At 43.0% G+C, this 57,671-nt stretch carries 58 protein-coding genes and 1 pseudogene (1 of these 59 running past the window's edge); 42 read left to right on the forward strand and 17 right to left on the reverse strand.

All coding sequences use genetic code 11. The features are described from left to right. The coding region (locus tag MmiAt1_RS03180) for a hypothetical protein (protein ID WP_318785453.1) at positions 1-339 on the reverse strand (339 nt) is incomplete at its 3' end. A 424-nt stretch (positions 340-763) separates the two neighbouring features. Here MmiAt1_RS03180 and MmiAt1_RS03185 point away from each other — a divergent pair. From MmiAt1_RS03185 to nrdD, 4 genes are all read left to right on the forward strand, one after another. Then, positions 764-1,936 carry a hypothetical protein gene (locus tag MmiAt1_RS03185; RefSeq protein ID WP_318785454.1) on the forward strand — a complete coding sequence of 391 codons (1,173 nt, stop codon included), beginning with the start codon at positions 764-766 and terminating at the stop codon, positions 1,934-1,936. Positions 1,937-2,153: 217 nt separating this feature from the next. Then, the gene (gene twy1, locus MmiAt1_RS03190) at positions 2,154-3,167 is read left to right on the forward strand and encodes a 4-demethylwyosine synthase TYW1 (RefSeq protein ID WP_318785455.1); all 1,014 of its coding nucleotides are present in this window, start codon (positions 2,154-2,156) and stop codon (positions 3,165-3,167) included. Positions 3,168-3,631: 464 nt separating this feature from the next. Beyond that, entirely contained in the window at positions 3,632-3,886 is a 255-nt protein-coding gene (locus tag MmiAt1_RS03195; protein WP_318785456.1) for a glutaredoxin family protein, read from the forward strand. Positions 3,887-4,228: 342 nt separating this feature from the next. Beyond that, the gene (nrdD, locus tag MmiAt1_RS03200; protein ID WP_318785457.1) at positions 4,229-6,544 is read left to right on the forward strand and encodes an anaerobic ribonucleoside-triphosphate reductase; all 2,316 of its coding nucleotides are present in this window, start codon (positions 4,229-4,231) and stop codon (positions 6,542-6,544) included. A gap of 195 nt (positions 6,545-6,739) precedes the next feature. Here the strand turns inward: nrdD and MmiAt1_RS03205 are convergent, their stop codons facing one another. After that, the gene (locus MmiAt1_RS03205; protein ID WP_318785458.1) at positions 6,740-7,018 is read right to left on the reverse strand and encodes a hypothetical protein; all 279 of its coding nucleotides are present in this window, start codon (positions 7,016-7,018) and stop codon (positions 6,740-6,742) included. 175 nt (positions 7,019-7,193) lie between these two features. Then, positions 7,194-7,952 (reverse strand): anaerobic ribonucleoside-triphosphate reductase activating protein, encoded by a 759-nt coding sequence (locus MmiAt1_RS03210; protein ID WP_318785579.1) that lies wholly within the window; start codon positions 7,950-7,952, stop codon positions 7,194-7,196. A 228-nt stretch (positions 7,953-8,180) separates the two neighbouring features. On the opposite strand from MmiAt1_RS03210, the gene hpt reads away from it, so the two are divergent. The 8 genes from hpt (at position 8,181) to MmiAt1_RS03250 (ending at position 15,225) form a co-directional block, all read left to right on the forward strand. Next, positions 8,181-8,759 (forward strand): hypoxanthine/guanine phosphoribosyltransferase, encoded by a 579-nt coding sequence (gene hpt, locus MmiAt1_RS03215; protein WP_318785459.1) that lies wholly within the window; start codon positions 8,181-8,183, stop codon positions 8,757-8,759. Beyond that, positions 8,759-9,808, forward strand: coding sequence for a diphthamide biosynthesis enzyme Dph2 (dph2, locus tag MmiAt1_RS03220; RefSeq protein ID WP_318785460.1), 1,050 nt, complete (start codon positions 8,759-8,761; stop codon positions 9,806-9,808). Before hpt ends, dph2 begins: the two co-directional genes overlap by 1 nt. 49 nt (positions 9,809-9,857) lie before the next feature. After that, complete coding sequence (locus MmiAt1_RS03225; protein WP_318785461.1) at positions 9,858-10,502, forward strand: METTL5 family protein; 645 nt, start codon at positions 9,858-9,860, stop codon at positions 10,500-10,502. A 168-nt stretch (positions 10,503-10,670) separates the two neighbouring features. Next, positions 10,671-11,855 (forward strand): exosome complex RNA-binding protein Csl4, encoded by a 1,185-nt coding sequence (locus MmiAt1_RS03230; RefSeq protein WP_318785462.1) that lies wholly within the window; start codon positions 10,671-10,673, stop codon positions 11,853-11,855. Positions 11,856-12,055: 200 nt separating this feature from the next. After that, positions 12,056-12,346, forward strand: a complete 291-nt coding sequence (locus MmiAt1_RS03235; protein WP_318785463.1) for a DNA-directed RNA polymerase subunit L — start codon at positions 12,056-12,058, stop codon at positions 12,344-12,346. A gap of 80 nt (positions 12,347-12,426) precedes the next feature. Continuing rightward, a complete protein-coding gene (gene pscS, locus MmiAt1_RS03240) occupies positions 12,427-13,608 on the forward strand; it encodes an O-phospho-L-seryl-tRNA:Cys-tRNA synthase (RefSeq protein ID WP_318785464.1) in 1,182 nt (393 codons plus the stop codon). A 14-nt stretch (positions 13,609-13,622) separates the two neighbouring features. Then, complete coding sequence (gene artA, locus MmiAt1_RS03245; protein WP_318785465.1) at positions 13,623-14,486, forward strand: archaeosortase A; 864 nt, start codon at positions 13,623-13,625, stop codon at positions 14,484-14,486. A gap of 472 nt (positions 14,487-14,958) precedes the next feature. Further along, positions 14,959-15,225, forward strand: a complete 267-nt coding sequence (locus MmiAt1_RS03250; RefSeq protein ID WP_318785466.1) for a hypothetical protein — start codon at positions 14,959-14,961, stop codon at positions 15,223-15,225. A gap of 110 nt (positions 15,226-15,335) precedes the next feature. Here MmiAt1_RS03250 and MmiAt1_RS03255 read toward each other — a convergent pair whose 3' ends face one another. Continuing rightward, complete coding sequence (locus MmiAt1_RS03255) at positions 15,336-15,959, reverse strand: HVO_0476 family zinc finger protein (RefSeq protein ID WP_318785467.1); 624 nt, start codon at positions 15,957-15,959, stop codon at positions 15,336-15,338. Positions 15,960-16,360: 401 nt separating this feature from the next. Here MmiAt1_RS03255 and MmiAt1_RS03260 point away from each other — a divergent pair, with 401 nt between their 5' ends. The 4 genes from MmiAt1_RS03260 (at position 16,361) to MmiAt1_RS03275 (ending at position 19,666) form a co-directional block, all read left to right on the forward strand. Next, on the forward strand, positions 16,361-17,020 hold the full coding sequence (locus tag MmiAt1_RS03260; RefSeq protein WP_318785468.1) for a winged helix-turn-helix domain-containing protein/riboflavin kinase: 660 nt from the start codon (positions 16,361-16,363) through the stop codon (positions 17,018-17,020). A gap of 29 nt (positions 17,021-17,049) precedes the next feature. Then, complete coding sequence (locus MmiAt1_RS03265) at positions 17,050-17,610, forward strand: GNAT family N-acetyltransferase (RefSeq protein WP_318785469.1); 561 nt, start codon at positions 17,050-17,052, stop codon at positions 17,608-17,610. 74 nt (positions 17,611-17,684) lie between these two features. After that, positions 17,685-18,461, forward strand: coding sequence for a 3,4-dihydroxy-2-butanone-4-phosphate synthase (gene ribB / locus MmiAt1_RS03270; protein WP_318785470.1), 777 nt, complete (start codon positions 17,685-17,687; stop codon positions 18,459-18,461). A 188-nt stretch (positions 18,462-18,649) separates the two neighbouring features. Next, the gene (locus MmiAt1_RS03275; RefSeq protein WP_318785471.1) at positions 18,650-19,666 is read left to right on the forward strand and encodes an isocitrate/isopropylmalate dehydrogenase family protein; all 1,017 of its coding nucleotides are present in this window, start codon (positions 18,650-18,652) and stop codon (positions 19,664-19,666) included. 203 nt (positions 19,667-19,869) lie between these two features. On the opposite strand, the gene MmiAt1_RS03280 is transcribed toward MmiAt1_RS03275, so the two are convergent. Next, on the reverse strand, positions 19,870-20,109 hold the full coding sequence (locus MmiAt1_RS03280) for a hypothetical protein (protein ID WP_318785472.1): 240 nt from the start codon (positions 20,107-20,109) through the stop codon (positions 19,870-19,872). Positions 20,110-20,294: 185 nt separating this feature from the next. Here MmiAt1_RS03280 and MmiAt1_RS03285 point away from each other — a divergent pair, with 185 nt between their 5' ends. The 5 genes from MmiAt1_RS03285 (at position 20,295) to MmiAt1_RS03305 (ending at position 23,918) form a co-directional block, all read left to right on the forward strand. Next, positions 20,295-20,696, forward strand: a complete 402-nt coding sequence (locus MmiAt1_RS03285; RefSeq protein WP_318785473.1) for a pyridoxamine 5'-phosphate oxidase family protein — start codon at positions 20,295-20,297, stop codon at positions 20,694-20,696. 315 nt (positions 20,697-21,011) lie between these two features. Beyond that, positions 21,012-21,374: a response regulator gene (locus MmiAt1_RS03290; protein ID WP_318785474.1), complete on the forward strand. Its 363-nt coding sequence runs from the start codon at positions 21,012-21,014 to the stop codon at positions 21,372-21,374. A 138-nt stretch (positions 21,375-21,512) separates the two neighbouring features. After that, the gene (locus MmiAt1_RS03295) at positions 21,513-22,367 is read left to right on the forward strand and encodes a HEAT repeat domain-containing protein (protein WP_318785475.1); all 855 of its coding nucleotides are present in this window, start codon (positions 21,513-21,515) and stop codon (positions 22,365-22,367) included. 131 nt (positions 22,368-22,498) lie between these two features. Continuing rightward, positions 22,499-23,314, forward strand: a complete 816-nt coding sequence (locus MmiAt1_RS03300) for a sulfite exporter TauE/SafE family protein (protein WP_318785580.1) — start codon at positions 22,499-22,501, stop codon at positions 23,312-23,314. A 322-nt stretch (positions 23,315-23,636) separates the two neighbouring features. Further along, positions 23,637-23,918, forward strand: coding sequence for a pro-sigmaK processing inhibitor BofA family protein (locus tag MmiAt1_RS03305; RefSeq protein ID WP_318785476.1), 282 nt, complete (start codon positions 23,637-23,639; stop codon positions 23,916-23,918). 63 nt (positions 23,919-23,981) lie between these two features. Here the strand turns inward: MmiAt1_RS03305 and MmiAt1_RS03310 are convergent, their stop codons facing one another. Beyond that, a complete protein-coding gene (locus MmiAt1_RS03310) occupies positions 23,982-24,170 on the reverse strand; it encodes a hypothetical protein (RefSeq protein WP_318785477.1) in 189 nt (62 codons plus the stop codon). Here MmiAt1_RS03310 and MmiAt1_RS03315 point away from each other — a divergent pair, their 5' ends adjacent. Further along, the gene (locus MmiAt1_RS03315; protein ID WP_318785478.1) at positions 24,171-24,461 is read left to right on the forward strand and encodes a hypothetical protein; all 291 of its coding nucleotides are present in this window, start codon (positions 24,171-24,173) and stop codon (positions 24,459-24,461) included. It abuts the gene before it with no gap. 28 nt (positions 24,462-24,489) lie between these two features. Here the strand turns inward: MmiAt1_RS03315 and MmiAt1_RS03320 are convergent, their stop codons facing one another. From MmiAt1_RS03320 to MmiAt1_RS03335, 4 genes are all read right to left on the reverse strand, one after another. Then, positions 24,490-25,170: a class I SAM-dependent methyltransferase gene (locus tag MmiAt1_RS03320; protein ID WP_318785479.1), complete on the reverse strand. Its 681-nt coding sequence runs from the start codon at positions 25,168-25,170 to the stop codon at positions 24,490-24,492. A 101-nt stretch (positions 25,171-25,271) separates the two neighbouring features. Continuing rightward, positions 25,272-28,055: an alanine--tRNA ligase gene (gene alaS, locus MmiAt1_RS03325; protein WP_318785480.1), complete on the reverse strand. Its 2,784-nt coding sequence runs from the start codon at positions 28,053-28,055 to the stop codon at positions 25,272-25,274. 18 nt (positions 28,056-28,073) lie between these two features. Next, entirely contained in the window at positions 28,074-28,337 is a 264-nt protein-coding gene (locus tag MmiAt1_RS03330; protein ID WP_318785481.1) for a YhbY family RNA-binding protein, read from the reverse strand. A gap of 433 nt (positions 28,338-28,770) precedes the next feature. Further along, on the reverse strand, positions 28,771-29,334 hold the full coding sequence (locus MmiAt1_RS03335; RefSeq protein WP_318785482.1) for a hypothetical protein: 564 nt from the start codon (positions 29,332-29,334) through the stop codon (positions 28,771-28,773). A gap of 863 nt (positions 29,335-30,197) precedes the next feature. Between MmiAt1_RS03335 and MmiAt1_RS03340 the strand changes: the two genes are divergently transcribed. From MmiAt1_RS03340 to MmiAt1_RS03365, 6 genes are all read left to right on the forward strand, one after another. Then, on the forward strand, positions 30,198-30,719 hold the full coding sequence (locus tag MmiAt1_RS03340; protein ID WP_318785483.1) for a 50S ribosomal protein L16: 522 nt from the start codon (positions 30,198-30,200) through the stop codon (positions 30,717-30,719). A 136-nt stretch (positions 30,720-30,855) separates the two neighbouring features. Further along, positions 30,856-31,053 (forward strand): hypothetical protein, encoded by a 198-nt coding sequence (locus tag MmiAt1_RS03345; protein WP_318785484.1) that lies wholly within the window; start codon positions 30,856-30,858, stop codon positions 31,051-31,053. A 183-nt stretch (positions 31,054-31,236) separates the two neighbouring features. Beyond that, a complete protein-coding gene (locus MmiAt1_RS03350; protein ID WP_318785485.1) occupies positions 31,237-31,845 on the forward strand; it encodes a translation initiation factor IF-2 subunit beta in 609 nt (202 codons plus the stop codon). A gap of 236 nt (positions 31,846-32,081) precedes the next feature. Next, positions 32,082-33,302: a radical SAM/SPASM domain-containing protein gene (locus MmiAt1_RS03355; protein WP_318785486.1), complete on the forward strand. Its 1,221-nt coding sequence runs from the start codon at positions 32,082-32,084 to the stop codon at positions 33,300-33,302. Positions 33,303-33,507: 205 nt separating this feature from the next. Beyond that, positions 33,508-33,777, forward strand: coding sequence for a hypothetical protein (locus tag MmiAt1_RS03360; RefSeq protein ID WP_420891282.1), 270 nt, complete (start codon positions 33,508-33,510; stop codon positions 33,775-33,777). 33 nt (positions 33,778-33,810) lie between these two features. Continuing rightward, positions 33,811-34,146: a DUF3784 domain-containing protein gene (locus MmiAt1_RS03365; RefSeq protein ID WP_318785488.1), complete on the forward strand. Its 336-nt coding sequence runs from the start codon at positions 33,811-33,813 to the stop codon at positions 34,144-34,146. 37 nt (positions 34,147-34,183) lie between these two features. On the opposite strand, the gene MmiAt1_RS03370 is transcribed toward MmiAt1_RS03365, so the two are convergent. Continuing rightward, positions 34,184-34,543: a hypothetical protein gene (locus MmiAt1_RS03370; protein WP_318785489.1), complete on the reverse strand. Its 360-nt coding sequence runs from the start codon at positions 34,541-34,543 to the stop codon at positions 34,184-34,186. Here MmiAt1_RS03370 and MmiAt1_RS03375 point away from each other — a divergent pair, their 5' ends adjacent. Beyond that, positions 34,544-34,669, forward strand: coding sequence for a hypothetical protein (locus MmiAt1_RS03375; RefSeq protein WP_318785490.1), 126 nt, complete (start codon positions 34,544-34,546; stop codon positions 34,667-34,669). 304 nt (positions 34,670-34,973) lie between these two features. Here the strand turns inward: MmiAt1_RS03375 and tmk are convergent, their stop codons facing one another. After that, positions 34,974-35,606 carry a dTMP kinase gene (gene tmk, locus MmiAt1_RS03380; protein ID WP_318785491.1) on the reverse strand — a complete coding sequence of 211 codons (633 nt, stop codon included), beginning with the start codon at positions 35,604-35,606 and terminating at the stop codon, positions 34,974-34,976. A gap of 421 nt (positions 35,607-36,027) precedes the next feature. On the opposite strand from tmk, the gene serB reads away from it, so the two are divergent. Both serB and MmiAt1_RS03390 read left to right on the forward strand, forming a co-directional pair. Beyond that, the gene (gene serB, locus MmiAt1_RS03385; protein WP_318785492.1) at positions 36,028-36,714 is read left to right on the forward strand and encodes a phosphoserine phosphatase SerB; all 687 of its coding nucleotides are present in this window, start codon (positions 36,028-36,030) and stop codon (positions 36,712-36,714) included. A gap of 168 nt (positions 36,715-36,882) precedes the next feature. Continuing rightward, a complete protein-coding gene (locus MmiAt1_RS03390; RefSeq protein WP_318785493.1) occupies positions 36,883-37,737 on the forward strand; it encodes a coiled-coil protein in 855 nt (284 codons plus the stop codon). A 577-nt stretch (positions 37,738-38,314) separates the two neighbouring features. Here the strand turns inward: MmiAt1_RS03390 and MmiAt1_RS03395 are convergent. Beyond that, the gene (locus tag MmiAt1_RS03395; protein ID WP_318785494.1) at positions 38,315-39,067 is read right to left on the reverse strand and encodes a sugar phosphate isomerase/epimerase family protein; all 753 of its coding nucleotides are present in this window, start codon (positions 39,065-39,067) and stop codon (positions 38,315-38,317) included. Between the two features lie 598 nt (positions 39,068-39,665). On the opposite strand from MmiAt1_RS03395, the pseudogene ppk1 reads away from it, so the two are divergent. Next, positions 39,666-41,741 (forward strand): annotated as a pseudogene (gene ppk1 / locus MmiAt1_RS03400) (polyphosphate kinase 1); the annotation flags it as partial. A gap of 52 nt (positions 41,742-41,793) precedes the next feature. On the opposite strand, the gene MmiAt1_RS03405 reads toward ppk1, so the two are convergent. The 3 genes from MmiAt1_RS03405 to MmiAt1_RS03415 form a co-directional block, all read right to left on the reverse strand. After that, positions 41,794-41,949: a hypothetical protein gene (locus MmiAt1_RS03405; RefSeq protein ID WP_318785495.1), complete on the reverse strand. Its 156-nt coding sequence runs from the start codon at positions 41,947-41,949 to the stop codon at positions 41,794-41,796. Positions 41,950-43,750: 1,801 nt separating this feature from the next. Next, positions 43,751-44,503 (reverse strand): hypothetical protein, encoded by a 753-nt coding sequence (locus MmiAt1_RS03410; protein ID WP_318785496.1) that lies wholly within the window; start codon positions 44,501-44,503, stop codon positions 43,751-43,753. Positions 44,504-44,657: 154 nt separating this feature from the next. Then, complete coding sequence (locus tag MmiAt1_RS03415; RefSeq protein WP_318785497.1) at positions 44,658-47,537, reverse strand: CYTH and CHAD domain-containing protein; 2,880 nt, start codon at positions 47,535-47,537, stop codon at positions 44,658-44,660. 415 nt (positions 47,538-47,952) lie between these two features. Here MmiAt1_RS03415 and MmiAt1_RS03420 point away from each other — a divergent pair, with 415 nt between their 5' ends. From MmiAt1_RS03420 to MmiAt1_RS03465, 10 genes are all read left to right on the forward strand, one after another. Further along, on the forward strand, positions 47,953-49,071 hold the full coding sequence (locus tag MmiAt1_RS03420) for an ORC1-type DNA replication protein (RefSeq protein WP_318785498.1): 1,119 nt from the start codon (positions 47,953-47,955) through the stop codon (positions 49,069-49,071). A gap of 184 nt (positions 49,072-49,255) precedes the next feature. Beyond that, entirely contained in the window at positions 49,256-49,939 is a 684-nt protein-coding gene (locus tag MmiAt1_RS03425; protein ID WP_318785499.1) for an ADP-ribosyltransferase, read from the forward strand. Between the two features lie 5 nt (positions 49,940-49,944). After that, a complete protein-coding gene (locus MmiAt1_RS03430) occupies positions 49,945-50,154 on the forward strand; it encodes a hypothetical protein (RefSeq protein WP_318785500.1) in 210 nt (69 codons plus the stop codon). A gap of 79 nt (positions 50,155-50,233) precedes the next feature. Next, positions 50,234-51,007 (forward strand): fumarylacetoacetate hydrolase family protein, encoded by a 774-nt coding sequence (locus MmiAt1_RS03435; RefSeq protein ID WP_318785501.1) that lies wholly within the window; start codon positions 50,234-50,236, stop codon positions 51,005-51,007. 138 nt (positions 51,008-51,145) lie between these two features. Further along, a complete protein-coding gene (locus MmiAt1_RS03440) occupies positions 51,146-51,451 on the forward strand; it encodes a winged helix-turn-helix transcriptional regulator (RefSeq protein WP_318785502.1) in 306 nt (101 codons plus the stop codon). A gap of 179 nt (positions 51,452-51,630) precedes the next feature. Next, positions 51,631-51,816: a hypothetical protein gene (locus tag MmiAt1_RS03445; protein ID WP_318785503.1), complete on the forward strand. Its 186-nt coding sequence runs from the start codon at positions 51,631-51,633 to the stop codon at positions 51,814-51,816. 157 nt (positions 51,817-51,973) lie between these two features. Beyond that, positions 51,974-53,683, forward strand: a complete 1,710-nt coding sequence (locus MmiAt1_RS03450; protein WP_318785504.1) for a glutamate--tRNA ligase — start codon at positions 51,974-51,976, stop codon at positions 53,681-53,683. Between the two features lie 202 nt (positions 53,684-53,885). Continuing rightward, a complete protein-coding gene (serA, locus tag MmiAt1_RS03455; RefSeq protein ID WP_318785505.1) occupies positions 53,886-55,469 on the forward strand; it encodes a phosphoglycerate dehydrogenase in 1,584 nt (527 codons plus the stop codon). Positions 55,470-55,574: 105 nt separating this feature from the next. Beyond that, a complete protein-coding gene (locus MmiAt1_RS03460) occupies positions 55,575-56,798 on the forward strand; it encodes a hypothetical protein (protein ID WP_318785506.1) in 1,224 nt (407 codons plus the stop codon). A gap of 185 nt (positions 56,799-56,983) precedes the next feature. Further along, a complete protein-coding gene (locus MmiAt1_RS03465) occupies positions 56,984-57,379 on the forward strand; it encodes a hypothetical protein (protein ID WP_318785507.1) in 396 nt (131 codons plus the stop codon). A gap of 50 nt (positions 57,380-57,429) precedes the next feature. On the opposite strand, the gene MmiAt1_RS03470 is transcribed toward MmiAt1_RS03465, so the two are convergent. Then, on the reverse strand, positions 57,430-57,671 hold the 3' end of the coding sequence (locus MmiAt1_RS03470) for a mechanosensitive ion channel family protein (protein WP_318785508.1). Its footprint extends 916 nt past the window's final position; the window shows 242 of its 1,158 coding nt (coding positions 917-1,158); its start codon lies off the right edge, out of view; the stop codon is at positions 57,430-57,432.

Below are 57,671 nucleotides of genomic sequence, written 5' to 3' on the forward strand. Positions count from 1 at the left end.
AGCAATGCAAACCTGACGGCAGCGGCAGCAATGCAAACCTGACGGCAGCGGCAGCAATGCAAACCTGACGGCAGCGGCAGCAATGCAAACCTGACGGCAGCGGCAGCAATGCAAACCTGACGGCAGCGGCAGCAATGCAAACCTGACGGCAGCAGCGCCCCCGTTCGCGACAGCGAACGGCTGCTCTAAAAAGAGGCAGATATAATATGGGGCGCAAACAACAGCAGAAATGGACACTGAAACAAAGCAGCAGAAATGGGAACCGAAATAAAGCAGCAGCAAGGAAACAGCAACAAAACAGCAACGGGAATTAGAAAAGGCAATAAAATGCCGATTCATTTTAATCGCTGATTTTTCGAAAAAATAATGTTTGTTTTTGTCGTTTTTCATTTCGTCATTTTTTAACCGAAATAAATTCATTTTTTCAGAGATCTTCTCGGAAAAATGAAATCGGTCGAATCATTATTGTTGGTTTGCCGAACAATCTTCTCCGATTTTTTCATTCCTTCGGGCCGCAAAAATATTAAAAAGAAAATGGCATAATTACAGTTATATTCTTGAAGCGAATAAAGAGAAAATCACTCAAATCTCTTCAATTATCATTATTTCAAACATTATCATTTCAAATTATCATTTCAAACTATCATTTCAAACATTATTATTTCAATTATAAACGTTAATTTCAATTATAATTTCAGTTGTTATTTTAATTATAATCCGGTAATATTCACGTTACATTTATCAGCAATTCAAAGGTGCACTTATGCTTTACACTTATCAAGACGGAGCGGAACTTCCTGTTCAGCGGGATTTCATTCAGGATTTAAGAAATTATGTGGAATGTCTTGAAAAGATTCTTCCTCTTGAGAACCAAATCATGGAACTCAAGGATGTGGAAAAAGATCAGGGCGCTTTGTTTGAACGAAAAGTTTCCGTTTTAAGCAATTTTAAAGAAAGTTTAATTCATTCCATGCCTTCCAATCTGGATTTGGATGAAGCTGCTCTTCTGGAACCGTGCATCAATGAAATTATGGAAGTCTGCGACAAATATATCCGAAAAACGCACGAAGACTTCGAATCCGAAGTTTATGTCATGAAAAGAGATTCCGGCGCCCAAATTAAATCCAAGGAACTCGAAATCATTAAAATCTTGAATCCGTTTTTGATTTCAAGCGTTTACGGCGCCAAACGCGTCTATGACATTTCTTATCACGAAACGCTCGGCGGAACACTTTACTGCTACTCCTCCGGCCTTCAGTTCAATTACAAATTACATTTCACGGACGACAGGCTGACTGTTCAGCGCCTGCTCGGCGACTTCTCTCTGCCTCTGATGGCCACAACCGGACTGTTCACCAAAGAACACAAGCCCCGCGTGATGAGCCTGGCGGAATTTACTGTTCTTTCCATCCAGTATGATGATTTGTACAATTTCTCATTGGATTTGGAAAACAAAAAGAAAATCATTCGGATTGTCCGCAAGAACGGCAACTTCTCAATTTACGATGACGGCAGAGATATTACGGCCGACACGGATCTGGCCGGCCTGATTGAAGATGCCCAGCTCCAGAAGCTTCCGAAAAACATTGTGGAATACATCCGAAAGAACGTCTCTTCATTTGAATTGTCCGAGATTTTAATCGACGACGACGACGCGATTGCCAACAACCTGATTTTCGACTGCATGAAAATTATTGCAACACAGTACGGATCAATCGTTGCCGAATGCATTCGCAGAAGCCCGATCAAATCCGAGATCTCCATTAAAGTGCAAATGGAAGACGGCACGCGTACCGAAAAATACATTTCCAAAGACGAATTGTATTCCTCGCTTGCCAACATCGGCGGCGACGGCCTTGAAATTGCAAGTTTGATCGGCGCGGATGCCGAAGAAGCCGAAAAGCCGAGCGGAAACAACCGGTATTTCATTGTCTGATTTATCAAAATCGGATTTGCTCGTTCAAATCTGATTTATCGGAATCGGATTTGTTCATTCAAATCTGATTTATCAAAATTGGATTTGCTCGTTCAAATCTGATTTTTATTCAATTTATATTCAATTTAATTTCTTTACAAAATCGGGTTGTTCAATTTTATCAAGTTTTTATTTATTTTAATTTTATTTCAATTTTATTTTAATTCGGGTCAGAAAAATGGATGAATCGAACTCAGAAAAGACGGTAAATACGGAAAAACGAACGGAATTCGTTTCCGATGAGCGTATTCGATTCAGTTATTCGCCCGAAGAAATCACAATCGACGAGCTGATGGCGCGCCAAGGCTACGCGAAAGCAGGCAGCCACTCCGCCGTTAAAACCTGCGCCTGGCTTAAAAATTCCATGAACGGAACAGGTGTCTGCTACAAATCTTCTTTTTACGGCGTCACATCGCATCGCTGCCTTCAAATGTCGCCGACACTGATGTGCAATCAGGAATGCGTTTTTTGCTGGCGGCCGACGGAAGTTCCGGCGCACGCGCCCGATGTTTGGGATACCCCCGAAAAAATCGTTGAAGAAAGCGTCAAAGCGCAAAGAAAACTGATTACCGGCTTTGGCGGTTCTCCGAATGCCGTTCCCGGCAATTACGATGAAGCGAAAAATCCTTCAAATGTCGCAATTTCACTCTCGGGTGAACCGACTTTTTATCCGCATCTGCCCGAATTGATCAAAGCGTATGAAGAAGCCGGCATGACCGTTTTTCTCGTGACCAACGGAACGCAGCCGGAAATGCTTCGAAAAGTTCGGCCGACGCAGCTTTACATGAGTTTGGATGCGACAACGCCTGAAATGTATGACGAAGTCTGCCGGCCGAAAAGTCCGCGCCTCTGGGAAAAAATCATCGAATCACTGAATGTTCTCAAAGAAAAGAAAGCGGAAGGCGTCCGAACGGCGATTCGCATTACGGCGGTCAAAGGCTTGAATATGACGGACGCTCCCGGTTATGCCGAACTGATTCAAAAAGCCGAGCCGGATTTCATTGAAATCAAATCTTACATGCATGTCGGATTTTCCCGCCTGCGCCTGACGCGTGCCAATATGGCCGAGCAGGAGGAAATCAGAGAATTCGCAAAAGCCGTCGGCGATCTTGCAGGCTATCAATATGCCGGCGAATCAGAACCGAGCCGCGTTGTCGTTTTGTCAAAAGGCGGCGAACTTTCAAACGTTTGATTTTTTTCATTTTTTTATTTTTTTATTTTTTGTTTTCCTTTTTTCTTTTATGCTGTTTTTTTTTCAGTGTTCAATGTTTTCTTTTTCCGGTGTTTTCTTTTTTATCGGGATTTTTTCTTCTTTTCCGGTTCTTTTTCTCATCGACTGATTTTTACAAATTGTTGAAATTATTCGAAAACGAACGAATTGTTATCAAGTATGTTATCAAACTATTCCTCTTTTCTTTATCTTCTTCCCGTTTTCTTTGAATACAAACCCTCTCAGGTTACTGCATCTGTTTTCGAGGTTTGTATTCAAACATGGTGGTAAAAAGCTTATTAAACAAAAGAACAGTTATTAACGTTTCACCAAAGTATTCCGATATTTTAATTATCAGAATTTAATAAAAATGGTCGCCAAGACAAGAAATGGTTTTGCTTGTCTTCATATTCAATATTTATAAAAACACAAAACAGGTGAAAGGTTTGTCAAAAGTCATTATTTATACAACAGACGTCTGCCCGAAATGCAAGATTTTAAAAGGATTTTTCCAGTCTCAGAATGTCACATACGAAGAAATGGACATGAGCACACCCGCGGCGCTCACAGAACTTGCCGTGAACAACATTTTTACAAACGTCGCGCCGGTTCTTCAAATCAACGACACGTTCCTCACATACAAGGAAATTTTTGACGGAACTGCTGTCAAAGAAGACCAAATCATGACACTGATTGCGTAAACAAACGCAGCTTTACATATCGCCGCATTGCGGTTCAATGACGGAAGTTCCTAAAAATTCTGCAAAGTCATGAATCGCTGCCATCTATCACACACCTAAAAACGCAATCGGATCTTCACACATTTCTGTTCCGATTAAAATTCCGATTCATTAACTCTTAATGAATTATTACATAACGAATTTCACATATTTCACATAACGAATTTACATAACGAATTTACATAACGAATTATTACTTTCACATGACTTGCACACGACTTATCAAACAGATTTCAAATACACTTTAATTCTCTTTCAATTCAAAATAAATAAAAACAAATGACACACACGGTGAAACGACTCATGTCAACAGAACTCAGCAAAAATACAGAAGGAAAAGACATCCGCCAGGTTCAGCAAACACTTGACGGCGGCACTGTCCCGACAATGCCGAAGGTCAGAACAACCAACGGCTACATGATGGATTGGGACAGAAACGAAATTGTCCGCCAGCTGATGAAAGAAACCCCGCTTGCGGAACGTTTCTACGGCGTTTCGGGAATTTCCAAAGAGGAAGCGTCCGAAATCGCAAAGGAAGCTGAAGCGCGCATCCGAAAAATGGGCGTCGAATTCCTTTCCGGTCCGCTGGTCCGCGAAATCGTCAACTGTATTCTTTTGGAACGCGGCCACCCCGAATGGCGTAATGTCATGACAAGAGTCGGCGCATCCGTCTACGACGCCTGTGAAATCGACACCGGCCTCGGATTCGAATCCCACGACAACGCCAACCAGTTAGACAACGCCGAAACGTCTCACAAAAAGAAAGCCGACAAAATGTCAAAAGAACAAAACCTTCTTTTGATGCCCGGAAACCTTGCCGACCTTCACTTAAACGGCGATTTCCACATTCACGATTTGGAATACTTCGGCACCCGTCCGTTCTGTCAGGACTGGGACCTCCGTTACTTCTTCTACTACGGCCTCATGCCCGACGGCGTCGGCGTTCAGTCCAGCGTTGCAGGTCCGGCCATGAAAGCGGAAGTTGCCATCCTTCACGCCGTTAAAGTCATGGGATCCGCGCAAACAAACTTTGCCGGCGGCCAGGGTTTCTACAACTTCTTAGCATTCCTTGCACCGTATTTCGTTGACAAAACCGACAAAGAGCTGGAACAGCTCATGCAGATGTTCGTTTACGAAATGATGCAGATGATGTGCGCCCGCGGCGGCCAGACCGTTTTCTCATCCGTTCAGCTTTCTCCCGGCATTCCGAAACTTTGGAAAGACAAACCCGTCGTTGCGATGGGCAAAGTTTGGGACGGCACAAACGGCACCAAGAAATGGGTCTACGGCGACCTCGAAAAGGAAGTCCGCAAAGGATTCCGCGCGCTCATGGTTGTCATGCTCAAAGGCGACGACTGGGGAAAACCCTTCAGCTTCCCGAAGCCGGAAATTTCAATCGAACCCGATTTCATGGAAGAAGACGAAGCGTTTAACGCCGCCAACCCCGACGTTTTATCTTACAAAGAACTCTACCGCCTCACATTTGAATTGGCCGCCAAGTTCGGAACGCCGTATTTCGACAACCAGATTCCGGAATACCGCGGCGCCGGCGAAGGCATCAGCTGTTATCAGTGCTGCGCTTACCAGTTTTCCGCCAATCCCGAAGACGATGACGAATTCGATGAAAAGCTTTACTTCAAAGACGGCAAACACTTTTCGATGGGCTCCTGGATGGTTATGTCCCTCAACTGCCCGCGCGCCGCTTACAAGGCCGAGCACGACGATCAGAAACTGATTGACGAACTCAAATATCTCATGAACAAATCCGTTGAAGTCTTCCGCGTGAAGAAAAAGTGGATGGACCATCTTTTGGACTGCAACAGAATTCCGTTTGCGGCAATGACCCCGAAGGATCCGACAACCGGAGAGCCGGGATGTATCGCCGTCGATTTCGACGCGCTCGTTTACACAATCGGCGTCATCGGCATCAATGAAATGGTTCAGTATCACACCGGAAAATCCATGTACGAATCACAGGATTCTTTCAAATTTGCAATTCGCGTCATGTATGAAATGAAAATGCACGCTCAGAAGCTGTCTCAGGAAAACGGCATTGAGATTGCGCTTGCAAGAACGCCGGCGGAAACCACCGCGCAGAGATTTGCGGTGTCCGACTTGCTTCACCCCGAATATGCGGACAAAGCCGAAAACAACATGAACGGCGACGTCGAGCTGACGAAAAAGGAGCTCGGAACGACGAAAGACTTGCCGGTCTACTACACGAACGGCACGCACATCCCGCCGGGCGCCGACATTTCCGTCATTGAAAGAATCAATTATGAACAGACGTTCTTCCCGATCGTCGACGGCGGAAACATTCTGCACATCTGGCTCGGCGAAGGCACGCCCGACCCCGACGGACTTCAGGAAATGGCGATGCACATTGCCAAGAACACGCACACCGGCTACTTCGCGTTCACGCGCGACATGACGGTCTGCAAAGACGAAGGCTACGTTGCATCCGGCATCAAAGAATGCTGTCCGAAATGCGGTTCCAACAACATCGACCACTTGTCCAGAATTACGGGCTACCTCCAGTCCGTTGACGGCTGGAACGCCGGCAAGAGACAGGAGCTTGTTGACAGAGCACGCGCCGACCCGAAAAATTTGAGAGTTTGATTCTCAAATTTTTCATTTCACGCTGATTTTAAGAAATTTGGAATTTGACTTAAAATTCAATTTGGTTTTAAATTCAATTTGATTTTGAATTCAATTTGGTTTTAAATTCAATTTGATTTTGAATCGAGTTTGATCTTGAATCGAATTTGATTTCAATCGAATTTGATTTCAATCGGAATTAAATTGAATCGAATTTCATATTTTTTGAATCATAAAAACAGAAAAACGGGTGAAAAGAAGCCACACAAATTCTCTTTTCATTCTTCCTTTTTTATTTTTTTCATTCACTTGGTTACCTTTGTTTTTTCTTTTGATGTTTCTTCTCTCTGTTTCTTCTTTCTCTATTTCTTCTCTTACTGTTTCTTTTCTTTCTGTTTCTCTCTCGCGCTGCTGCCTGCATGGCCGGCTGCATTCCATATTGCATCTGCTTCTTAGAGCAGCCGTTCGCTGTCGCGAACGGGGCGCTGCTGCCATCCGGTTGCGCTGCTGCCCTGCCGCCGCCGCGCGCGGGCTGCACCCGTTTTCAAAAAATAAACAAACTATGATTCGTTTTTTAAAAATAAATCAAATTGCGATTTCGTTTTTCAAAAAATAAATCAAACCGCACTTTCGGTTTTAAAAATAAATTCAAAGATATTTTCCGTCTTTCTTATTCCTTTAAAACGCGTCCATCTTCATCGGTTTGTGTAAACACGGCTGTGTTTTTCAAATTCCGAAGCGCAATTTCCGCAAGTTCGTCCATTTCTTCGGGCGATAAAAAAGTCATTTTTTGAAAAACGGGGTCGTCGGAGTTGCCGCCTTTGCCCTGCTGAAGAACATAAGTCAGTTTTTGTTTCTGCTTAATGTTTTCATTCATCCATTTTGAAATTTCTTCGATTTGATCTTTTGTTCCGACCGATTCGGGAAAAACGGTTGTTTTGATTTCAAGTTCGGCGGCGCTTCCATCGGCGAGCCGGAGTGTTTCTTGAATTCGCTCAATCATTTTTTCGTTTTTTGCGCCGACGGTTTTTTCATAAATTTCAATTTCTAACGGCGCTTTGATGTCGATAAAAAATTTGTCGGCGAGATTTTTTTCAATCAGCGCGGCGGCTGTTTCGGGATAAAAACCGTTTGTGTGAATGCCGACGAGGAGATTGTTTTCTTTCGCAAACGCCGCGATTTCCAAAACCGCGTCTTCCTGCATCAGCGGCTCGCCGCCCAAAAAAACAACAGCGCTGACATACGGTTTGGATTCCATAATTCTTTTTTTGACGAGCTCCAAATCCGTCGGATTTGATTTTGTCAGCAGGTCATAATTGTGGCAGTAGCCGCAGCGAAACGGGCAGCCGTTCAGAAAAACAACGACGGAGGATTTCCCGTGCCAGTCAACCGTTGAAAGCGGAACAACACCGCCGACGTTCGCGTTCATAATAGTCAAAGGGCATTCGGGTTATTTGAAAGTATCATTTATTTTCAATTTTATTCTAAACAAATACCGCTAACACGTTAAAACACATTAAACACACATTAAAACACAAACACACATTAAAACACAAACACACATTAAAACACGTTAAAACATACTAAAACATAAAATATCGTTAAAACACGTTAAAACAAATCGTATAAATACCGAAAAATCCCTAGAATTAAAAGTATGCTTGAAAAATTAAAGAAATCTTTAGAAGAAGCTCCCGTCATTCAAAAAGAATCCGAGGGGCAGATTTACAATTATTTTATTCATCCGATTTCGGACGGTATTCCCGAAACGGATCCCGCGATTTTGGAGGAAATCGCAGATTTCATAATTGCCGGCGGCAAAACCGGCGGGATTGATAAAATCGTCACTGTCGAAGCCATGGGAATCCCGATTGCAACGGCGCTTTCCTTGAAAACGGGAATTCCTGTTTCCATCATCCGTAAACGAAAATACGGTCTGGACGGCGAAGTCGAGCTTTCGCAGTCGACAGGCTACTCCAAAGGCACTCTTTTCATCAACGGTCTCAGCGCAGGCGACCGCATTTTAATTGTCGATGATGTCATCAGCACGGGCGGAACACTTTTGCCGCTTCTGGAAACGCTGGGCGGTATGGGCGTTGATGTCGCCGGCGTCTACTGCGTCATCGGCCGCGGCGCGGGAACGGACCAAATCAAAGAAAAAACAGGCGTTGACATTGTTGTTTTGGTTGACATCGCCGTGTCCGCGAACGGCGTCACCGTGGTCGGGGGCGTTTGATGACCGAACTTCCGACAATCACTTCCGATTCGTCTTATGATTTTGAGACGAAAGCCGTTTTTGACGAAATCGAAAAGATTTCAAAAGCGAAGGATGGCGAAAGAGTTGTTGTCGGACTCCAGTTTCCCGAAGGATTAAAAAAGCACGCTCTGAGCCTTGCTTCATTAATTGAAGAAAAAACGGGGGCGGAAGTTTATATTTCGGCCGATCCGTGTTTCGGCGCCTGCGATTTGGATATGCGGCTGATTGAAAAGTCGGACATTCTTTTCCATTTCGGCCACGCCGAATTAAAGCAGGGCGCTGTTGAAAACAAAGTCAAATTTATTGAAACCCGTTCCAAAGTTGATGTTTCAAATGCCGTTCGTGCAGCGCTTTCGCTTCTGCCGGAGCAGGTAATCGGCCTTTTAACGACGGTTCAGCACGTTCATCAGCTGGAAGCGGCGCGAAAAATCTTGGAAGACGCGGGAAAAACCGTCATCATTTCGCACGGTGACAGCCGAATCGCTTATCCCGGACAAATTCTCGGCTGCAACTTCTCGGCGGCACATTCCGACGAATCCGAAAAATGCGAGGCTTTTTTGTATATCGGAAGCGGTCAGTTCCATCCGATCGGCGCGGCGATTTCGTCTCAAAAGCGCGTCGTCTGCGCGGATCCGTTTACCGCCGACGTTTTCGAACTCAATTACCGCAAGTTTCTGATGCAGAGAAGCGCCGTCATCGGAAATGCGGCGGATGCCGAAACTTTCTGCATTATTGTCTCTGTCAAAAACGGCCAGTACCGAAAAACGCTGGCCGAATCGATTCAGAAAAAGGCGGAAGCGCACGGAAAAAAAGCGTTTATTCTGTTCATGGATTTTGTTTCGCCCGATCAGATGCTGTCGTTTAAGGCGGACGCTTTTGTCAACACCGCCTGCCCGCGGCTGGCCATTGATGATTCCGGCAGATATCCGGCGCCGGTTTTAACACCGCAGGAATTTGAAATTGTCATCGGCGAACGCGCATGGGAAGATTTGGTCATGGACGAAATCCTGGAAGGCGGACAGGATTGAAAGCCGCAAAAACAGAACTCCTGATGTCGAAAAGTCAAACGGTTTTATCATGAAGCTTCGAAAATTGGAAATGGCGCTTGAAAAAGTGGAAGGGTTTGTTGCGCCCAATGTCAATTACGAGCAGTACAAAACGCCTGCAACCGTTGCCGCGCCTTTTCTTCATTTGGCTTTTATGAGCGGCGACATTGCGGGAAAAACCGTTTACGATTTGGGCTGCGGCACCGGAATTCTTTCTATCGGCGCGGCGATTTTGGGCGCATCCGGCGTGGTCGGTTTTGATATTGATGAAAACGCGGTCAAGAGTGCCGAAAAAAATGCTGAAAAATATGCCGGAAAGATGGGCGGAGAAATCGGCGATTCCGAAATTGAGTTTATTGTTTCCGACATCTCAAAAATTCCCGAAATGATTGAATCGGGGGAATTGAAACGGGCCGATACGGTTTTGATGAATCCGCCGTTCGGAGCGCAGGAAAAAGGAAATGACCGGCCGTTTTTGGAGGCGGCGCTTGCGGCGGGGAACGTTATTTATTCCATTCACAATAAAGGCAGCCGCGCTTTTATAGAAAAATTTATTAAACCCGCTGTTGTAACAGACTGTTTTATAACAGAGTTTCCGATTCGAAAAACATTTGATTTTCATAAAAAAGAAATTCAGACAATCGAAGTTGAGATTTTCAGAATCGAATCTGAATAATAAGGGCGATTGCAATAAAAGATTATTTTATCTATGTTTAATGTATATTCATATCCGTTGAGTGAATAACAAACAGCGCTGAACGGTCAGCGATGACAGATATTTCGCGGGAAACACCGCATCCACGTGATTCACAATTTACAATTATCAAATTATGAAGGTTCATTTATGAGCAGAGTGCAAAAAAAACCGATCCGAAGGAGATTGAAAGATACTGCAGGCAAAACGGAAGAGCCTAAGAATTCCGAGCCTGTCAGCGCTGCTCCCGCCGAGGAGTCTCCGAAATCCAAAATTCCGAGAAAACCCAGACCCGTTATTGAAACGGCTCCCGAAGCAGAGGCACCTGCAAAACGCGTCCGCAGAGTGCGCGCACCCGATGCGGATGCGGCGCCCGCGGAAGAGAAACCGCGCCGTGCGCCGGCAGAACGCGGCGACCGCTCCGAAAGATCCGAACGCCCCGAAAGATCCGAGCGCTCTGAGAGATCCGAGCGCCCCGAAAGGTCCGAACGCCCTGAAAGGTCCGCGCGTCCCGAAAGATCCGAACGGCCGGAACGCTCCGACAGAAGTTCCGAGCGCGGCGGCAGAGACAGCGGCAGCAGAGACGGCGGCAGAGGCGACAGCCGAAACGGAAACGGCAGAGACAGAAACGGCGGCAGAAACAATGACCGCAGCGGAGACCGGAACGGTGACCGCAGAGGCGGCCGCAACGGCGGCGGCGGCAGAGGCGGTTTCGGCGGCAAAAAGCCGGGCGAGAAAAAGAAGCGTCCCGAGAAAATCGTTTATGAGAAAACAAAAGACTTTGTTTTCCCGGGCGATGCGGTCGGCGCAATCGAGGAATACAAGCCGGGATTCGGCACCGTCAATGACGACGGCACCATCCGCGCGACTGTTCCCGGCGTCATCGGTCTGAACAAAGAACTTCGTATGATTTCGGTGATTCCGAAAACGAAAACGCCGAACACGATTACGGAAGGCGACATTGTCATCGCGTCCATTACTGATGTCCGCGAATCCAATGCCCGCGTCGATATTGTCGCGGCCGAAAAAAGCATTGACGAAGAAATCGTCAACAAAGGCAATGCCGAAATTTATGTCTCCAACATCAAAGACGGCTTTGCAAAATCCGTCGGCGACGAATTCCATGTCGGCGACATCGTCCGCGCAAAAGTCATCAACAGCGCAAAAATTGATTTGTCAACGGTTGAGCCCGATCTCGGCGTTTTAAAAGCGTACTGCTCCAAATGCAAAACCCCGCTTGACAGAAACGGCGATGTTTTGGTCTGCAGCAACTGCGGCAATCAGGAAAGACGCAAATTGGCGGAAGGATATGGCAAAGGTATCCCCACCGTTTAATTTTTATCCCTTTTGCCGCTTCGGAGTTTATTATTTCTTAAATTGTTCAAAATTATTTATTAAATGATTCAAAATTATTTATTAAATGATTCAAAATCCGTTCGGCAAAATTACCGTTAATATTACCGTTAAATTTATCAAAAATCATTTCCGTTCAAATGAAAAATGAACGGTCTTTAAGACAAAAGAGAGATTAAATTATGGAAATTACAATTCTTTCGCAAGGAAAAGACGAGATGGAAATTCTCGTTAAAGGGGAAACCCACACCCTGATGAATATTATTAAAGCAACGCTTTTGGAAGACCCGCGTGTTGAAACCGCTTTCTACGACGTGAAAAGATTATCCAATTCCGTTGAGAGAGAGCCGGTTCTCTATATTAAAACAATGCCCGGCGAAAAACCGATTGAAATTTTGAAAGACGTCGCCGTTAAAATTATGGAAATGTGCGATGACTTTTCGGAAGCTTTTGCCAAAGCGGTTCAAATATAATTCCGCTTTATCTTTTTTTTATTCACATTCGACAGCGGCAGTCTTTGCCGCGGCTTTAATTTAACGGGTGGTCTTTTCAAATGGCAGCGACGAACAATTCCCTTCAGATGTTTCAGTATATCAAACGCGACACGCGTGATTTTGTTAACATTGATCCGCTTCAGACGGCCGGCCTTTTAACGGATGCGGCGAAAGACGCGCTCATTGAATGGGGAGACGGTTATTCCGTTTGTGATTACTGTAACGGCGCGTTGGATTTGGTCAAAAAGCCGCCGATTCAGGAATTTGTTCATAAAGCGCTTCCCGAATTTCTCGGAACGGATGCCGCCCGCGTGATGAACGGCGCGCGCGAGTCTAAATTCGCTGTCATGCACAGTCTTGCAAGCGCGGCCGACGGTCAGAACAATTATGTTGTTATGGATGCCTGGGCGCATTATTCCAGCAAAGTCGCCGCCGAACGTTCCGGTTTGGAGATTGTTTTTACCGAAAAGCCCGAAACAGAAATTCTGCCCGAAGATTTTCAAAAAGCCATTGAATCCGGCATTGAAAAATACGGCAAAAAACCGCTTTTAACTTTATTGACTTATCCCGACGGCAGTTACGGCAATTTGGCGAATGCCAAAAAGATTGCCGGGATTTCGCATGAATTTGAAATTCCCGTTCTTTTAAACGGCGCTTATTCCGTCGGCCGAATGCCGGTGAATGCGAAAGAACTCGGCGCCGACTATGTTGTCGGCAGCGGCCATAAATCCATGGCGGCCTGCGGTCCGGTCGGTGTTCTCGGCGTCAACGGCGAAGAGGCGGCGGAACAGCTTTTCCGCAAATCCGCTTACAATAAAGTCAAAGAAGTCGAGCTGCTCGGCTGCACTTCCCGGGGGGCTCCGATTATGACATTGATGGCGTCTTTTCCCGAGGTTGCGGCAAGAACGCAGCCGGATGTTTGGGAAAAAGAAGTTGAAAATGCCCGCCGCTTTATTAAACGCCTGGAAGACGAAGCTTCCGGCAAATTCAAGCTTTTCGGACAGAATCCGCACAATCACGATTTAATGTTTTTTGAAGCCCCCGGTTTTTTCAATATTTCCGAGCGGGCCAAGCGCGGACGTTATTTCCTTTATGACGAGCTGAAAGAGCGAAAGATTCACGGCATTAAAGTGGGTCTTACCAAAAACTTCAAAATGAGCACTTACGGCCTCGGCAAAGAAAAAACAGATTTTGTCGCCGATGCTTTTATTGACATTTTGAAAAAATACGATGAAATTTAAAAACGAGGATATAAATGACGACAAGTTTGCTTTGGTTTTCCGTTGCTTTAATGGTGGCTTCTCTGCTTCTTAAAAAGGATAATAAAATTGCTGAAATCATTTGCGGGGCAGCTTGGCTGATTTTCGGTTTTTATTGGATTACGCTGATTCCGTATTATTCGGCAAAAGCGGATTACACCAACATCATTTTAACGCTTCTTCTCTTCGCGTTCTGTTTGTTGATTGCGCTTTATGTCGCGCGTGTTTTTAAAAATCAAACCCGCAGAAACAGTCCGAAAGATCCCGATTCTGTTCTGATGGATACGCGTGTTCAGCTGCTGTTCGATTTAACGAAGCTCATCGCCGTCGTTTGTATTATTTATATGCCTTTCAGTTTGTTCACGCCGCTCAATCATTTAATTATCGAATCGGTTGCGGTGCAGACGGTGGAAATCTTGAATTTCCTCGGCTTCAATGCGGAATTGGCCGCATACAATACCATTTCTTACAACGGCGTCACTGTCATGGTTATTCTGGCCTGCACGGCAATTGAAAGCATTGCTTTTTTCACGGGCTTGATTTTAGCGGTCCCCGAAAAGGATCCGAGAAGAAAGGCGGCTGCTTTTCTGCTGACTGTTCCCGTTATTTACGCGCTCAATTTGTTCCGGAATGTTTTCATTGTGGCGGCTTACGGGGATATGTGGTTCGGCGCAAACAGTTTTGAAATCGCCCACCATTACATCGGAAAAGCCGGATCAGGCGTTGTTTTGATTATTCTGGCTTACATTACGATGAAATTGCTTCCAAATCTGATTGACACGGTTCTCGGCCTCTGGGATTTATTTGTCGATGAAATCCGCTATATCTTAAAGATTAAGCCGAAAACGAAAAAAGATTAAGCTGAAAACGAAAAAAGATTAATTAGAACGAAAATTGAATTTTTGTTTCAATTTATATGAAACCCCGTCTCGGGTTTCATATTGTTTTATTTTATTTTGTTTTATTTTGTTTTATTTTGTTTTATTTTGTTTTGTTTTATTTTATTTTATTTTATTTTGTTTTGTTTTGCCGCGATTTTATTTCTTTTTATTTACACTCACATTTTTGGCGGAAACAGTCGTAAAACACCAATAAATGAATACAATTCAAAAAATTCATTCGTATAATAAAATATATATACACTAAATTGCTATTTATTGTATCTTAAAATATTATTTGTAAATTGTTATTTGGTTTCTCTATTTCGTCAATGATTTCGTTTGTAATTTATTTTCATTCTAAAATCTTTTTCAATGGCGTTTTTAATTTCTGAAATCAAATTGCTTTTGAATCCAATTTGAACTTTAATTTCAGTGAAAAGATAACATGAAAATGAAAACTTTAATCCCGGTATTTATTTTTGTTTTACTGGTCTTTATGATGGTCGTGGCGGTTCCTGTCGTGTTTTCAGCCGAAAATAATCATAAAGTTTCCGAATCCGCTCAAAAAGAAGAAAAAATACAGTCCTTTTCTCAAGATGTCGCCGGCTCTGATGAAAATTCTAAAAAAACGGGCGGCCAAATGCCTTTCATTATTCTGATTATCGGATTCAGCGTTATTATTGCCGTTGCGAATTACAAATTAGAAAACGAAAACTGAAAAATAAACTATTCAACCGGATTAAAAAATTCAACTGAAATTAAACATCCAATTAAAATTAAAAGAATTCAACTGAAATTTAAACATTCAATTGAACTTAAAAAATTAAATTAATATCTTCCGCGTCTTCCGTACATCGGTTTTTTTGCATAAACGCGTTTGACTTTTTTGGCGAGAACATAGTCGCCTTCTTTGGATTTGAAACTGCCGCCGCGGATTTTGATGGAAACAATCGGATAATCTTTGCCGTCGATTTTGACATTCTGGCCGACGACGAATTTGAAATCGCCGGGCACTTTTGTTTCGGCAGCTTCCGTAATTTCACGGCGCTGAACGGCAACTTTGACGGTCACTTCGTCAATGGCGCGGCCCCAAATGGTGTCGATGTCTTTGACCGCAGCGGACGGTTTTCTTTTGTCGCCGCATTCTAAAACGGTAATCATAATCGGGACAACTTCGCCGGAATTAATGTCTTCGACAACAAATTCGTCGTCAATGAAAAAGTGCTCTTCTTCGGGAAGAAGCATCTGCAGCACAGCGGAATCTTCCATGTGGCTGACAATCACTTTGACGGTTTTCAGCTTCACGCGGGGAACGCGGTAACTGTGAACGTGACCGCAGTCCATGCATTTTGCGACCGGGCTCTGACCGGGCTTTAAAATCTCATGCCACGTTTCATCTGCCGGCGAGCAGTTCGGGCATTTAATTTCAATCTCGTTTCCTTCTTCAAACATAATCTCACTTCACTTTCTAAATAATGCAATAATAATGTATAAGCGAAAGAAAGAGAACAATCCCATATAAGCGTATTCAAAAAGAAATTCCAAATATTTCAAAATAATTTTTTCGGATAATATTAAACATTTTTCGAGTCAATCATTTTAAACGATTTCTCAAACTAATCTTTTAAATGATTTCTCAAAACTATTATTTTTGAAATATTTTGAAACAATTCTTTTTAAAATATTTTGAAACAATTATTCCTGAAATATTTCGAAAACCGCATTTCTTGACAATATTTTCTCGGATATTTCCGGACAAATAATTACGGATAGATATTAATAGAATCCCGTCTCATATTTGAGAAACATCTTATTTTTGAGATAATGTCTTTTTGAGACAGGATTTGCTGAATATGGATCAAATCAGATATTTGAAAACATTGGCGCTGCTGGGCTGCGATCAAAAACCGGTTAAAATTTCCGTCAAGGAACTGGAAAAAGATTTGGATGCCAGTGACAAAACAATTTCCAGAAATCTCAAGTTTTTGGAAGAGCAGAATTTAATCATTCGTGAAATCAGTCCGGCCGGACAGGTTATCCAAATCAGTCCGTCGGGGATGAAACTTCTTTCCAAAGAGTTTGCCGATTACAAAAAGATCTTTCATGTCAAGGAACAGCTGGAACTGGAAGGCGTTGTCGCATCCGGTCTCGGCGAAGGTCAATATTACATTTCAATCGACGGCTATATGGAACAGTTCCAAAAGAAGCTCGGGTTTAAACCGTTTCCGGGAACGCTGAATGTCAAAATCAAAGAGTATTGTCTGGAGCTCCGCAAACGAATGGAAGAATTGCCGTACATTAAAATTGAAGGCTTTTCCGACGGTCAGCGGACTTACGGCGCCAGCGATTGTTATCCGGCAGAAATCGGCGGCATTCAGGGCTTTATTATTGTACCCGAAAGAACGCATTATCAGGGCGATTTGCTTGAAATTATCGCGCCCGTGAAAATGCGCGAAGTTCTGAAATTAAAAGACGGCGACGAAATTAAAGTCACCGTCGGCGAAGTTTGTTAAAATGAAGGGAAAAGGGAGTCGGTTCAAAAATGAATCCGGAAATCAGTATTCGAGAAACGGTGCCTGAAGACTTTCAAACGATTATGGAAATTCATGAAGCGGCATTCGGTCATGACAAAGAAGCAAAGCTGACCGCCGCTCTCTTAAATGATAAAAGTGCCGCGCCGGTTGTTTCATTAATCGCTTTTGAAGAAGAAACCGCCGTCGGACATATTCTGTTCACACGCGCGTCTTTTGAAAACGGTGCGAACCGGATGATGCATATTCTTGCCCCTTTGGCCGTGGTCCCGTTCTCCCAAAAGAAAGGGGTCGGCGGGCTGCTGATCCGGTCCGGCCTTCAAAAACTGCAGGAACTTGATTCCGAATTGGTTTTTGTTTTAGGCCACAAAGAATATTATCCGAAATTCGGATTCGAACCGTACGCGGAAAAAGCAGGTTATCCGGCACCTTATCCGATTCCGGAAATCCATCAGGAATATTGGATGATGCAATCTGTTTCAAAAAGCGGCAAACCTGATCTCAAACCTGATCTTAAAGGAAAAATCAAATGCGCTGACGCTTTAGATAAACCGGAACACTGGAGAGAATAAATTCAATTTAAATACGTTTTTCTTATAATTCATTTTTCTTATTTATGATTGTTATAAAATCAAAGGTGAAAACAATGGACAACAAAACTCAAAACCAAAACCAAAACCAAAACGACAGCCAATACTCCGAAAAAATTCAAAAAACGCTTCAAGCAATTCGTGACGGCAAGTTCTTTTTGCTTTACGACTCTGAAAAGCGCGAAGGTGAAACGGATTTCGTCATTGCGGCAACCGCTGTTCAGCCGCAGGACGTCAAGCGGATGAGAAAAGACGGCGGCGGTTTAATTTGTGTTGCGGTCAGCCCGAAGGCATCCGAAATCATGAAGCTTCCGTTTATGGCGGACGTGGTCACGGCTGCCGCAACCAACGACAAAATCAGCCCGAAACTTGAGATCGGCACTTTTGTTGAAAAAGAAGGCGACATTCAGTACGACAAAAAATCTTCTTTTTCGCTTTGGGTCAACCACCGCGAAAACAGAACCGGAATTCCCGACGATGACCGGGCATTTACAATCCGCCGCCTCGGCGAGATGACGAAAACGGCGCTTGAAGGAAAGCCGGTTGATTTCGCTTCCGAATTCAGAACGCCCGGACACACCGCAACGCTTCGCGCCTCGAAGGGACTTTTGGACGAGCGCCGCGGCCAGACGGAACTTTCCGTTGCGCTTGCATTGATGGCCGGAACGACGCCCGCGATGGTTGTCTGCGAAATGCTGGATGATACGAACGGCAAAGCGCTTTCCAAAGAGGATGCAAAAGTCTACGGCGAAAAGAACGATATGATTTTTGTCGAAGGGTGGGAAGTCGTCGAAGCTTTTGAAATTTGGAAAAAAGAAGGCATTGAAGCTTAATTCCTTCTTTTTTTGATTTCTTTTTTGATTTCTTATTTTTCATTTTTTCATTTTTGTTTCTTTCATCATTTTTCATGAAACAGAAATGTTTTATTTCAGAATTGTATTGAGGAATTTGAAATTTCAAATTTGTATTTAATTTTTATTTTAATTCACTTAATTTCTATTTTTATTTCAGGTGATATGAAATGACTAAAACAGCAGCCGTTATCCGCGGAGACGGCGTAGGACCCGAATTGGTTGATGCAATGCTTAAAGTTTTGAAAGCTTCCGGAACACAGGTCACATTTAAGATGTGCGACGCCGGCGAAGGCTGGTGGAAAGCAAACGGCGGCGACTCTTTGATTCCGCCCGAAACGTGGGAAATCATGAAAAACTCCGACGCGTGTTTCAAAGGCCCGACAACAACGCCCGGCGGCATCGGCTCTCCGCGCAGTGTTGCGGTGTCCATCCGAAAAGCATTTGATTTGTACGCCAACGTCCGCCCGATTAAAACGATTGAAGGGGCAGTCGGTCCGCTCGGCGCGGTCGAACACGTTTGTGTCAGAGAAGGAACGGAAGGCCTTTACATCGGCGAAGAAGTTCAGCTCACGGACGACGTTGTGATTGCAATTCGTAAAATCACGAAAACCGCGTCTCACAAAATCGCCAAATACGCTTTTGAAGAAGCCAAGCGCCGCGGCTACAAAGCCGTTGTTCCGATTCACAAAAGCAACATCCTGAAAAAGACATGCGGCACTTTCCTCAATGTCGTTGAAGAAGTTGCCAAAGATTACCCTGACATTGAAGTCTGGGAATATCACATCGACAACATCGCAATGCAGCTCATCAAAAACCCGCAGATGTTCGATCAGACAATTTTGCTGTCCACCAACTTGTTCATGGATGTCATCAGCGAGGAATGCTCCGCGCTTGTCGGCAGCATCGGCATGATTTATTCCGCAAACATCGGCGACAACTACGCCATGTTCGAACCCGCACACGGTTCTGCGCCGAAATACACGGGAATGGACAAAGTCAATCCCTACGCGACAATTTTGGCAGGCGCCTGGATGCTTGATTATCTCGGCGAAAAAGAGCAGTCTCAGAAAATCTTCAAGGCGGCCGAGCAGGCAATCGCAGAAGGTTTTGTGACTTACGACATGGGCGGCGACAAAAAACTGAGTGAAGTTGCCGACAAAATGGTCGAAATTATGACAAAGTGAAGAATTTAAAATTCATTCTTCTCTTTTTCTTTTTTCTTTTTTCTTTTTTGATTTCTCTTGATGTTTATTTTTGTTTTTCATTTTCTTGTTTTCATTAAAATTGCGGTTTGTTTTTGAAAAATTATTGAAACGGATGCAGTTCGCGCGCGGCGGACGGCAGCAGCGGCAGAGTCAGGGGCAGGTCTGCAAGGCGGCAACTGTATTTACGGAAAACGGCAAGGCAGCCGCGGAACGGAAACAGTAAGGTAGCAGTGGGACGAAAACAATAAGGTAGCAGTGGAACGGAAACAGTAAGGTAGCAGTGGAACGGAAACAGTAAGGTAATCTGTGCCCACGTTCGCGTAGCGAACGGCTGCTTTAAAAAAGAGCTGATGCAAGCGGCAGATACCGGCGGGCTGATACAAACAGCAAGTGTACAAACATAAACCGAAAATAAACGGCAAACATAAACAGCAAATACAAGCAGCAGGTAAAAGTAAATTTGAATTTTAAATAATTCAAAAAATTACTTAACCGAAAATAACGTTTAAAAGCATTCAGGGTGGATTTTGAAAAAAGTCCTTAATTGTAACATAAAATTCAAAGTCAAAAGACAAAAAAATTACAAAATCAAAAATATGGTGAAATTATGGAAGAAGTTTTAAAATTTTTAACCGACAACCCGACTTTCTACATCGCAACATGCAGCCCCGAAGGCCCGCGCGTCAGACCGTTCGGTTTTATCATGGAAGACAACGGCAAATTGTACATGACAACCAACAACCAAAAAGATGTTTTCAAACAGCTTCAGGCAGACCCGCGCTTTGAATTGTCCGCAACATCCGCCGACGGCGGCACCTGGATTCGCGTCAGAGGAAAAGCGGTTTTTGACACCCGAAAAGAAATCGCAGAAAAAGCATTTGCTGCCGCGCCTTTCTTTGTTCCGATGTATCAGTCTCCCGACAACCCGATCTTGGAGTTCTTCTACATCGGTGACGGTGAAGCCACATTCTATTCGTTTACGGAACCGCCGAAAACCGTGAAATTGTAAAATTCTAAAATTGTAAGGTTCTAAAATTGTAAGGTTCTAAAATTGTAGGATTTTAAAATTACAGGATTCTAAAATTGTAGGATTCTAAAATTACAGGATTCTAAAATTACAGGATTCTAAAATTACAGGATTCTAAAATTGTAATTTTCAAATTCGGCCTGAAAGTCTGCGGTTAACATATTCTAAGACAGAATCGGTATCATCTGTTTTTATTTTTCCGCAGACAATCGGGCATTTTTTCTAACGCAATTTATTTAATTGCCGGATGATATCTATCAATTGATTTAGGGGCTGTAAAAAAGGAGAGATTGGGTTTTGAAACAAATTCTTTTGATTGAAGATAATGTTCTGAATTCTGAACTGGTCAAAGACATTCTTGAAATGGAAAATTACGAAATCACATGCGTAACCAACGGTAAAGACGCTTTGGACCTGTTAAAAAAGAATCTTTTTGATTTGATACTGACGGATATCAATATGCCGAAAATGGACGGCTTGGAGCTGGTTCAGCGCATACGCGAAGAAACGAGCCAAATCTGTAAAATCATCGCCATTTCTTCCGATACGTCCGCCAAAGACGGAAAATCGTTCGAAGAGGTCGGATTTGACGGATTTGTTCAAAAACCGTTTAAGGTTAAAGAATTCCGCAATTATGTTAACGCCGTCATCGAATCCTGATTGTACCAGATTGAATTTTGTTTAATTTTGTTTGAATCTTGACCGAATTTTGATTGTACTTGATTAAATCTCAATCGAATCTTGACCGAATCTTAATCGAACCTTAATCGAACCCGATAAACTCCAAGAGTCTCGAAAATGAATCCAAAAACAGATCTGAATATTGATTCAAATCCGTCTTTTTTAAAAGAAAAACTTCAATACCTTCGATCACTTCAAAATCCGACCGAAGAAGATCTTTCTGATATTCTGTGTTTTTTCTCCGACTCAAACGCCAATGAAATTTTGTGTGCGGCGGCAATTCCGGTTTTCCAAAAAGCAGGAAAACTTGCATCCGACCTTCTCTTTTCAATTTATTCCGGTTTTTCGGATTTTCCGGATAATTCTGTCGATTCTGTTTCTGTCGATTCCGTTTCTGTTGATTCCGGGTCTGTTAATTCCGTTTCTGTCGATTCTGAAACAGACGAAAAATTAAAAATTCGATTTTCTTATGCTTTGTCTCAAATTGCAGAGACGCCTGCCGACGTTTTCATATCCTTTTTATCAAGCGATATTCCCCGTGTCCGTCAAAATGCGGTCATCGGCTTGTCTTTGAAAAATAATCCGGAATTTGATTCCGTTTTCTTAAATGTTCTTCAAAATGATTCTGATCCGGAAACGGCTTTTGAAGCGGCGGCGGCGCTGGAAAAAAGCGGAGCGGACTCGTTGAAATTCTTTGAAATTGTCATGGCGGATGACATAAAGCATAATCCTTATATTGATTCCGAAACGAAATTAAAGACATCTGATATATCCTATATTGAATCTGAAGTTGACTCTGAAATGAAATGCATTGACAATCATGTCATTTCAAAAGTCATTGAAGCTTCCGGCCGTTTCGGAAATGAAAAAACAATTCAGTATTTGACGCCGTATCTTTCCGGCGGCGACGAAAGAATTTCAAAAACGGCGGAAGAAGCAATCCAAACGATTCAATCAAAAATCAAATCATAACGGCTGAGTTCTTTCAAAAACAATTTCAAAACAATTTCAAAACAATCGTCTCAGCAATTATTTCAAAACAACTCTCTCAATAATTATTCAAAACAATTATTTCAAAACAAAAAGGTGATTCTTTGGAACTGATGTTCCTTTTCTTTTTGGCGGCGCTCGTTGTCGGCGGCGCGGTTGCGGGCTCTTTTTCGGGAATGCTCGGCATCGGCGGTTCTATTTTGTTGGTTCCGCTTCAGTTTTATCTTTTAACCGAGCTCGGCTATCCGCCGGATATTGCTTTAAAGACAGCGATTGCAACGGCGCTGTTCTTCACGCTTCCGACATCGCTTTCGGGCGCCTACAATCATTCCAAGAGAAATTCGGTTTTGTGGCAGAAAGCGTTGCTGATGGGCGTTTTCGGCTTTTTGTTTTCTTTTGTCGGCGCTTACATCGCCTCGCTTCTCAATGCCTCTTATTTGTCCGTTATTTTCGGGGTTGTCGTTTTGGGCGCTTCTTTGAAATTTACGACCTCCCGCAATGTGAATGAAGATCCCGACAAAATGTCTTCCAATCCGATTTTGTATGCCGTCTGCGGCTCTGTCATGGGTTTGCTTTCGGGGCTGACCGGAATCGGAGGCGGTTTGGTTTTAATCCCGCTCGTCATTTTCCTTGTCAAAATGCCGCTTCGGCAGGCGATCGGAACGTCTTCGGCAACGATTATTTTCACGTCGTTCGGCGGTGTGATCAGCTACATTATCAACGGCATCGGCGTTGCGGGTCTTCCGCCTTACTCTTTGGGCTATGTGAATTTGGTGATGTGGGCGGCTTTGGTCATTCCCGGCGTCATTTTAGCGGCGGTCGGCGCCAAAATCTCTCATCGGATCAATCAAAAATATGTTCGGGGCGCGTTTACCGTGATTACCTTTTTAGTCGGCATCGGCATGATTATAAAAGGTCTTTTGATGTAAGCTGTTTTATTTTCTTTCATTTTCACTTTCATTTTTTCAATCTTCATGGTTTTCATGTCTTCATCTGTCGAAAGCAAATTTCAGGACAATAAAAAATATATAGGCAGAATATGTATTGACAATTAATAATTAGCAGAATATTATACTGTTAATCTTTATTTCAAATCCGTTAAATTATAATTTACGATTTGATTCAAAATTTAATCTAGAATTTATCTAAAATTTAATCTAGAATTTATTTAAAATTTAACCTAGAATTTATCTAAAATTTAATCTAAAGTTTAATCTATTAATTCAATTCAAATATTTCAGAGGTTTACAAATGGCAATCCCGGGTTTATTCGTAGACATTATTTTAATTGTCTTGGCAATTCTTATTGCTTACGTTTTGTACAAAGCTTTAAAAACAACGAAAAAACTTGCCGTCAACATTATTGTCGGTTTCCTTCTTATCCTTGTCACAAATCTTTTGGGCCTGACAAGCATCCCGCTGTTCAGTTTGTCCTTCTCCTCCTTGGTGACAATTATTGTGACAGCGTTAACCGGCGTTTTCGGCGCATTGGTTTTGATTGTTTTGAACATTTTCGGGCTTTTCCCGTTCTGATTCTTTAAGATGATTTTTCATCTTAATTTTTTTTACTTTTTTCATTTAATTTATGCGTTTTTTTCATCTGTTTCTACTGCTGCCTGATCTGCTGCCATTTGCGCCTGCCACCTGCTTCTGCTGCCACCTGCTTTTGCTTCCATTTGCTTTTGCTGCCACCTGTTTTTGCTGCCACCTGCTTTTGCTGCCATTTGCGCCTGTCGCCTGCTTCTGCTGCCACTTGCTTCTGCTGCCACTTGCTTCTGCTGCCACTTGCTTCTGCTGCCATTCGCATCTGCCGCATGTGCTCCATATGCATCATCTCATTTTTATCACATCCGTTCGCTACGCGAACGTGGGCACAGATTACCTTACTGTTTCTGCTCCGCTGTTACCTTACTGTTTCCGTTTGCCGCTGCTACCTTACTGTTTCCGTTCCACGGTTGCCTTGCCGTTTCCGTAAATACAGTTGCCGCCTTGCAGACCTGCCTCTGCCGCGCCGCCCGCTGCGCGCGAGCCGCATCAATTTGCAAAAATATTTCAAAATCGCCTCTCGGATTTTAAAAATTCGAAACGGAACCTTTCGTTTTCTTCATTTTTCAAAAACGGCACGGTAATGATGGCGGGTGTAAATTTCGCCGTTGTATTTTTTCTCTTTTTTGAGTGATTTGAATTCGATTGTTTTAAATCCGGCTTTTTCAAACAAATCTTTGACTTCGCTTTCTTCAAAATAGTGGTAAAGGATTCCGTTTTGGCGCTCAAAAGTGCGCGGCTCGGTTTTGTTGTTCTCCAAAACGGCGTGCGTTCCCAAACACCGCATATCTTCTTCGCCGAAAGCTTCAAAGAAAACACGCCCGCCGTTTTTTAAAATTCGATAAAATTCAGCCGCGGTTTTTTCACGGTCTTCCGAAATCAAATGCTGTAAAACGCCCAAACACAAAACGCCGTCAAAAACACTGTCGGCAAACGGAAGCGCCGACACGTTTGAAATGATATGATCCGGCATCGAAAAATTCTGATTTACTTTCTTTTCTGCCGCCGTTCGGGCGGATTCAATCGAGCGCAGGAGCGCATTTTTTGAAATATCAATGCCGATGCAGGAATATTTGAAACAAAAATCCCTCAGATAACGGCCTTCTCCCGATCCCGCGTCCAACAAAAAACTGCCGTCTTCCAATTGATTTTGAATCCATAAAAGTTCGGAAAGCCCGCCCCACTTCAAATGCGTGTATTCGGTATCCCATGCCTCAACATCTTTTTTAGAAACAGTCATAAAAATCGGCAATTTTCAAAAATAATTTTCAAAATCAAAATGAAGCGTCAATGCATGTCAATATGATTCTATAATTCGTAAAAACAAAAAAAGAAAATGAATTAAGAAGACAAAGTCTCCTTAATCTTTGAAAGCGCTTCCGTTTTGGCTTTTTCGATGCCTGACGCATCCGGGCCGCCGCCCATTGCCAAATCCGGTTTGCCGCCGCCGCCGCCGCCGACAGCCTGAGACATGATCTTGACAAGATCGCCGGCTTTGATACCTTTGGCAATTGCGTTTTTACCCGCTGCCGCAACAGCTTTCACACCGTCGCTTTCACTGAGCAGAATTGCAACAGCATTTTCATTCTTCAAAATTTCAACGGCCGCCATTCTCAAAGAATCGATGCCATCCCCTTTTGTCACGCTGACGACAATCGAGAAATCGTCGATTTTTTCCGCGTCCTGCATCATTTTAATCGTTCTGGCGCCGGCCAATTCTTCTTTTAGCTTTTCATTTTCTTTCTGAAGCTCTTTCCACTCCTCAAAGAAACGCTCGACCGTCACCGGCAAAATTTCCGGCTGAATGCTGAGAATTTCGGACGAATCGCGCAAAAGACTTTCCGTCTCCTGCATGGCCGCAACAGCCGCTTCGCCGGCCGCGTATTCCAAACGCTCGACACCGTCTTGAATGCGTTCGGTTTTCAAAATCTTAATCGGACCGACAACGCCCGTGCTGAGACAGTGCGTTCCGCCGCAGGCTTCAATGTCTGAGCCGACTTTCACAATGCGGAGCACTTTTCCCGGCGGGATGCCGCCCTGGTACAGGCCGAAACCGTATTTCTGCTCGGCTTCCGTTCGGTCCATATTTTCAAACTGAACTTTTTTGTTCTCCATCACCGTTTTGTTGGCAATCATTTCAATTTCGTTCAGCTCTTCCTGTGTGATGTGCTTATAATGGGAAATGTCCAGCCTTGCCCGACTTTCCGTTTTCTGAGCGCCGGCCTGCCAAATGTGGTTGCCGAGCACTTTTCTGGCCGCGTCGTTGATAATGTGCGTTGCCGTGTGGTGGCGGGAGTGCGCCATTCTGCGCTTCTTGTCCACCTGACCGATGACCATGTCGCCGCGGTTGATTAACAGTTCTTTGTCAACCATATTCAGTTTGTGAACGACGATGCCGTTATACATCTGAACGTCGATGACGTCATAAACGAATGTGCCCGCCATCAGCATGCCGCGGTCCGCTTCCTGACCGCCGCCTTCGGGATAGAAATAAGTGTTGTCCAAGACGACGTAATCGTCAAAAGCGTCCAAAACGACCGCCTCAAACTCCATTCTTTCCGGCTCGTCATAATAAAAGCGCTTGGTGAGCGGCAGGCGTTCCAGCTTTTCCGTGTATTTGAATCCCGATGCCGCTTCGTCCTTGTCGCCGGACTCGCTGTGCATATCCGCAACAAGCGAATAGAAGTTGTCGGGGAATTCAACGTCGACGCCGACCTCTTTGGCCGCTTCTTTGGAGATTTCCGGCGGAATGCCGTGGCTGTCATAAATTTCCATAAGTTTTTCAAGCGGAAGCTTCTCGCCTTTTTCCTGGTAGCGGACAGCTTCTTTTTGAATGATCTTTCTGCCGCGCTCAATCGTCTGGCGGTATTTTTCTTCTTCAAGCGCCAGGATTTCTTCCGTCACTTTGAAATTATCTTCAAATTCGGGATATTCCGGCATGTTGTCAATGTGAAGCGCAACAATTTCAGAAAGCGGAACGTCCACGCCCAAATCCGTAAGCATGCGGATGGTGCGGCGGATGACGAGGCGCGCCAAATAACCTGATTTCACGTTGGAGGGGATAATGCCGTCGCCGAGCATAAATGTGAGGCAGCGGGTGTGGTCCGCGATTGCGAAAATCTTTTCCATCGGATCCATGATGCGCGACAATTCGTCGACATCCATACCGATGCTGTCCGCAACCTGTTTTCTGAGTTCCGCCAAATTTGCGCTGCCGCTGACATCCATGATGCCGGCGAACTGCGCGTTGTTTGCAAAAATTTGAGCGTATTTCGGATCATTTAATTCGTGGTCAATGCCTGCCAAATTCGTCAGCTGCTGAACAATTGTCGGGAAAACGGCATCATAAATGGTCGGCGTTCCCTGAGAAGCCCAGACAAAGCGTTCCAAACCGTAGCCGGTGTCCACGATGTAATTGTCCATCTTTTCATACATTTTGCCTTTGACGTCGATCGTTCCGTTTTTCGATTCTTTCAAATTCATGAAAACGAGTGTTGCAAGCTCAAGGCCGCCGACCATGACTTCAACGGAAGCGCCGGCATTTCCGCCGCCGGCCCACGGACTTTTGATGTACGTGACTTCGGCCGCGTCGGCGCCGAGTTCGGTTAAAAGTTCGTCGCACAATTCGATTGTTTTGTCTTTCCAGTAAATTTCTTTGCCCTTGCTGTTGAAAACGTGATGCGCCATCATTTCAAAAGTCGTTAAGTGGCGGCCGGTTCTGCCGACGGAATCCAAATCGTTGAGACGGATGCACGGCTGAGAAATCGTCAGCGGATTTGCGGGCGGCGGCACGAGTCCGGAGGTCACGTTCGGCTGGAAGTCGGCGATGGATGCGATTGTCAGGTAAATATCGTCTCTCCAGCGAGCGACAACAGGATATCTGTCAATTCTTGTATGTCCGCGCTGTTCGAAAAAGTTCAGGAAATATTCGCGCATTTCTGCAAGGTCCATCGGTTTTGTGAAAATCGGTTTTCCGATGAACGTATAATGGTCGCACGGCGGATCGCCGCAGGTTTCTCTTTCCGAGTCGCGCGTCCAGTATGTTTTTCCGCATTTGCTGCATTCTTTTTCATAAAAGCCGTTTTCTTTAAAATAGGTAATATCTTCATATTCTTCGTCAAGCATTTTTCCACCCGCTTCCTTTTACTGCTTATAAAGCGTTACCGTTCGGCCGCGAACATCAATTAATACAGCATTGCATTTCTCGCAAAGTTCGGCAGCGGTCTGTTTCATGTCATCCGTTTCGCCGGAATTTTTATGAATTCTGACTTTGACCAATTTTTTAACTTTCAGCTGTTTTTTAAGCTCTTCAATGACCGAGTCCGCCATCCCGTTTTTACCGACGCTTAAAAGCGGCGTTAAGTTGACGGATTCCTTTTTGAGCGTGTAAAGTTTTACCTTATCCATTATCCTTGCCTTCTTTTCCTTTATTATTTATATTCGATATTTTAGACTTCAAAAGTTTTCCGTCTTTAATAAATCTTCTCTCGAAAAGAACCGGCATTTTCCAAGAATGATAAATTATTTTCTTTAAAGCCGGCAGAAGAATGAAAAAAACGAATGCCAAAAATCGATACGGGATCAAGTTCGTTTAAAATGGCAGAAAAAACAAAAACATAAAAAACGGAATCAATATGCACAATGAAATCAATATGCACAATGAAATCAATAATGTGCAGTGAGATCAATATGCACAATGAAATCAATAATGTGCAGTGAGATCAATATGCACAATGAAATCAATAATGTGCAGCGAGATCAATAATAAAAACCGGAATAAACAGAACGAAAAAAGTAAAAATAGAATGAAAAAGAGGAATTGATATGCTCGCTTCTGTTTTCAATTCTTTCTCATTTTTCCGTTTTCGTATGAGTATCGGCTGTAATCACGATTCAGGCGGACATTGATTTCAATCATTTCGTCGGATATGCTTTCTATGATTATTTTTGAAAGGGCGATGTTTTCTCCGAGAAGTTTGTCGGCCTTATCGAGGCATTTGAGTGTTTCGTCCATCGTTTCGGGTTCCAAAATGACAGCTGCTATCTTGTTTTCGATAGACCGCAAAATCCGGATAATCTTTGCCGAGTTTTTGACTTGTTTCTTTCCGATATGCGGATACGGCCTTCCCAGGAATTTGCCTTCTTCAATGTAATAATTCAGAACTTCCCGAATCCTTTCATTGTATTTTGAAATCGGAACTTTCACAAACGGCGGATTCGTCTTTGAATCTTCAAGTAATTCCGCCCGAAGCGCCTGCAAATCCGATTGCAGTCTTATATTAAGCCTTTCGGCAGGGTAAAAAAAGACATCAATCGCTGACTGATAATATTCATAATTTCCGATGTCAATAAGCTGCTTTTGACACTCAATCATTTCTGTCAGTTTCTGCTCTGTCGTATTCAATTCGGCACACCTCATTCTAAATCGGATTTTTATTCAATTATTAATACTCAATAATTAATACTCAATAATTAATACTCAATTAAAAATTTATAACAAATACTGTCCAAACAAATACCAAATAAATCCCAAACAATAATTAAAACGGATATTCAAATTTTAAATTTGAAGCAAATTTTTTAAAGATTTAATTTAAATTTAAAATTAAAACAGTCCCAATTCACGAACTGTTTCTGCTAAAAAATAACCCCGCTGATTTATTTATATTTTATCACAATAATCTATATACATTTCAGATTATTGGTTGCAGAAGACGCGTTTTCTTTTTCCGTTTTTGTTCATTTCGGCCGGCGGTTTGCGGTCTGCTGATAAATTTAATCGTTTGTCGCCTGTTGTTTGTTGTTTGTCGTCTGTTGTTTGTCGTTTGTTGTTTGTCGTCTGTTGTTTGTTGTCTGTTGTTCGTCGTCTGTTGTTTGTTGTCTGTTGTTTGTCGTCTGTTGTTTGTCGTCTGTTGTTTGTCGTCTGTTGTTTGTCGTCTGTCTTCGCATCTGATTGTTTTACAGATTGTTTTATATTTACAGCCGTTTGACTTTGGCGGAAGAACAAGATTTATAAACCCTGAATGTATTAGGGGGTTACAAATCGGGCTTCAAGTCTGTAAGTTTAATCCGCGCCGAAGGCGGCTAACCATCATACATAGGATGTTTTTTTGGAGTGGCCAAAAAAGCAATGATGCAGAAGCGGATTTTTTCTGATGATATGCAATCGGCTGTTTGATGCCGTATTTGTTTTCATCGTCACAATTCAAATTTAATTCAATTTATCAAAATATTCAAAATTTATTAATCAATTATCGGAGATTTATTATGGTTAGAAAGCCGGCAAGTATGTACAGAAACATCAGACAGCGCTCCTTCACCAGAAGAAAATACATGGGCGGTGTTCCGGGTGTTCAGATTATTCACTACGACATGGGTAACTTAACAAGACAGGACTACCCCGTCAAACTTTCATTGCTCGTTGAAGAAAAATGTGCGATCAGACACACCGCTCTTGAAGCGGCCCGTATTACCGCAAACAGACACATGGTCAACAGAGCAGGCAGAGGCAACTTCCACATCAAGTTGAGAGTCTACCCGCACGAAGTTCTCAGAGAAAACAAACAGGCCACCGGCGCCGGTGCCGACCGTGTTTCAAGCGGTATGAGAGGCGCTTTCGGTAAAAATGTCGGAACGGCAGCACGTGTTGTCCCGCTCCAGAAAATCTTTACCATCTCCTGCGACAAGGAATACTTCCCCGCAGCAAAAAAAGCACTCCAAAACGCCGGACAGAAACTGCCGACACCCACCAGAATCATCATTGATCAGGGCGCCGACTTGGTTTTGTAAGCGTTTTGTTTTTCTAAATTTTTAAAATTATTTTTTATTTCTCAAATCCGAATTTCATTCGGATTTCTTTTTCGTTTTTATTCTTTTTTTGTTTTGCTGCGTTCATCAGCTTCGTTCACCTAATTGTCGTTTTCATTTGCTGCTTGTACCCGCCGTTTGCACTTTCATTCGCTTTTGCTTTTTCTTAGAGCAGCCGTTCGCTCTCGCGAACGGGGCACGGCTACCTTACCGTTTCCGTTCTGCTGCCGGCAGCTGCCGAAGCAGTGCGCCGCCGCGTGCGGTTCGCATCATTTTTCAAAAAGAATTCAAAAAAGATGCCGGTTTTAAAAAATAATTCAAAGACGGATGTCGGTTTTAAAATAGGGGAAATTCCGATTTGTAAAACCTTTTATAATATCTTGGTCTTCTGAGAGGCAAATGTATTAATACGGTACACTTTTTCAATACTCATTAATATCTTTCAAAAATTCAATTTTTATTCAAACTTTTTAAATTCAAAAAACAAGAGGGAAAAATTATGGACGATTATGAAAAACTTTTGAATCGGGCGATTGAACAGCTTCCCGAAGAGGAAACAACGGACGAGCGTTTTACCGTTCCCGAAGCCAAACTCTTCTCGGAAGGAAAAACGACGGTTTTGGACAACTTCGCAAATATTGTCAGCGTTCTTCGCCGTGATTCCGATCACGTGATGAAATATCTCACGCGCGAACTCGGTACCGCCGGAAAAATTGAAGGCGGCCGCGCCGTTTTCCAAGGCCGGTTTACAAGAGACCAGATGGATGCCAACATTCAGAGCTATGTCGACGAATATGTCATGTGTTCCGAGTGCAACCGTCCGGATACGACGCTCGGCAAACGCGAGCGCGTCTTGATTCTGCAGTGCGCGGCCTGCGGTGCGCACCGTCCGGTTAAGAAGAGACAGACGACCGTGTCCAAAGCTGTTGCAACGCTTGAAGAAGGCAACACTTATGAAATCAATATCGAAGCAGTCGGCTCCAAAGGCGACGGCATCGCAAAGTATGACAAGTTCACGATTTTCGTTCCGGGCGCGGCCAAAGGCCAGACCCTGAGCGTGAAAATCAAAAAGATTTCGGGCTATTTGGCTTTCGCCGAGAAAGCATAAGCATCAAATCTTTGAATTCGGTTTCGGATTCAATCGATTCAATTCAATTAATCGGATTCAGTCAACCAATCGAATTCAGTCAACCAATCGAATTCAGTCAATCAATCGGATTCAGTCAATCAATCGGATTCAGTTAAACAATCGAATTCAGTCAAATTGCCGTTTGTCATAAACGGCTTTTTGATTTCTTTTATTTCTTTCATTATTTTGTTTTATTTTCTTGGGATGTGATATTTGTGCAGCCTGTCAGCGTTTTTCAAATGCCCGGCCTTTCCGTTCACATGACGCGGACAGAGGACGGCAAAATCGAATTGTCTGCCGGGGGCGTTCTCAAATTTGCAGCCCGTCCGTTTTTATCGGTCGCCAACAAACATCTGAAAGCCGAAAAACCGGCGTTGGTGACGGATGACGCGGTTTATCCTTCCGCTTGGCTTCCGCCGATCCCGAGTCCCGTTTTTAACAGGCTTGTCAAAGATGAAATCGGCATCGGTTTTGGGAAATATGTTCCCGAGACGGTTTCCATTGAGGTGACGCGTAAATTCAATGCAAACGCCGAGAAGTACGCGGAGAAAAATCATACAAAAAGTGTTGATGCAGTCGTTGATTTTGACAATCCGTACAATTCCATTGACCCGCCGGCCGATTTGATTTACAAAGCGATTGACCAGGCGCTTGACATGGGTGCGGTCGTCATCACGTTTACAGAAGGCGATCCGCTTCTTTGTGAAAATATTGTTGATTATGTCAGATATGTCGACAAATCAAAAGCGGTTGTCATGGCTTATACGTGGGGATTGGATTTTGATTTGGAAAAGGCGAAACAGCTCAAAGATGCCGGTCTTCAGACGCTTTTGGTCAGCATTTATTCCACCGATCCTGACGTTCACGACCGGAAACGCGGTATTTCCGGCGCTTACGACAAAGCGGTTGCCGCAATCCGATACGGTCTTGAAGCGGGACTCTTGGTGACGATGGCAACGCATTTGGACGGCGTGAAAGTGGGCGTCATGGAAGATTTGTGGCGGCTTGCCTGTGATCTCGGCGTTCACGAATTTTCAATCTGGGAATCTGTTCCGACGCTGGAAGGCGAAGTTCGGATGAATGATGCCGAGCGCAAGGTGATTAATGACTTTTACAAACGCGTGAATGCGGCTGATGACGGCACGCCGCGGATTTTTTCAAACACGATTTTTGAAGGCGAAATGTTCGGCGCAATGGCCGGGCGGCGCTGGCTTCATGTGACAACGGAAGGCGAGATGCAGCCGGATCCGTACATTCCGTTTTCGTACGGCAATCTCAATGAAGTGTCTGAGGCGCCGATGAAAACGGCGTGGAAACGGATGAGAAAAGAGCCTGCGCTTCGTGAAAAACGGGACACGCATGTTTTGTACGATCCGTCCTATCTTCAGAAGGTTCGGGATGCGAACGGATGGGATTTCAGGACACCGAAAAAATAAAAACGGTGGCAAACCTATTTTAGCTTTTAATACGTTTTGTATTCACTTTCACTTATTCGTTTAAGTTCTTGAATTTTGTATAATTTTGAAATTGTAGTTTTGAAATTGTAGTTTTGAAATTGTAGTTTTGAAATTGTAATTTTGAAATTTGTAATTTGTAATCTGAATTTTTCAGGAGAAATAAATCATGGCAAAAAAAGATGAAATGACAGAAGTCGTTGCCGATATCGATGACGACACGCCGACAGCATACTCTGAAATTAAAATGGGCGGCGGCTGGTACATGGCGATTTCTTTAGAAAGAAGCGAGCGTTTTGACAAGGAATATGTTGAAATTTCCAAGGAGCGTGCCGGCAAAAAGAGATCCCGTTTCAACTTAAGTCCGAAGCACACGCGCGTTTTGGGTGAAGCGCTCATCAAGTTCGCCGATGAAAATGACCTGGACAATTTTGAAAGCAAAGGCAGCGAAGAGTAAAGCCGGTCGTTAAAAGAGAAGGTGTGTTTGACAATGGTTTTTGACATTTCTTATCTGGCTTTTTTGGTTCCGGTTCTGCTGCTGGCGCTTGCGGTTTATTTCTTTTCCGGGCGCGGCGCTTTTCTGATTTCCGGATACAATACGCTTCCGAAAGAGGAAAAAGAAAAATACAATCTCAAAGAACTGACGCGCCTGATGGGCATTTTTGCGCTCGTCATCGCCGTTCTGATTGCCGTCACGCTTTACTTCGGCATCATCGCAGGAAACATGATGTGGGCGCTTGTCGGCCTCATCAGCGTTGTCATTTTTACGCTTCTTTGGATGTTTTATTTGAACACAAACAAGAAAATTAAAGACAAACCGTATTGATTCGGTTTACTCTTTCTTTCTTCTTTTTTTTCTTTTTTCACTTTTTAGAATAATTATTCGAAAAACGGGGTATGTTTTTCGGTTCGTTTTTAAAATTCCGGCGGCTCGCGCGCAGGCGGGCGGCAGTGCTGCTGCCGGCAGCAGAAGCAGGCGACAGCAGAAGCAGGCCTGCAAGGCTGCAACTGTATTTACAGAAAACAGTAAGGTAGCAACGCAAAACGGAAACAGTAAGGTAGCAGTGCAAAACGGAAACAGTAAGGTAGCAGTGCAAAACGGAAACAGTAAGGTAGCAGTGCAAAACGGAAACAGTAAGGTAGCAGTGCAAAACGGAAACAGTAAGGTAATCTGTGCCCACGTTCGCGTAGCGAACGGATGTGATAAAAATGAGATGATGCATATGGAACGCATGCGCAGGTGTAAATGGTGGCAGAAGCAGGTGGCAGCAGAAGCAGGTGGCAGCAGAAGCAGATGGCAGCAGAAGCAGATGACAGCGGAGACAGGCGGCAGCAAAAGCAGTTCGTAAAAATAAAATAAAAATGTCGTTTGCAGTTAATTGAAAATCATTTGATTCATCTCCAATCTTCATTTTGCTCGCTGCGCTCACAAAACTCGGATTGGAGGGGCGGTTCTCGGGGTTTTCAATACATTTTTCAAACCGAAACATCGGTTTATTTAAAGTTAAAGAAAAACGAACCCCGCCTTTAAACTCTTTATTTTTATGAAAGAGGGGGTTCGGGTTTGGAAAATTGTAAAAAAACGATGTTTCGCTTTTATTGAAATCATCAAAAATTTATTAATTCATAAATAAATGAACGGCTAAATGAATTTTATTCGTTTTTCAAAAGCGCAATCTTTTCAAGAATTATTTTTTCATTCTTTTCCGCCGGCTTTTCGGCATCAATAATCACAAACCGTTCCGGCTCGTCTTCGGCGAGTTTTTTGAAATTGGCCGTCACTTCTTTGAGGAAATCAACTCGCTCGAACTTGGTTCGTGCGCCGCGGTCTTTGCAGCGTTCACAAGAAACTTCGGGGCTGATGTTGAAGAGGAAAGTCAAATCCGGCTTAATCGTCCACGGCTCATGGAGGCGGCGGACAAAATCGAATGCGTCGGGAATAGTGTCTTTGAGCGTTGCGCCCTGGTACGCGCATCGGCTGTCGGAGTAGCGGTCGGAAATCACAAGCTTGTCCGCGTCCAGCGCCGGGCGGACGGTGTCCGACAAATGCGCGGCGTGATCCGCTAAAAACAAAAAGAGTTCGGCCAAAGGATCGACATTGTTTTCAATTGCCGCGTAAACGGCATTTCCCGTCAGTGTTTCTTTGGTCGGCTCGCGCGTGAAAACAGTTTCCACTGAACTCGAATTCCAAAGAGGGGCGGATTCATTTAATTTTTGAAGGCGGGCAAGCATCGTGCTTTTTCCCGATCCGTCGATTCCTTCAAACGTTACCAGCTTTCCGATCATCAGATATTCTTAGCGGTTTTATGATATTATACTTTTCCGATTTTTTTAAAAATCTTCCAAAATCTTCGAACTTTGCAAAATCTCTCAAAACCAAACCTTTCAAAATCTCTCAAACTTTTCAAAACTTTTCAAAATCTTCCAAAATCTCTTAAAACCTTTCAAAATCTCTCAAAATTTCGTCCGTTTTTCATGATATTAAACTCGTTTTTGTTTTTTATCCACAAGGTTTAAAAGCAATGTATGTTATTCATCAAAACGATTGCAATTTGATATGTCATTAACATCATTCGGTTTTTGTAATTTCAAAAAGCGACGGCACAGTGTCTGAACAGGCCGAGCAGTTCGCCGCGCCGATGCGGGATAATTGTTTACTGTTTTTGGCACCGGCAATATTATTTCATAAAGCAGACAGGATGATTCTGTGAACTTTTCTCATTTCAACAAAAAACCGGCAAACCACACGTTTAAACTTTTTGTGTTCGACATGGACAGCACGCTGATTGATGCGGAAGTTATTGACGAGTTGGCAAAAGCAGCAGGTGCTGAAAAGGAAGTTTCGCAAATCACGGAAGCGGCGATGAACGGTGAAATGGATTACACCGAATCGTTTCAAAAGCGCGTCGGTTTTCTCAAAGGATTGTCCTGCGAAAAAGCGCAAGCAGCCGTTGATGGAATTCAGCTGATGCCGGGCGCTGTCGAACTGGTGAAATATATCCGTGATGCCGGCGGAAAAACCGCAATGGTGACATGCGGATTCAGTCTGGCGGCTGACCGCGTCAAAGAGCAATTGAATTTGGATTACGCTTATTCAAATGATTTAATCGCCGAAGACGGCTGTTTAACGGGCGAAGCGACAGGACCGCTGATGGTGACAAATGCAAAAGCAGACGTTTTAAGCGAACTGGTTGAAAAAACAGGCATTCCGTTTGAAGAATGTCTGGTCGTCGGCGACGGCGCCAACGATATCTGCATGTTTCAGAAAGCAGGTTTCTCAATCGCATTCAACGCAAAACCGCTTGTTCAGGAAAACGCGCACGCCGTTGTTTCCGAAAAAGATCTCCGCAGCGTGATTCCTGTGCTGGAATCCGTGACTGCGGCCGACTCTTAAGCGCCGAAAAACGAACCTTAAACAACATACAGCATATACAGCACATATCATTGCAATTTATGAAATTCGAATGAATAATTCGGATTTTTCATAATTTAAGCTTCTTTGAAAGCTTAACGTACAGAAACCGGCCCGAAGACGTTGTTTTTCGGGAAGGGGGACCAAACTATGACGAATGAACTGCAAATCAGAAAAGCAGAATTGAAAGACATCTCTGAAGAGGCAAAGGAAAAGAGAAATCAATTGAATGCCGAAGCCAGCAAATATGCGGCCGAAAGAAATGAATTAAACAACAAGACAAAAGAATTAATCACAGTCGCTCAGGACTTAAAAGTGAAACGTGACGAAGTGAACGTCAACGTCAGCAAATACAAGACTCTGCGCGATGAAACGAATGCAAAAGCCAACGATCTTTTCGCACAAGCGGACGAACTCAGAAAAGAAGGCGGCCTCGTCGGTCCGTCCATCAAAGAGATTCGCAAGCAGATTGACGAACTTGAATTCAAGCAGCAGACATCTGTGATGAACCCGAAAAAGGAAAAGGAACTCGTCACCAAGATCAAAGAACTTGAAGTCGAATACGCCGAAAAGAAAAAGCAATTGGAAGAAAACAGCGACTTGAAAGCTGTTTTGGACGAAGCGCAGGTCATCCGAGACGAAGCTTCCGAATACCATGCTCAATTGGCCGTTTATGCTTCTCAGGCACAGGAATTCCACGAACAGATGATTGCAACATTCAAGGAAGCCGACAAAATCCGCGCCGAATCCGATGTCGCACACAAAAACTTCATCCACGCGCAGGAAGCCGCTGACGAACAGCACAAAATCTTCATCGAAGCCCAAAAAGAAATCCGTGACATCGACAAAGAAAACGGAAAGGCGAAGAAGAAGGACAAAGACGTCAGAACCAAAGTCGACAAAGAAGAACAGGAAAAAGATGCACAGGACATCTTCGACAAGTTCAAAGACGGCGGAAAACTGACAATGGAAGACCTTATGGCCCTCCAGCGCTCCAAATACTAACAGTATAGCGCGTCTTAAGCTGAAATTAAAATAATATTGAAAATTCGGCCAAAAGAGAATCTCTGTCTCTGTTTTTCTCCCGCGGCTTTAAAAAATCGGTCCCCTGAAAAAGAGGAAGGAACAAATCCTTTTTCTTTTTCAAATCCTTTTTTTTAATTGATTTCAATCTGTTTTATTGTTTATGAGCGGATGCTTTTTCTTTTTATTATCCTGATGGAATCTGTCAGTTGTTTTTATTGTTTTTACTATTCTGGTAAAGCCTGTCAGCTACTTTTTATTATTCTGATAAAACCCGTCGGTTACTTTTTATTATTATTATTCTGATAAAACCTGTCAGATGCTTTTTATTATTCCGATGAATCTGTCAATCCCTTTTATTATTCTGATGAGTCTGCCAACTTCTTTTGTTATTCTGATGAGTCTGCCAACTTCTTTTGTTATTCTGATGAATCTGCAACTTCTTTTTCTTAATCTCTCAAAATATATGCGGCCCGCGCGAGCGGCAAACTCTTTAATTTGGCAAGCCTGCGCATATTGTCACGCAAACGGCCGATTCACTGACCGCAAAAAACGGATTTTAGTCGGCGCCCGCTTTTTTGAGCGCCTCATATGTTTTGACGGCGCCTTCTATTGTTTTGTTCTCGGCGATCAATATTGCTTTGTCTTTTTTTGCTTTCTTGACAATCTGCTCCAAACAGAAATGCCCGATTGTTCCGTCGCCGAAGCCGAAATGAGAGTCAAAATCGCCGCCGTTGTCGTGAATGTGATAATGGGCGATTTCATTTTGCAGAAATTCCTTCAAATTTTCAGTTGTGTGCGCGTGTCCGATGTCTAATATGAATTCCAATCCCGCCGTTTCAATTAAATTGATGTCGTCCGGGTTTCTGAACAAATAAATGTCGGCGTCGGGCATGTTTTCAATGCAGATTCGGACGCCGGTTTCTTCTTTGATTTTTTGAAGGCCGGGGATTGATTTTTCAAAAGATTTGTACGCCTGCGGCAAAGTTTCTTTATCGGCGGCATATCCGGGATGAACCACCAGAATTTCAATGTCACGGTTCATACAGAATTCGGCGCTGTCTTGAATAATTTCAAGTCCTGTTTTTCGAATCGTTTCGCGCGCGGCAGCCAAGTTGACATCCAGCGTCGGCGCGTGAATCGAATAAGAAAGCGCATAGGAAGACAAAATCTCACTGTTTTCGGAATGAATGACATCATGAATGCCTTCAGAAAAAATTTCGGCGTGTTTTGCCTTTGTCATTTGCTCAACGGCTGAAAGCGCCGTTTCTAAATCCGTATTTGAAAAAGCCAGCGTTGAAATCCCGATCATATATCATAATTCAAAATGAAAAAATAAATAGGTAACTCTTCTCAAAACGAAACAAAAGACAAATTGAACGGAAAATTGAATGGAAAATTGAATGGGAAATTGAATGAAAATTGAATGGGAAATTGAATGGAAAATTGGATGGAAAATTGAACGGAAAATTGAATGGAAAATTGAATGGAAAATTGAATGGAAAATTGGATGGAAAATTGAATGAAATTGAATGAAAAATTGAATGAAAAATTAAAAAATGGAAAATTGGGCGGAAAGTAAAATAACTCTCGGCTCATTCGGAAGCGCATTCGGAAATATATTTAATCTTCCCGATTCATTTATTCTCTGAACATCAATAAAAAACAAAATCAGTGAACAGCAACTAATTTAAATAATTACCACATTTATAAAATATCATTTGGTTTTTAATTCCTTCAAATTTATATCCTTATATTCGACTGATCTGAGATAAAAACGGCATGAATCGCCGTAAAATGGTATCATTATGAGCTCAAACATCTTATCTTCTGCCGATGAAAAAACGACCGCGTCTGATCCGGAATTGTTGTCTCCGGAAGGATTGATTTAGTCTGTCGATCCTGATCTTTATATTGACCGGGACTTCAGCTGGCTTTATTTCAACAAGCGCATTATGGAAGAAGCGCTGGATGAAAAAAATCCGCTTCTTGAGCGTGTCCGCTTCCTTTCGATTTTTGCAAGCAACTTGGACGAATACTACATGGTGCGCATTCCGGCGGTCAATAAAAGCATTCTCGTCGACAGCATGACGCCGGGGACGGAAAGCCGGACGTATTCGGAAATGCAGAAAATTTATGCCGAACTTCCGATGATGCTTGAGCAGATGGAAAATTGCTGGATGAACATTTTGATTCCCGAGCTCAAAAAGCAAAACATTAACGTTCTGCAGTATTCCGAATTGGGCGAATATCAAATCGAATACGTGAACAAATATTTCAAAAAGAATATTTTTCCGCAGCTGACGCCTCTGGCTTATGATTCCAGCCATCCTTTCCCGTACATCACAAATCAAAGCGTGAATTTTGCAATCATTCTTTCCGATACCGCTTACGGCAAAGTTTTTGTCCGCCTGAAAATTCCGTCCAACATCAAGCGGCTGATTCAGGTTCCGTCCAAAGAAGATTTGAAATCCGGAAAAGTCGAAGACAATATGACATCGGGCAAGTCCGGCAAATTCAATTTTGTCTGGATTGATGAAGTCATCATTGCGAATTTGGATTTGGTTTTCCCCGGCCAGGTCATTCAGGAAGCGCATGCTTTTCGAATGACGCGCGACGGCGATTTGGGCCTTGATGCCGACGGTGACTTTAATCTGATGAAATCCATTGAGAAAAAGTCAGGCGCCAAGTATTTCGGAAGTCCGCTCCGATTGGAAATCAATGACGGTATGTCTGATTTCGTTTTGAAAATTCTGCTCGAAAATTTGAAACTGCGTTCGGCTCAGGTCGAGGCGCTGGCGTCTCCCGTGGGTTTGGTTTCAATTTCAGAAATCTGCGACATTGACCGGCCGGATCTGAAATATCCGCCGTTCACGCCGAAAAAGAAAGAATACCTGACGATTTCAAAGAAAGGCAATATCTTTTCAAAAATCAAAAAGAAGGATGTGCTGGTTTACCGCCCGTACGACAGTTTTGAGAGCATGATTGATTTTGTTCAGGCAGCGGCGTCCGATCCGGATGTGATTGCCATTAAGATGACGCTTTATCGGGTCGATAAGAAATCCCGGATTATCCAGTCTCTTAAAGATGCCGCCGACAGCGGAAAACAAGTGATCGTTCTGATTGAGCTGAAAGCCCGCTTTGACGAGGAAAACAATGTCGCAAGAGCGAAAGAGTTGGAACATTCCAACATTCATGTTATTTACGGCGTTCCGGACTTGAAAACGCACGCGAAAATCTGCATGGTTCTGCGGCAGGAAAATGATGAAATTGTTCCTTATGTTCACATGAGCACGGGCAATTACAATGCGACGACGGCGAAAATCTATACGGATTTTGAATATTTCACGGCGGATCCGGATGTCGGGCAGGATGCGGTGGATTTCTTTAATTCGCTGACCGGTTATTCGAATCAGAGGGAATATCGGAAGCTTCTTGTTGCGCCGCGTCTGATGCGCGAGGAATTTGTCGGCAAAATCCGGCGGGAAATTGAAAACCACAAAATTCACGGAAACGGATACATGCTGTTTAAATTGAATTCGTTGGTGGATCCGGAATGCATTGCCGAGCTGTACAAAGCCTCCATGGCAGGCGTCAAGATTGATCTCCAGGTCCGCGGCATCTGCTGCCTCCGCCCGCAAATTGAAGGCTACAGCGACAATATTCATGTCACTTCCATTGTCGGCCGATTCCTGGAACACACGCGCGCCTATTATTTCTACAACAACGGCGACGAAGAACTTTATCTCGGCAGCGCCGATTTGATGCAGCGCAATCTGGACCGCCGCGTCGAGATTTTATTCCCGGTCAATGCCGATTATTTGAGAAAAATCAAAGACGTCATTCTGGACAAACATCTTTCCGATAATGTCAAGCTTCGCGTCGGAAAACCGGACGGCTCCTTTGAAAAAGTTGTTCCGCTTCCCAGCGACGAATTGCTGGATTCGCAATTCTGGATGACCGAACATCAGGATTTATGGGAATAACGGAAAGCAAAATCGAATGAAATGAATTAATTTGCAGACCCTTGCCTGCTTTTTAATCTTTCATTTTCTTTATTTTTTGTTTTCCGTCTCGATTTTCTTTATTTTTTTGTTTCCCGTCCCGTTTTTCTTTATTTTTTTGTTTCCCGTCCTGTTTTTCTTTACTTTTATTTTTGTTTCTCTCACTCTGTTCAAAAACAGTCTCAATCACTTCATTTGGTTGGATCTGTCATTCTCTTTTAAGTTTGCTGTTCTTGTTTTTGATGAGATTTTCAAATCATTTGTAATGACAAAATAATTTGTAAAAATTCATTATCGTATTCGGCTGCAAGTTCTAAAAAAATCAAGTGTATGCCTTTCGACCAAAAATATATATTTTACTTAAAAAATGATTAGATATTCTTAAATATATGTAATTAAATAGCTTATTTTTGAGGAAACTGCTTAAATTGAAGATTTTCTTCGATTTAAAAACGGTCATGCAGTTTTCTCTTTTGCAGATTTAATAAATCATCAGCAGATAGATTTAAGCCGATTTGCAAAATGAAAAATAAATCCATTAACCAAGAAGTAAGCCTCTAACGCTCAAGGCATACCCTAAAACTAAATAAACCCCTATAAAATACAAAAACGAACGCCAAAAATCCCAAAAAACCATGAAGATGCAGATTGTGATTTTTTACGATTGCCGCCGGTTTGTTTCAAACGCGGGCGGGTTTTGTAAAAGATCAATCTGCTGTCTTCAAAATTAAATATTGGAACATTTACAAAAGTCAAAATAAAAAATCAAATGATAAATTTGAACTTTATTATTTGATTTTTTTGAATTCAATCAATTTGCATATAATTGTGTTGATAATTTGCATATAATTGCTGACAAAACAGACACACACAAATATTCAATTTGTCAGCAACCCCCTGTTTCGGCTGAAGGAAAGAATACAAACCTGCAATAAATTCCTTCAGCCTTTCCTTCATATCATTTACCAAATTCGCAGCATTTATCAAATTCATATCATTTCATTAAATTTACCGTAATATTCACAAAATCATTCATGCCAAACATTCATGCCGGACAACTCGTACCCGATTGAGCATGTTCGTTCTGTCTCGTTTTTCTTATTCCTGTTTTATTTCTCAAATTCTTCTATGTGTTTTTCTTCGAATATATATAATTCCAAATTATATATATAGTTACTTTTAAATATATGTATTTGCATAGTAGTTTATGAGGAAACTGAAATAATCAGTTTTTTTCAATTGAAAAAAAGGTTTACAGTTTTCTCTTTCGCAGATCCAAATCCGATAAATCCGATACACGAAATATCTGTTTGAATTTAAAGCGAAAAACCAAACGTGTAAAAACTAAAGCCCATTAAACCAAAAAGTAAGCCTCTTAACGCTCAAGGCATACCCTAAACCCCCAAAAACGAACGTCAAAAAATCCTAACAAAAAAAGATGCAAATGCGCTTTTTCAGTACGACCCACCCTAACAAAATGTATTGTAAAGCCTTCTGTTCTTTTTTTCAAAAAACGGAAATCAGACAAAACGGAAATCAGGCAAAATTAAATTAACAAAATTAAATTAACAAAATTAAATTAACAAAATTAATAGACAAAATTTAATTAAAAACAAAAACGGAAATTAAAAACGAATCCGGTTCAAACAAAATCGGGTTAATTAACGTTAATCATATTGCAAATGAATCGGATTAAACGAAAACGGATTACACGAAAAACGGAATTGAAAATAATTCGATTAAAAACAGTTCAATTAAAAACAATTCACCTTCCAAATACCCCTTAACATCCCCTCCAAAATACTCCTACCTCTATCAAAATACGGATAATTCCGGATGAATTTCCGGTTTTATATCCTCTAACATATCCTCTACACCAAACACACACAACCAAACACACACACAAAATCAACAATCCGAGACTGGTTTTTCAGGAAGATTCTGAAAAACTTGCTCTCGGATCTTGTTTTTTAATCTTTTTTTTAAATCTTTTATTTCCAAAATTCATACCATTTTTTGGCATTCTCTTTCGTATTTTCATTTGTTTTTGAAGAAGATATTTCAGAGGATGCCGGTGCCGACTGTTTGTGCATTTCTTCTTCTTTCTTCTGAAGCTCTTTCGCTTTCTTTTCGAGTTCTTCTTTCTGTTTTAAAATTTCAGTTTCATGCTTTTGGATTTCTTCCTGTTTGCTCTGCAATTCTTTTTGCTTATTTTGCATCTCGTTTTCTTTATTCCGAACGGCTTCCTGTTTGTTTTGAACCGCCGTTTCTTTTTCGTTCAGAAGCGCTTCTTTTTCTTTGAGCTCCTCTTCTTTTTCTTCATATTTCGCGGCGAGCAGTTCCGGCTCGGCGGTTTTTTGAATTTGCGCGGCTTCGGCAAGCGGCTGTACCTGAAGCATGTAGGCCTGATATGTTTTCATCAGCTCTTCATAATTCTTGTTTGACGTTTCCAGCTGCCCTTTCAAATCCGATATGTGTCGACGCTGAATTTCCATGATATTATTGTCAATTTCTTTCTGAACCGTATTCTCATAACGCGGCGGCTTTTCCGAATAATATTCCGCCAGCGCTTTTTCAACAACCGCCTCGGGGTCTTTCTCCGCGCCGATTTTTTTGCGCAGATCCTTGGAAAGACCGGCGCTTAAGTTTTTGCCGCCTCTTTTCAGTTTTTTCTTTTCCGAATCAACCGGTTTGACATTTGCTTTTTTCGCGTCGGTTTTTTTCTTTGCATTTCTTCCGGACATTTTTTCCCCTCGCATTTTTTTGAATTTTGAATTTTGAATTTTTCTTTTACGATTTTCTTACTTGCAATTTTTTACTGCAATTTTTTACTGCAATTTTTACTTGAAATTCTCTTGCTTGAAATTCTCTTGCTTACAATTCTAAACTTTGAGTTTTTCAAAAATCGGCTTCCGCAATTATTTTTGTAATCCTTTCATTAAAGAAGCGCCGATTCATTTTTTCCCATTTTGTATGGAACACGGAAAGCAGTGTTTCCATCTCTTCCTTTCGATAATTTTTATAATCGCTTAATGTTTCAAGAGTCGTTTCAATCTGCCTTAATCGGCCGTCCTCTTTTATTACGTCCGCTTCCTTTCGGATTTTTTCAATATAATCGCCGATCACTTCAACGGCAACCACAGCGTCGTGGAAATCTCCGAGAATGTCCTGAAGCTCTTTAAATTCTTTAATCAGCTGTCCGGCGGCATCTCCGAGGCAGTCTTTAAAGAAATCCAGCGTGTAGCGGAAGTTCTTTGCCGCAATGCGCAGCCGATGCAGTTTATCCACGTAAATGTACGGCCCGTCCATCCATTCGTGATACGCCGTCACATCGGCCGCCTTTTGGTACAAGATTGAAGGCAGCACATCACAAATTCGGGTCGGCGCAACATCCCCTTTTTTATTGATGTGCGGCATTCCGAGGTAGACATTGCCGTCCAGTGTTTTTTTCAGTTCCGCCTTAAATGAAAGATAATCCTCGGACCCCAAATAATCAACAGCGATTGCATGCGCTTTATTTCTGTCCGCGGCCACCGTTTCATAAAACACGGACAATTTTTCTTTTTCAATCTTTTCCGCTTTCAGCCAGCTGTCCGTCTTTTCTAATATGACGTCCAAATCTCTGAGCTCACCGAGTCCCGAAAGCGTTTTCTTAATTTCGCTTTCTGTTTCGGCCAGCCATTCCGGATCCAAATAATCTTTGAAAATAATAATTGCCGAACGAATTTTGCGCAAAGCAACGCGCATATCGTGCACATCTTCGATGTCTCTGGCTGAAATAACGCCGGGCTCGGCTTTGTCGGATTCGTATATCTGATTGATGAATATTTTTTCGGCGGCAACAGCCATCATGTCGGACGCATTGATTTTCAAATCCGGCTTCATTGCCGATTCGGCATCCGGTTTTTTGGTTTCATCTCCTGCCGGACTTTTTTCATACGCAATCATAAAATCAAAAGCTTCTTTTGCAAAGCCTTTTTCGGGATTTTTCAGGCGAATCTCCTTTTTCGTTTCTTCCGTTTCAAAAGACCGGTATGAAATTTTAACGATTCGCTTTTCCGTTTCTCCTTCCGATTCACCTTTCGTCGTCTCTGTTTTTTCAACTTTCCCGCCCGCATCGGAAATCGACGCTGCCGTTTCAAGAATTGCCGTCAAAACGGCCGCTTTCTTTTGAAATGCCGGCGGCAGGAAAAATCCTGATTTTCGGATTGTTTTTCTGATTTTATCCGCGGCCGGGTTTTTAATTTCCCTTAAATCAAAAATCAGCGCCAGCATTTTAATTTCATTCAGCGTCAAATCTTTGATCGGGTGCGTCAAAATAACATCGGCGGCAGGTTTGATATTTCTTTCAACAGAAATGCCTTTTCCGATTCCGCTCAAAAGCGCCGCCGCTTTTAGAAGAGATCTGTCTTTTTCCGTCAGGCCGTTTGCAGGTCCCGCAAAATCAAAAAAACGGTCCGCATTTTCGGCGTTCCCGAAAGCCTGTCCCGCATCCAAACCGTAATAAGAAACAAGCTCTTCCGCCGTCCAAACTTTCCCGTCGTCGGCAGGCTTTTGATAATAATAAGGCGAATCCGTGTTCATTTCAAAAACAAACGGAAACATTTCAAGGCGGCCTTTTTCAAAAGAGCTCCGTATTTCCGCAGCCTCTTTCACCTCTGTTTGAAAGACCTGCGCCGCAAATCCGAAAGACATGCCGCTGTCAAGCGCAAGCAAAACAGATGCGTTTTTTGTGAACAAATCTTCGTTTCGGAAGCCGGTTTCTCCAAAATTCACGTCCCGCCCGGTAAAAGCGGTGCCGCTGAAATAATCCGTCGAATCCGAAGTATAATCTTTTCCCGCAATCTGCATCAGCGATGCCTTTTCCCGCGGCAGCAAAAAGCCGGAGCCGGCAGAATCATATTCAAAAACGATTTTGTTTTCGTCGTTTCCTTTTCCGTTTTCATATTCGCCGGAATCTGTTTTTTCCTTTCCGTTTTCATTTTCTCGGCCGTTTTCGTTTTCTTCGCCGCCCGGATTCGGCAAACTCAATCTCTTTTCAAAACCCGGAACCACTTTTCCTTCGATTTTGTCGCGGTTGAAATACAAAATCAAACCGCGTTCAAATTTGGAAAAACGGTTGACGGTCAGATTATTTTGCAGTTCGGGCAAACTTTTCAGCGTTTCGATAAATTCTTTTAAATCATTTTCCGTTCCGTCCGCCAGTTCAATTTCAAGCTCGGTAAACGTGTGTTTCTGTTCGGACAATGTTAAGCTGACCGAATCAACCGACAAATCGCCCAGCCTGTTTTTTGAAAAGTCTGTTTCAGAATCTTCGCCCGAACCTTTTTGAAGAACCGTTTTAAAAATGCGATCCTGTTCAAGCGTTAAAACCGGAATCAATTCCGTTTCCCCGAGAACGGCGGTCAGCGTATTTTTTAAATCCGGGTCTGAAATGTCCGCGCAAGTCGAGTCAAGCGGCAGTATTTGTATGATTTCATACCGTTTGTGCGCTTCGTTCGCTTCATCATTGTTTTCGTCCTCGTCGGCTGAAGCTTCCGCCTTTTTCAGCGTCCAAACCGCTTCGTCTCGGCCGTCCTCCAATCTTTTTCTTAAATAAAAACCGAGAGCGTAAAGCAGAAAATCCGGCGTGTCATAAAAAATATCCGTAAACAGCGGGTGCGATTTGTCCCTGATTTTATATTCTCCCGCCTGTTCCAGCCGGGATAAAAATTCAAACGTCCCGGAATTTTCAATTCCGAATTTGTATTCGATTTCCAATTTGTGTGTGCCGGACATTTTTAAACCAACCGTAGTCTTTCGTTTTTCGATTTAATTCTTATACTATTGAATGTCTGCTGTTATTTATATATCGCTATTCTTATTCCTTCTATTCTTTTTTATTTCTCTTTTTAATTTTCTTTTAATTCTTTTTTAATTTTCTTTTAATTCTTTTTTAATTTTCTTTTAATTCTCTTTTAATTCTCTTTTAATTCTCTTTTAATTCTTTTTTAATTCTTTTTTAATTCCGTTTTGATGCGTCCTCTGCTGTTCAAACTCGGGAATTTATAAAAATAAACGGCATTTGAGCGCCATATTTTGAAAATGGTTATATAATGTGCGGCAGTAGTCATCTATAAATTTAATCATCTGTAAATTATCGATCAATTCATTAATTCATAAATTTATTCAAATAACCGGCGGCGTGAGGACATTGACGACAGAAAAAGAGATGCTGATGTGGGATGAGACGCTTTTTCGCGATTCCGATATTTTTGAACTGGATCATCTGCCGGATTACTTCCCGCACCGTGAAAACCAGCTCAACGGCATACGCTATGCGCTTAAGCCGGCCGTTCGCGGCGGCCGCCCGCTCAACTGTCTGCTTTACGGACCGCCCGGCACGGGAAAGACGAGCGCCGCGCTTAAAATCTTCGACGAATTGAAAGAATATACGGACAAAGTGATTACGGTCAAAGTCAACTGCCAAATCGACTCCACCCGTTTTGCCGTCATTTCACGCATTTACAAAACTGTTCTCAATGTCGCGCCGCCGGCATCCGGCGTTTCTTTTAACCGCATTTTCGATAAGCTTGCCAAAAAGCTCATCGACACCGACAAGGTTCTGGTTGTCGTTTTGGACGACATCAATTATCTCTTTTACGAAGGCCACGCCGACGAAGTGATGTATTCGCTTCTCCGCGCGCACGAACAGTATCCCGGATCCAAAATCGGCGTGATTGCAATCGTCAACGATCCCGAAGTGATTTACAACGTTGACAAGCGCGTCGCATCCGTCTTCCTCCCCGAAGAAATCGAATTTCCGCGTTACGAATGGTCGGAAATCGATGACATTTTGGCCGACAGAATCCAGCGCGGTTTTTTCCCGGGCGTCGTTCCCGATTCCGTTCGCGAATGCATGACGGATTATGTTGCCGAAAACGGCGATCTCCGCGTCGGCATCGACTTGATGAAACGCTCCGGTCTGAATGCGGAAAAGCGTTCGTCGCGTAAAATTGACATGGAAGATGTCAACAAAGCGTACGCCGCTTCTCGTTCGTTATATTTGTCCCGCATGTTTTCGGTCTTAACGGATCACGAAAAATATTTGTCGATTCAAGCCGCGGAAGCCGGCGAAATTTCCGCAGGCGACTTGTACGAAAAATTCCGGGACCATACCGGAATCGGTTACACACGCTTTTATGAAATTGTCAACAAAATGATTTCAGCGGGCTACCTCACGGCTGATTTCTCGGGCAAAGGATCGAAAGGGCGGACGCGTATGATTCGCTCGGGATTTAAGAAAGAAGAACTGGACGAGCTTTTGAAATAATTCCTGCAATGCTGCTTCAATGTTTATTCACCCGTTCAATTTCAAAATCGAAGTTTTGAGCTTTCAATCTGAAATCAAATGAAATGGAAAAGAGAAATTCAATCGAAGAAGAGATTTAGAATATAAAGTCTTCTATTATGAAAAAATGAAATCATTTATACATTTTTCTTTTGAATAAGATTTTATGGCTCTTGAACTTTTTACAGATTCTGACACACAAAAAACATTTTATTCTTGGATTGTTGCTGAAAAACAAGAAGAATATTCTGTTTTTGTCCCGTATAAAAAAAGAAAAGATCTGAAATCCAATGAAATTATTGACATCGGCCGATTTCAAGATGTTCATTCTGAAAACTTCCAAAAACAGGATTGGAGTTTTAACATTCCCCTCAATTGGAAAAAGAAATCTTGGTGCTATGTGATTAATTCGTTTTGCCGTTCGGAATATTTCAAAGATTTTATGACCCCTGACGAACAAATTTTAGTTTCTGATTGTGTTTCAAATATCGAAAACGCAATTCGAAAAAGTCATGTTCCGGGAAACAGGTTTATTTATCGAGGTGTTTTTGATATTGACTGGCTTCCCGATTCTGCTCCGGGAAGTGAATATACAGAACATTCTTTTGGAAGTTACAGTTTGGACGTGAAAAAAGCATTGGAATATACAAATCCGGAAAGTCCGATTCTGTTTCGTTTAATTTTAAATTCTGAAATGAAAGCGTTATATTTGGATAAAGCCGAAAAAGAAGTTTTGAGGCCAAAAGGAACAACATATCTTATTGACCAAATCAAAACAGAGGAATTTGAAATTCGTCCAAATGTTTTTAAAATGACAACTGTATACAATATTATTGAAGTTAAGAGGTGATAAAAATGAATGCTGAGTCTTTTTATGATATTTTTACGCCGACCGGACGCAAAATTGTATTATCTCCCGAAGAAAGAGAAGAATTAGACAAATTGTGGGAGTTAGCTGATAAACAGCTTGAGGAAGAAGGAATAATAAGAAGAAAACATGAAACTAAAACTTCTTCCGATGTATTAAATCAAGAGCAATCAATGAAAAATGAAACAATTCAATGATTTATTAATGCTTGCCGCATTCAATGGAAATGCATAATTCTCCATCGAATGCGTTTTATTTTCAATTTTGGTGATTTTCATGCTCGGTCGTTTTCAATATAATGATATTGTTTTTTCAGGCGAAGTTTTTGACGGCATCGTTTATCCCGATCCGTGTTATCAGGAATTGGATGACGAATACGCGCTGTCGTCTGTTTTGGTTCTGCCGCCGGTCAACCCGTCTAAAATCGTCTGCGCCGGTTTGAATTACAAAGATCATGCGAAAGAATTGAACATGGAACTGCCTGAAAATCCGCTTTTGTTTTTGAAGCCGCCGTCGGCGATTTTATCTCACGAAGGATTGATCGAATACCCGACGGAGAGCGGGCAGGTGGACTATGAGGCGGAACTCGGAATTGTCATCGGCAAAACCTGCCGTCATGTTTCCGCGGATGATGCTTTTGATTATGTCCTCGGCTACACGTGTTTTAATGACGTGACGGCGCGTGATCTGCAGCGTGCGGACGGGCAGTGGACGCGCGCGAAGAGTTTTGATACGTTTGCGCCGGCAGGACCGTTTATTGTCACGCCCGAAGAACTTTCTCAAAACGGGCTCTCGCCTGACAATCTTATGATTTCCTGCCGCGTGATTCGGAATGAAAACGAAGAGGTTCGGCAAAATTCGTCGACGAGTGAATTTATTTTTAATATTTCCGAATTGATTTCTTTTATTTCATCGGTTATGACGCTTGAAACCGGTGACATTATCGCGACGGGAACACCGCCGGGCGTCGGCGAACTTTTGGTCGGCGATGTCGTTGAAGTTGAGATTGAGGGTATCGGAATTTTGAGAAATACGGTTGTGTCGGGCTGATAAATCTAAAAATATTTTCAACACGGCAGTTATTCTAAATTCTTCACGCTTTTTAAAATCAAGAAGAACTTTTATGAATGGGAAGTCATTAGAATTATTGAATTGAATTATTTTTAATCAAATCAGGTTTTGTTTGTCATGTTGTTTGATCAGGCCCGCAATGAATTGGAATTAATCGACCGTCACACTCAGGTGCTGAAAATCGTCATCGAGAACGGACCGATCGGTATTTTGAAATTGTCTGAAATCACGGGAATGCAGGCGCACAAAGTCCGTTATTCGCTTCGTGTTTTAGAACAAAACGGATTGATTAAAGCGTCCCCCCAAGGCGCCGTTGCCGGCGATTCGGTTGACGAATTTTTGAGAACGGCGAATGAGAAGTTCAAAGAAATGAAAGATCTTTTGGATTTGATTGAAAAACACGGCGATGAGATTGTTCGCTGATCTTTTTTTGCTTTTTATTCTTTTACTTTTCTTATTTTTTCATTTTCTCATTTTCTCATCTTTTTATGGCGTTTCAAATGTTTTCAAAAACCCGGGATCGATTTTTACAATATTTTTAAATTTTGTCGGCGGGCGGTTAGGGCGCGCGCTGCTGTCTGCTGCACTGCTCTGCTTGCGTGTTGCTGTGCTGCCCGCTGCGCGGCGGTTTGCGTTTCCGCGTGCATCTCCTTTTTCTTATCACATCCGTTCGCTTCGCGAACGTGGGCACGGCTGCCAACAGGTTTCCGTTTTGGAACGGCTGCCTTGCCATTTCCGTTTTGCTGCCGCCGCTGCAGTCGTCCGCGCGCGAACCGCATCATTTTTAAAAAATTATTTCAAATTGCCTGCAGGTTTTTCGTCCTTTTCTTTTTCCGTTTTGTTCCCGTTTTATATTTTGTGTTTTCAAGCGGATGAGCACCTTTAAATATCTATAAATGAAATTCTGTTCTTTCATTCTATATCGAATTATTTGCAGGAAAAACTATGGCATTAGACCCCGAAGATTTACTGACGATTGAGAAATACGCGCTTCAAAACGCTGTCAAATACGAAGCCGTGCCGCAGGAAAAAGCGGTTCTCGGAAAAATTATGGGTGCAGCACCCCAGCTTCGCGCGCGTGTTCCCGAAGTGAAGGAAGCGATTGAAAACATCGCGGCCGGTTTGAATCAAACAACGCCCGATGAGTGGCGGGTGAGGTTAAACGAAATCGCGCCCGAACTTTTGGAAGAACTTTCCGTGAAAAAAGAGCCTGAGAAGGGGTTGAAAGCGCTTCCGGACGCCGAGGTCGGCAAAGTTGTCATGCGTTTTGCGCCGAACCCGAACGGGCCGCCGACAATCGGCAGTTCCCGCGGCATGATTGTCAATTCCGAATACGTCAAAATGTATGACGGAAAATTCATTCTCCGGTTCGATGACACCGATCCCGATCAGAAACGGCCGATGCTTGAAGCTTACGACTGGTATGTTGACGATTTCAAATGGCTCGGCGTTGTTCCCGACGAAATTGTAAAAGCGTCCGACCGGTTTGACACTTATTACGAAATCGCCGAGCAGCTCATTGAGGCAGGGCACGCTTACGTTTGTTTCTGCGACGGCGAAACGTTCAAAGGATTGAAAGACAAAAAGCAGGCTTGCCCGCACCGCGATGCTGCGCCCGAAGAAAATCTTGCGCATTGGAAGAAAATGCTCGCCGGCGGCTATGAAGAGCGCGAGGCGGTTCTTCGGATTAAAACCGACATTTCGCACAAAGACCCGGCGCTTCGCGACTGGGGCGCTTTCAGAATTTTAAAGAAAGATCATCCGCGTCCCGAAATCGGCGACAAATACATCGTTTGGCCGCTTTTGGATTTTGAAGGCGCGATTGAGGACCATTTGCTCGGAACGACGCATATCATCCGCGGCAAAGACTTGCAGGACAGCGGCAAGCGCCAGAAATACATTTACGATTATCTCGGCTGGACTTATCCGGTGACGCTTCACTGGGGACGCGTTCGAATCGAAGAATTCGGCAAGCTCAGCACCAGCGGCATCCGCCGCGACATTGAGGCCGGCGTTTACACGGGCTGGGACGATCCGAGGCTTCCGACGGTTCAGGCGATTCGCCGCCGCGGCATTCAGCCCGAAGCGCTCAAAAAATTCATGATTGAAATGGGCGTCGGCGAAACGGATGTCAGCATGAGCATGGAATCGCTCTATGCCGAAAACCGCAAGTTTGTCGATCCGATTGCGCACAGAATGTTTTTCGTTGCCGATCCGGTCGAGCTGACGATTGACGGTTACGGCGGCGGCATTGTCGAAGCGCCGCTTTATCCGAATCAGCCGGAAATGCGCAAAATCGAAACCGGAAATACGGTTGTTGTCACAAAAGAGGATGCCGCCAACTTGGAAGTCGGCTCCAAAATCCGTTTGAAAGATTTGGGCAACGCGGAAATCACATCCATGTCGCCGCTTTCGGCAAAATACATTGACAATTCAATGGAAACAACCAAAAAAGAAAAGATGAAAATCATTCACTGGGCGCCGACAAACGGTTTGAAAGTGACGGTTCTCGGTCCCGACGGCAATTTCTCGGGAATCGGCGAGCGCAGCATCACAGGCGAACTTGACAAAGTTGTTCAGTTCGAGCGCTTCGGTTTCTGCCGCATTGATTCGGTTGACGGTGAAAATGTTGTCGCGTATTTCGCGCACAAATAATTTGTGAAACAATTTGTGAAACCAAACTGAAAAATAAAAAAGCAAAAATGATATACAGGTTGAAATTTATTCAATCCTGTTTCAAATTTATGTCTCACTTTATTTGACTTTAAAAATTTTAAAAACTAAGTTTAAATTTTGAATTTTGAATCTTAAATTTTAAATTTTAAATTTATTTCTTTATTTCATCGGAGTTTGTAATATGAAAATTTTAGTCAGTGATTCACTCTCGGGAGAGGGTTTGAATATTTTAAAAGACAGCGGTTTTGATGTTGTTGTTGATACGGGCTTGTCCGAGGATCAGCTCATTGAAAAGATTAAAGACGTTGACGCACTCGTTATCCGCAGCGGAACTCAAGTGACCGCACGCGTGATTGAAGCGGCCGACAACTTGAAAATCATCGGCCGCGCCGGTGTCGGCGTCGACAATGTGGATGTCGATGCGGCAACCAAGAAAGGTATTATCGTGTCCAACACGCCCGACGGCAACACGCTTTCCGCTGCCGAACACACTTGTGCCATGATGATGGCGGTTGCCAGAAACATTCCGCAGGCCTGCGCCTCTCTCAAGTCCGAGAAGTGGGAACGCAACAAGTTTATGGGCGTTGAATTCAATAAAAAAGTGCTCGGTGTCATCGGTCTCGGCCGCATCGGCGCCGAAGTTGCCAAACGCTTCCAGTCGTTTAACATGACTGTTCTCGGCTACGACCCGTTCGTTTCCGAAGAGCGCGCAAAATCGATGGGCATTACACTCGCAACCGTTGAAGAAATTTGCAGAAAAGCGGATTTCATCACCGTTCATACGCCGCTCACGAAAGATACAAAAAATCTCATCAACACCGCGATGTTTGACGTGATGAAACCGACGGCAAGAATCGTTAATTGCGCCCGCGGCGGAATTATTAACGAAGAAGATTTGGCGGCAGCCGTCGAATCCGGCAAAATCGCGGGCGCGGCAATCGATGTGTTCGTCGAAGAACCGCCGTTCAATTCGTCCGGTGCCGGTCTTCTGAAGTCCGATAAAATTATCGTGACACCCCACCTCGGTGCGTCCACCGTCGAAGCGCAGGTGAATGTGGCGATTGACATCGCTCATGAAATTATCAATGTTTTAAACGGCGAGGGCGCAAAAAGCGCGGTCAACATTCCGGCCGTCCGCCCCGAAGTGATGGAAGTCATTTCCCCGTATGTGAAATTGGCGGAAGTTTCCGGCAAAATTGCGGCAACACTTATCGGCACCGGCTATGACAAAGTCGAACTCGCGTACAACGGTGACATTTCAACCAAAGATGTCCGGACAGTCACGCTTGCGGCGCTCAAAGGCGCGCTTGCGGTTGCAGTCGGCGCAGGCGTCAACTATGTCAACGCTCCCGGCCTTGCCAAGTCCCGCGGAATTGTTGTGAACGAAAACAAGTCTGAGACATCCGGCGAGTATGCTTCCGTCTTTACGATGACCGTTTCCGGCGGCGGCAAATCCGTCAGTGTTTCCGGAACCGCAATCGGCAATGATATTAAAATCATTCAGATCAATCAAACCCGCGTCGACGTTTTCCCGTCCGCGCACATGATTTTTGCCGATCACATCAACAAGCCCAACGTTATCGGCCCGTGCTGCCAGATTCTCGGTGAAAACAACATCAACATCTCCGGCATGCAGGTCGGACACGTCGCGGTCGGTGAGCCGACAATCATGGTCATCAGCGTTGACAGCGATGTTCCCGAAGATGTTCTTTCGAAGCTGACGACAGTTGACGGCGTTTTGAGCGCAAAGATTGTGGAAATTTAATTTTCTCAATCTTTAATTTTTAATTTTTGGTTCTTAATTTTTGATTTTTAACTTGTGCCGCTTGAAGCGGTATTTTTGTTTTTTGATAGGGTGTCGGGTTAAAACATGGATCTCGGTTTTTCTTTTCAAACAAGTCCTATTCGTCTGGAAAAGGCGTTTGCGCTTCTCAATGAAATGTCAGAAGAGTGCGGATATGATTTTTACAATTTCCAAAATATGGTTCGGATAACTCTGTGCGAAGCGGGAAAAATTTTCTTTTATTATGAAAACGGTGCTATTAACGGGATTTGTCAGTCAAATATCGGCGGTCCCGGTTTTCATGCAGCAGCAATTGATTTCATTGACAAATTTGAAACGAAATCAAAACTGACGGTTGCATTGGATGACACAACCGAATATCACAGCCATCGCGATTTCGAGCGGCTGAAGACCGAATTTTACGATTGGCTCAGAGATATGATTGAAGTTCTGTCTGAAGAGACGAAACATAAATCTTTTGATAATATCTATTTCCGATGGAATATGGGAGAATATACGCCTGAAAATATTACAAATACGGTTGTGACACCGATGGGACGTTTTTCTGTTTCCTATTTGGCGGAACAGGCAAAAGAGATTGAAAATCTTTCAAAAGAGTTTTTTCTTTGGAATAGCCGGAAAATTGATCCCCTTTATTTCAGAAATACGGCGCTTTCATTACTTTGGGTAGGGTGTTGTTTCATGCCCGGAAGCCGAAGTGATGATGATTTGGAGGTCAATCATAAAATTATCGCTTTGATTAGAGTCGTGATTCACACAGATCCAACGATTCCGATTCCGATTGATGAATATTTAGAACTTTGCGCGCTCAACAATGTTGAACCATTGCCGACAGATAATCTTGTTGAACATCGCTCCGAATTTCCCATCGGTTATCGCCGCGGGATGGTTCAAAAGCATGTCGGTAATTTGGTAATTCCGCTTTCCGGAAATTATTTGTATTCTGTTGATTCCGGCTACGATGTCTGGTATAATGAAGCGGAAATCGGGTGGCGGATTATTCAAACTGAGGCTTATAATCGTGATGAAATCGGAACCGCATTTGATGATATTTTCGACAAAGCTGAAGAGCCGGTTGAATCATTCAAAATCATTGGCGGGAAATGTAACGCTGCGTTTACGGGAACAATTGAAGACGAAGAAGACGGCGACATTTATTTCCAAATCATCGCAGAAATTTTATCGGGAACTCAAATTACACTGTTCACGATTTATTTTGATGATCCGGAAGACAAAGAAAATATTATGAATTGGCTGAAAGAAATTCGCGCAAACATCGATGATGAATGAAACAGTATGCTTTTCTTTTCTTTTTTTATTTTAATTTTTATTTTAATTTTTATTTTAATTTTTATTTTAATTTTTATTTTAATTTTTATTTTATTCAATTGAATTCTATTCATTTCAAAAATCTTTAATTTTCTTTTAATAGTTGAAGCGATTCATAAGAATTTAACACATCAGGTGAAATGATTATGTCTTTGGAATCTTCAAAATATTCGGAAAATCCTGCGTTTTCCATTGTATCCGGTCTTTCGGATCCGGCAGACATCAGAGAGGTCATGAAAATCGGCAATCCTGTTTTGAATGAACTGACATTTTGTCAATTGAAATCGTTCGGTTCGGAATCTGTTTTAGAGCTTAAAATTCCGCTCGAATTGGAACTTGACTTTGAAAACGGTCTTTATATTGCGAAAAACGAAACATTTGGTTTATTTTCATTCGGGAAAGACCTGAAAGAAACAATTCATTTTTTAGAGGTTCAATTTGAATTACTTTGGAAAGTTTATGTTTTAGAAAATGACTTGGAATTGACAGCAGGCGGAAAAGAACTGCAAAACCGGCTGAAAAAATATATTTCGAAAAAATAAAAAATTAGATTATATTGATTTGTTGCTGTTGCAAATCAATATTCTTATGTTCACTCATCTTCAAGCGCGCTCGGGGTTTCTTCCCAAACCGATGTCGGTTTATGGGCAATCGCCGAATTGTCACGCTCGTGAATGTAAATGTCGCGCTGCGGATACGGGATTTCAATATTTTCTTCGCGGAATCTTTGAAGAACTTTTGTGTTGATGTAGTCTTTTGATTCCCATTTTCTGTCAAAACGGTTGGACCAGATGATCAGCATTAAATCCAATCGGTGTTCGCCGAACTCTAAAA

It is taken from the genome of Methanimicrococcus hacksteinii (assembly GCF_032714515.1).
Classification (GTDB): domain Archaea; phylum Halobacteriota; class Methanosarcinia; order Methanosarcinales; family Methanosarcinaceae; genus Methanimicrococcus; species Methanimicrococcus hacksteinii.

Excerpts from the sequence above, each read along its gene's own strand:
- MmiAt1_RS03185 (WP_318785454.1), top strand. The coding sequence starts at position 764 with ATGCTTTACACTTATCAAGACGGAGCGGAACTTCCTGTTCAGCGGGAT.
- twy1 (WP_318785455.1), top strand. The coding sequence starts at position 2,154 with ATGGATGAATCGAACTCAGAAAAGACGGTAAATACGGAAAAACGAACG.
- nrdD (WP_318785457.1), top strand. The coding sequence starts at position 4,229 with ATGTCAACAGAACTCAGCAAAAATACAGAAGGAAAAGACATCCGCCAG.
- MmiAt1_RS03205 (WP_318785458.1), bottom strand. The coding sequence starts at position 7,018 with ATGGCAGCAGCGCCCCGTTCGCGACAGCGAACGGCTGCTCTAAGAAGC.
- MmiAt1_RS03210 (WP_318785579.1), bottom strand. The coding sequence starts at position 7,952 with ATGAACGCGAACGTCGGCGGTGTTGTTCCGCTTTCAACGGTTGACTGG.
- hpt (WP_318785459.1), top strand. The coding sequence starts at position 8,181 with ATGCTTGAAAAATTAAAGAAATCTTTAGAAGAAGCTCCCGTCATTCAA.
- dph2 (WP_318785460.1), top strand. The coding sequence starts at position 8,759 with ATGACCGAACTTCCGACAATCACTTCCGATTCGTCTTATGATTTTGAG.
- MmiAt1_RS03225 (WP_318785461.1), top strand. The coding sequence starts at position 9,858 with ATGAAGCTTCGAAAATTGGAAATGGCGCTTGAAAAAGTGGAAGGGTTT.
- MmiAt1_RS03230 (WP_318785462.1), top strand. The coding sequence starts at position 10,671 with ATGAGCAGAGTGCAAAAAAAACCGATCCGAAGGAGATTGAAAGATACT.
- MmiAt1_RS03235 (WP_318785463.1), top strand. The coding sequence starts at position 12,056 with ATGGAAATTACAATTCTTTCGCAAGGAAAAGACGAGATGGAAATTCTC.
- pscS (WP_318785464.1), top strand. The coding sequence starts at position 12,427 with ATGGCAGCGACGAACAATTCCCTTCAGATGTTTCAGTATATCAAACGC.
- artA (WP_318785465.1), top strand. The coding sequence starts at position 13,623 with ATGACGACAAGTTTGCTTTGGTTTTCCGTTGCTTTAATGGTGGCTTCT.
- MmiAt1_RS03250 (WP_318785466.1), top strand. The coding sequence starts at position 14,959 with ATGAAAACTTTAATCCCGGTATTTATTTTTGTTTTACTGGTCTTTATG.
- MmiAt1_RS03255 (WP_318785467.1), bottom strand. The coding sequence starts at position 15,959 with ATGTTTGAAGAAGGAAACGAGATTGAAATTAAATGCCCGAACTGCTCG.
- MmiAt1_RS03260 (WP_318785468.1), top strand. The coding sequence starts at position 16,361 with ATGGATCAAATCAGATATTTGAAAACATTGGCGCTGCTGGGCTGCGAT.
- MmiAt1_RS03265 (WP_318785469.1), top strand. The coding sequence starts at position 17,050 with ATGAATCCGGAAATCAGTATTCGAGAAACGGTGCCTGAAGACTTTCAA.
- ribB (WP_318785470.1), top strand. The coding sequence starts at position 17,685 with ATGGACAACAAAACTCAAAACCAAAACCAAAACCAAAACGACAGCCAA.
- MmiAt1_RS03275 (WP_318785471.1), top strand. The coding sequence starts at position 18,650 with ATGACTAAAACAGCAGCCGTTATCCGCGGAGACGGCGTAGGACCCGAA.
- MmiAt1_RS03285 (WP_318785473.1), top strand. The coding sequence starts at position 20,295 with ATGGAAGAAGTTTTAAAATTTTTAACCGACAACCCGACTTTCTACATC.
- MmiAt1_RS03295 (WP_318785475.1), top strand. The coding sequence starts at position 21,513 with ATGAATCCAAAAACAGATCTGAATATTGATTCAAATCCGTCTTTTTTA.
- MmiAt1_RS03300 (WP_318785580.1), top strand. The coding sequence starts at position 22,499 with ATGTTCCTTTTCTTTTTGGCGGCGCTCGTTGTCGGCGGCGCGGTTGCG.
- MmiAt1_RS03305 (WP_318785476.1), top strand. The coding sequence starts at position 23,637 with ATGGCAATCCCGGGTTTATTCGTAGACATTATTTTAATTGTCTTGGCA.
- MmiAt1_RS03320 (WP_318785479.1), bottom strand. The coding sequence starts at position 25,170 with ATGACTGTTTCTAAAAAAGATGTTGAGGCATGGGATACCGAATACACG.
- alaS (WP_318785480.1), bottom strand. The coding sequence starts at position 28,055 with ATGCTTGACGAAGAATATGAAGATATTACCTATTTTAAAGAAAACGGC.
- MmiAt1_RS03330 (WP_318785481.1), bottom strand. The coding sequence starts at position 28,337 with ATGGATAAGGTAAAACTTTACACGCTCAAAAAGGAATCCGTCAACTTA.
- MmiAt1_RS03340 (WP_318785483.1), top strand. The coding sequence starts at position 30,198 with ATGGTTAGAAAGCCGGCAAGTATGTACAGAAACATCAGACAGCGCTCC.
- MmiAt1_RS03350 (WP_318785485.1), top strand. The coding sequence starts at position 31,237 with ATGGACGATTATGAAAAACTTTTGAATCGGGCGATTGAACAGCTTCCC.
- MmiAt1_RS03360 (WP_420891282.1), top strand. The coding sequence starts at position 33,508 with ATGACAGAAGTCGTTGCCGATATCGATGACGACACGCCGACAGCATAC.
- MmiAt1_RS03365 (WP_318785488.1), top strand. The coding sequence starts at position 33,811 with ATGGTTTTTGACATTTCTTATCTGGCTTTTTTGGTTCCGGTTCTGCTG.
- MmiAt1_RS03370 (WP_318785489.1), bottom strand. The coding sequence starts at position 34,543 with ATGCATCATCTCATTTTTATCACATCCGTTCGCTACGCGAACGTGGGC.
- MmiAt1_RS03375 (WP_318785490.1), top strand. The coding sequence starts at position 34,544 with ATGGAACGCATGCGCAGGTGTAAATGGTGGCAGAAGCAGGTGGCAGCA.
- tmk (WP_318785491.1), bottom strand. The coding sequence starts at position 35,606 with ATGATCGGAAAGCTGGTAACGTTTGAAGGAATCGACGGATCGGGAAAA.
- MmiAt1_RS03390 (WP_318785493.1), top strand. The coding sequence starts at position 36,883 with ATGACGAATGAACTGCAAATCAGAAAAGCAGAATTGAAAGACATCTCT.
- MmiAt1_RS03395 (WP_318785494.1), bottom strand. The coding sequence starts at position 39,067 with ATGATCGGGATTTCAACGCTGGCTTTTTCAAATACGGATTTAGAAACG.
- MmiAt1_RS03410 (WP_318785496.1), bottom strand. The coding sequence starts at position 44,503 with ATGTCCGGAAGAAATGCAAAGAAAAAAACCGACGCGAAAAAAGCAAAT.
- MmiAt1_RS03415 (WP_318785497.1), bottom strand. The coding sequence starts at position 47,537 with ATGTCCGGCACACACAAATTGGAAATCGAATACAAATTCGGAATTGAA.
- MmiAt1_RS03425 (WP_318785499.1), top strand. The coding sequence starts at position 49,256 with ATGGCTCTTGAACTTTTTACAGATTCTGACACACAAAAAACATTTTAT.
- MmiAt1_RS03430 (WP_318785500.1), top strand. The coding sequence starts at position 49,945 with ATGAATGCTGAGTCTTTTTATGATATTTTTACGCCGACCGGACGCAAA.
- MmiAt1_RS03435 (WP_318785501.1), top strand. The coding sequence starts at position 50,234 with ATGCTCGGTCGTTTTCAATATAATGATATTGTTTTTTCAGGCGAAGTT.
- MmiAt1_RS03440 (WP_318785502.1), top strand. The coding sequence starts at position 51,146 with ATGTTGTTTGATCAGGCCCGCAATGAATTGGAATTAATCGACCGTCAC.
- MmiAt1_RS03450 (WP_318785504.1), top strand. The coding sequence starts at position 51,974 with ATGGCATTAGACCCCGAAGATTTACTGACGATTGAGAAATACGCGCTT.
- serA (WP_318785505.1), top strand. The coding sequence starts at position 53,886 with ATGAAAATTTTAGTCAGTGATTCACTCTCGGGAGAGGGTTTGAATATT.
- MmiAt1_RS03460 (WP_318785506.1), top strand. The coding sequence starts at position 55,575 with ATGGATCTCGGTTTTTCTTTTCAAACAAGTCCTATTCGTCTGGAAAAG.
- MmiAt1_RS03465 (WP_318785507.1), top strand. The coding sequence starts at position 56,984 with ATGTCTTTGGAATCTTCAAAATATTCGGAAAATCCTGCGTTTTCCATT.